This window comes from Vibrio ostreicida (assembly GCF_013074385.2).
Taxonomy (GTDB): domain Bacteria; phylum Pseudomonadota; class Gammaproteobacteria; order Enterobacterales; family Vibrionaceae; genus Vibrio; species Vibrio ostreicida.
In genome coordinates, this window is record NZ_JABEYA020000020.1 from 1 (window position 1) to 57671 (window position 57671).

Annotated in this window: 50 protein-coding genes (1 of these 50 running past the window's edge); 19 read left to right on the forward strand and 31 right to left on the reverse strand. The window is 46.2% G+C overall.

The genetic code is table 11. The features are described from left to right. Window positions 1-134 precede the first annotated feature (134 nt). The 9 genes from prfH to HLM86_RS18275 all read right to left on the reverse strand — a co-directional run bounded on the left by prfH (window position 135) and on the right by HLM86_RS18275 (window position 11009). Window positions 135-761, reverse strand: coding sequence for a peptide chain release factor H (gene prfH / locus HLM86_RS18235; protein WP_170883694.1), 627 nt, complete (start codon window positions 759-761; stop codon window positions 135-137). Then, window positions 758-1918, reverse strand: coding sequence for an RNA ligase RtcB family protein (locus tag HLM86_RS18240; RefSeq protein WP_076589054.1), 1161 nt, complete (start codon window positions 1916-1918; stop codon window positions 758-760). Before HLM86_RS18240 ends, prfH begins: the two co-directional genes overlap by 4 nt. Window positions 1919-2530: 612 nt before the next feature. Next, window positions 2531-3946, reverse strand: a complete 1416-nt coding sequence (locus tag HLM86_RS18245) for an amidase (RefSeq protein WP_076589055.1) — start codon at window positions 3944-3946, stop codon at window positions 2531-2533. Continuing rightward, window positions 3946-5277 carry an aspartate aminotransferase family protein gene (locus tag HLM86_RS18250; RefSeq protein ID WP_170883693.1) on the reverse strand — a complete coding sequence of 444 codons (1332 nt, stop codon included), beginning with the start codon at window positions 5275-5277 and terminating at the stop codon, window positions 3946-3948. The genes HLM86_RS18245 and HLM86_RS18250 overlap by 1 nt, the downstream gene beginning before the upstream one ends. After that, a complete protein-coding gene (locus HLM86_RS18255) occupies window positions 5258-6385 on the reverse strand; it encodes an aminotransferase class III-fold pyridoxal phosphate-dependent enzyme (protein ID WP_076589057.1) in 1128 nt (375 codons plus the stop codon). The genes HLM86_RS18250 and HLM86_RS18255 overlap by 20 nt, the downstream gene beginning before the upstream one ends. A gap of 10 nt (window positions 6386-6395) precedes the next feature. Further along, window positions 6396-7259, reverse strand: coding sequence for a TauD/TfdA family dioxygenase (locus HLM86_RS18260; RefSeq protein WP_170883692.1), 864 nt, complete (start codon window positions 7257-7259; stop codon window positions 6396-6398). Window positions 7260-7283: 24 nt separating this feature from the next. Beyond that, entirely contained in the window at window positions 7284-8816 is a 1533-nt protein-coding gene (locus tag HLM86_RS18265; protein ID WP_170883691.1) for an AMP-binding protein, read from the reverse strand. Then, window positions 8813-9436 carry a thermostable hemolysin gene (locus HLM86_RS18270; RefSeq protein WP_076589060.1) on the reverse strand — a complete coding sequence of 208 codons (624 nt, stop codon included), beginning with the start codon at window positions 9434-9436 and terminating at the stop codon, window positions 8813-8815. Before HLM86_RS18270 ends, HLM86_RS18265 begins: the two co-directional genes overlap by 4 nt. Then, a complete protein-coding gene (locus HLM86_RS18275; RefSeq protein ID WP_170883690.1) occupies window positions 9426-11009 on the reverse strand; it encodes a long-chain-fatty-acid--CoA ligase in 1584 nt (527 codons plus the stop codon). The genes HLM86_RS18270 and HLM86_RS18275 overlap by 11 nt, the downstream gene beginning before the upstream one ends. Before the next feature lie 152 nt (window positions 11010-11161). Between HLM86_RS18275 and HLM86_RS18280 the strand changes: the two genes are divergently transcribed. Continuing rightward, the gene (locus HLM86_RS18280; protein WP_170883689.1) at window positions 11162-12364 is read left to right on the forward strand and encodes a cyanate transporter; all 1203 of its coding nucleotides are present in this window, start codon (window positions 11162-11164) and stop codon (window positions 12362-12364) included. Here HLM86_RS18280 and HLM86_RS18285 read toward each other — a convergent pair. Then, on the reverse strand, window positions 12361-13302 hold the full coding sequence (locus tag HLM86_RS18285) for a LysR family transcriptional regulator (RefSeq protein WP_170883688.1): 942 nt from the start codon (window positions 13300-13302) through the stop codon (window positions 12361-12363). The genes HLM86_RS18280 and HLM86_RS18285 overlap by 4 nt on opposite strands. Before the next feature lie 800 nt (window positions 13303-14102). Here HLM86_RS18285 and gmk point away from each other — a divergent pair. The 5 genes from gmk (at window position 14103) to recG (ending at window position 20242) form a co-directional block, all read left to right on the forward strand. Beyond that, window positions 14103-14726, forward strand: coding sequence for a guanylate kinase (gmk, locus tag HLM86_RS18290; RefSeq protein WP_076589064.1), 624 nt, complete (start codon window positions 14103-14105; stop codon window positions 14724-14726). Window positions 14727-14854: 128 nt separating this feature from the next. Next, a complete protein-coding gene (rpoZ, locus tag HLM86_RS18295) occupies window positions 14855-15127 on the forward strand; it encodes a DNA-directed RNA polymerase subunit omega (RefSeq protein ID WP_076589065.1) in 273 nt (90 codons plus the stop codon). A 40-nt stretch (window positions 15128-15167) separates the two neighbouring features. Next, entirely contained in the window at window positions 15168-17288 is a 2121-nt protein-coding gene (gene spoT / locus HLM86_RS18300; protein WP_170883687.1) for a bifunctional GTP diphosphokinase/guanosine-3',5'-bis pyrophosphate 3'-pyrophosphohydrolase, read from the forward strand. Between the two features lie 63 nt (window positions 17289-17351). After that, window positions 17352-18035: a tRNA (guanosine(18)-2'-O)-methyltransferase TrmH gene (gene trmH / locus HLM86_RS18305; RefSeq protein WP_170883686.1), complete on the forward strand. Its 684-nt coding sequence runs from the start codon at window positions 17352-17354 to the stop codon at window positions 18033-18035. 128 nt (window positions 18036-18163) lie between these two features. After that, entirely contained in the window at window positions 18164-20242 is a 2079-nt protein-coding gene (recG, locus tag HLM86_RS18310; RefSeq protein ID WP_170883685.1) for an ATP-dependent DNA helicase RecG, read from the forward strand. 21 nt (window positions 20243-20263) lie between these two features. Here recG and cysQ read toward each other — a convergent pair whose 3' ends face one another. From cysQ to HLM86_RS18330, 4 genes are all read right to left on the reverse strand, one after another. After that, window positions 20264-21091 carry a 3'(2'),5'-bisphosphate nucleotidase CysQ gene (gene cysQ, locus HLM86_RS18315; RefSeq protein WP_076589068.1) on the reverse strand — a complete coding sequence of 276 codons (828 nt, stop codon included), beginning with the start codon at window positions 21089-21091 and terminating at the stop codon, window positions 20264-20266. 22 nt (window positions 21092-21113) lie between these two features. Beyond that, window positions 21114-21662 carry an ADP compounds hydrolase NudE gene (gene nudE, locus HLM86_RS18320; RefSeq protein ID WP_076589069.1) on the reverse strand — a complete coding sequence of 183 codons (549 nt, stop codon included), beginning with the start codon at window positions 21660-21662 and terminating at the stop codon, window positions 21114-21116. A 132-nt stretch (window positions 21663-21794) separates the two neighbouring features. Then, window positions 21795-22382 carry a Fe-S biogenesis protein NfuA gene (gene nfuA, locus HLM86_RS18325; protein ID WP_076589070.1) on the reverse strand — a complete coding sequence of 196 codons (588 nt, stop codon included), beginning with the start codon at window positions 22380-22382 and terminating at the stop codon, window positions 21795-21797. Between the two features lie 94 nt (window positions 22383-22476). Further along, window positions 22477-23181 (reverse strand): ComF family protein, encoded by a 705-nt coding sequence (locus HLM86_RS18330; protein ID WP_076589071.1) that lies wholly within the window; start codon window positions 23179-23181, stop codon window positions 22477-22479. A gap of 57 nt (window positions 23182-23238) precedes the next feature. On the opposite strand from HLM86_RS18330, the gene bioH reads away from it, so the two are divergent. Both bioH and HLM86_RS18340 read left to right on the forward strand, forming a co-directional pair. Then, window positions 23239-24036 (forward strand): pimeloyl-ACP methyl ester esterase BioH, encoded by a 798-nt coding sequence (gene bioH, locus HLM86_RS18335; protein WP_170883684.1) that lies wholly within the window; start codon window positions 23239-23241, stop codon window positions 24034-24036. Window positions 24037-24147: 111 nt separating this feature from the next. Further along, on the forward strand, window positions 24148-24621 hold the full coding sequence (locus HLM86_RS18340; RefSeq protein ID WP_076589073.1) for an ATP-dependent Lon protease: 474 nt from the start codon (window positions 24148-24150) through the stop codon (window positions 24619-24621). A gap of 73 nt (window positions 24622-24694) precedes the next feature. Here HLM86_RS18340 and HLM86_RS18345 read toward each other — a convergent pair whose 3' ends face one another. Next, the gene (locus tag HLM86_RS18345) at window positions 24695-27022 is read right to left on the reverse strand and encodes a Tex family protein (RefSeq protein ID WP_076589074.1); all 2328 of its coding nucleotides are present in this window, start codon (window positions 27020-27022) and stop codon (window positions 24695-24697) included. A gap of 231 nt (window positions 27023-27253) precedes the next feature. On the opposite strand from HLM86_RS18345, the gene HLM86_RS18350 reads away from it, so the two are divergent. The 4 genes from HLM86_RS18350 (at window position 27254) to envZ (ending at window position 31987) form a co-directional block, all read left to right on the forward strand. After that, window positions 27254-29131: a putative ATP-dependent zinc protease gene (locus tag HLM86_RS18350; RefSeq protein WP_170883683.1), complete on the forward strand. Its 1878-nt coding sequence runs from the start codon at window positions 27254-27256 to the stop codon at window positions 29129-29131. A gap of 101 nt (window positions 29132-29232) precedes the next feature. Then, on the forward strand, window positions 29233-29724 hold the full coding sequence (greB, locus tag HLM86_RS18355; protein ID WP_217702231.1) for a transcription elongation factor GreB: 492 nt from the start codon (window positions 29233-29235) through the stop codon (window positions 29722-29724). A gap of 149 nt (window positions 29725-29873) precedes the next feature. Beyond that, on the forward strand, window positions 29874-30593 hold the full coding sequence (gene ompR, locus HLM86_RS18360; RefSeq protein WP_076589077.1) for an osmolarity response regulator transcription factor OmpR: 720 nt from the start codon (window positions 29874-29876) through the stop codon (window positions 30591-30593). A gap of 71 nt (window positions 30594-30664) precedes the next feature. After that, a complete protein-coding gene (gene envZ / locus HLM86_RS18365; RefSeq protein WP_076589078.1) occupies window positions 30665-31987 on the forward strand; it encodes a two-component system sensor histidine kinase EnvZ in 1323 nt (440 codons plus the stop codon). Between the two features lie 12 nt (window positions 31988-31999). Here the strand turns inward: envZ and HLM86_RS18370 are convergent, their stop codons facing one another. Genes HLM86_RS18370 through gspC form a run of 12 tightly spaced genes read right to left on the reverse strand, consistent with a single transcriptional unit; the run spans window position 32000 to window position 43239 of the window. Beyond that, window positions 32000-32761: a type II secretion system protein N gene (locus tag HLM86_RS18370; RefSeq protein WP_170883681.1), complete on the reverse strand. Its 762-nt coding sequence runs from the start codon at window positions 32759-32761 to the stop codon at window positions 32000-32002. Window positions 32762-32768: 7 nt separating this feature from the next. Further along, entirely contained in the window at window positions 32769-33260 is a 492-nt protein-coding gene (locus HLM86_RS18375; protein WP_076589079.1) for a type II secretion system protein M, read from the reverse strand. A gap of 10 nt (window positions 33261-33270) precedes the next feature. Continuing rightward, the gene (gene gspL / locus HLM86_RS18380; RefSeq protein WP_170883680.1) at window positions 33271-34485 is read right to left on the reverse strand and encodes a type II secretion system protein GspL; all 1215 of its coding nucleotides are present in this window, start codon (window positions 34483-34485) and stop codon (window positions 33271-33273) included. Further along, the gene (gspK, locus tag HLM86_RS18385) at window positions 34448-35473 is read right to left on the reverse strand and encodes a type II secretion system minor pseudopilin GspK (protein ID WP_076589081.1); all 1026 of its coding nucleotides are present in this window, start codon (window positions 35471-35473) and stop codon (window positions 34448-34450) included. Before gspK ends, gspL begins: the two co-directional genes overlap by 38 nt. Next, window positions 35463-36122: a type II secretion system minor pseudopilin GspJ gene (gene gspJ / locus HLM86_RS18390; RefSeq protein ID WP_076589082.1), complete on the reverse strand. Its 660-nt coding sequence runs from the start codon at window positions 36120-36122 to the stop codon at window positions 35463-35465. Before gspJ ends, gspK begins: the two co-directional genes overlap by 11 nt. After that, on the reverse strand, window positions 36109-36465 hold the full coding sequence (gspI, locus tag HLM86_RS18395) for a type II secretion system minor pseudopilin GspI (RefSeq protein WP_076589083.1): 357 nt from the start codon (window positions 36463-36465) through the stop codon (window positions 36109-36111). Before gspI ends, gspJ begins: the two co-directional genes overlap by 14 nt. After that, entirely contained in the window at window positions 36452-37054 is a 603-nt protein-coding gene (locus HLM86_RS18400; protein WP_076589084.1) for a prepilin-type N-terminal cleavage/methylation domain-containing protein, read from the reverse strand. The genes gspI and HLM86_RS18400 overlap by 14 nt, the downstream gene beginning before the upstream one ends. Window positions 37055-37089: 35 nt before the next feature. Then, window positions 37090-37533 (reverse strand): type II secretion system major pseudopilin GspG, encoded by a 444-nt coding sequence (gene gspG, locus HLM86_RS18405; RefSeq protein WP_076589085.1) that lies wholly within the window; start codon window positions 37531-37533, stop codon window positions 37090-37092. Window positions 37534-37584: 51 nt separating this feature from the next. Beyond that, the gene (gene gspF / locus HLM86_RS18410; protein WP_170883679.1) at window positions 37585-38808 is read right to left on the reverse strand and encodes a type II secretion system inner membrane protein GspF; all 1224 of its coding nucleotides are present in this window, start codon (window positions 38806-38808) and stop codon (window positions 37585-37587) included. Beyond that, the gene (gene gspE, locus HLM86_RS18415; protein ID WP_076589087.1) at window positions 38808-40292 is read right to left on the reverse strand and encodes a type II secretion system ATPase GspE; all 1485 of its coding nucleotides are present in this window, start codon (window positions 40290-40292) and stop codon (window positions 38808-38810) included. Before gspE ends, gspF begins: the two co-directional genes overlap by 1 nt. Beyond that, entirely contained in the window at window positions 40292-42325 is a 2034-nt protein-coding gene (gene gspD, locus HLM86_RS18420; RefSeq protein WP_076589088.1) for a type II secretion system secretin GspD, read from the reverse strand. The genes gspE and gspD overlap by 1 nt, the downstream gene beginning before the upstream one ends. A gap of 47 nt (window positions 42326-42372) precedes the next feature. After that, a complete protein-coding gene (gene gspC / locus HLM86_RS18425; RefSeq protein WP_076589089.1) occupies window positions 42373-43239 on the reverse strand; it encodes a type II secretion system protein GspC in 867 nt (288 codons plus the stop codon). Between the two features lie 258 nt (window positions 43240-43497). Here gspC and hslR point away from each other — a divergent pair, with 258 nt between their 5' ends. The 4 genes from hslR to HLM86_RS18445 all read left to right on the forward strand — a co-directional run bounded on the left by hslR (window position 43498) and on the right by HLM86_RS18445 (window position 48801). Beyond that, a complete protein-coding gene (hslR, locus tag HLM86_RS18430) occupies window positions 43498-43884 on the forward strand; it encodes a ribosome-associated heat shock protein Hsp15 (protein ID WP_076589090.1) in 387 nt (128 codons plus the stop codon). Window positions 43885-43946: 62 nt separating this feature from the next. Next, a complete protein-coding gene (gene hslO, locus HLM86_RS18435) occupies window positions 43947-44828 on the forward strand; it encodes an Hsp33 family molecular chaperone HslO (RefSeq protein WP_076589091.1) in 882 nt (293 codons plus the stop codon). Between the two features lie 332 nt (window positions 44829-45160). After that, the gene (gene pckA, locus HLM86_RS18440; protein WP_170883678.1) at window positions 45161-46789 is read left to right on the forward strand and encodes a phosphoenolpyruvate carboxykinase (ATP); all 1629 of its coding nucleotides are present in this window, start codon (window positions 45161-45163) and stop codon (window positions 46787-46789) included. A gap of 116 nt (window positions 46790-46905) precedes the next feature. Then, complete coding sequence (locus HLM86_RS18445) at window positions 46906-48801, forward strand: AsmA family protein (RefSeq protein ID WP_170883677.1); 1896 nt, start codon at window positions 46906-46908, stop codon at window positions 48799-48801. A 2-nt stretch (window positions 48802-48803) separates the two neighbouring features. On the opposite strand, the gene HLM86_RS18450 is transcribed toward HLM86_RS18445, so the two are convergent. The 4 genes from HLM86_RS18450 to typA all read right to left on the reverse strand — a co-directional run bounded on the left by HLM86_RS18450 (window position 48804) and on the right by typA (window position 53455). Next, entirely contained in the window at window positions 48804-49730 is a 927-nt protein-coding gene (locus HLM86_RS18450; RefSeq protein WP_076589094.1) for a bifunctional GNAT family N-acetyltransferase/hotdog fold thioesterase, read from the reverse strand. Window positions 49731-49783: 53 nt separating this feature from the next. Beyond that, a complete protein-coding gene (gene dtd / locus HLM86_RS18455) occupies window positions 49784-50218 on the reverse strand; it encodes a D-aminoacyl-tRNA deacylase (protein ID WP_170883676.1) in 435 nt (144 codons plus the stop codon). Next, the gene (locus tag HLM86_RS18460; RefSeq protein ID WP_170883675.1) at window positions 50190-51104 is read right to left on the reverse strand and encodes a virulence factor BrkB family protein; all 915 of its coding nucleotides are present in this window, start codon (window positions 51102-51104) and stop codon (window positions 50190-50192) included. The genes dtd and HLM86_RS18460 overlap by 29 nt, the downstream gene beginning before the upstream one ends. Window positions 51105-51625: 521 nt before the next feature. Continuing rightward, entirely contained in the window at window positions 51626-53455 is a 1830-nt protein-coding gene (typA, locus tag HLM86_RS18465; protein ID WP_076589097.1) for a translational GTPase TypA, read from the reverse strand. A gap of 480 nt (window positions 53456-53935) precedes the next feature. On the opposite strand from typA, the gene glnA reads away from it, so the two are divergent. The 3 genes from glnA to glnG form a co-directional block, all read left to right on the forward strand. Further along, complete coding sequence (gene glnA, locus HLM86_RS18470; RefSeq protein WP_076589098.1) at window positions 53936-55345, forward strand: glutamate--ammonia ligase; 1410 nt, start codon at window positions 53936-53938, stop codon at window positions 55343-55345. A gap of 296 nt (window positions 55346-55641) precedes the next feature. Continuing rightward, on the forward strand, window positions 55642-56688 hold the full coding sequence (gene glnL, locus HLM86_RS18475; RefSeq protein WP_076589099.1) for a nitrogen regulation protein NR(II): 1047 nt from the start codon (window positions 55642-55644) through the stop codon (window positions 56686-56688). Between the two features lie 37 nt (window positions 56689-56725). Continuing rightward, window positions 56726-57671, forward strand: the 5' portion of a protein-coding gene (gene glnG / locus HLM86_RS18480) for a nitrogen regulation protein NR(I) (protein ID WP_076589100.1). The gene runs 458 nt beyond the window's last position; only the first 946 of its 1404 coding nucleotides appear in the window; the start codon lies at window positions 56726-56728; the stop codon falls past the right edge of the window.

The following is a 57671-nucleotide window of genomic DNA, read 5'->3' on the forward strand; positions in this document are numbered from 1 at the left end:
GAGAGCTTGAGAAACGTGCATAAAAAAATCCGATAAACAGGGTCTATCGGATTTTTACATATTGGGAGGATCGTTCAATTGATCTGCCGATTAATGCCTTAACTGATCGGCATTAGGGCAATAAGCCCTTATTTCTAACCTATGGCGACAAACTTTTCGCCTTTGAACACTCGCAGTGGATTCCCACGTTCAAGCGTCCAGTGTTGTCGCCAACGTTCCGTTTCTTGCTGTGAAGCGAGAGATTGTTGCTCTGCTTCTAACTTATGAAACAGCAGCGCTTTTGCCAAACGCTTATTAGCATGTTGGCTTCGTCCACTTTCAACTCGCACAGATATCCCTTTTGACTGGTGAGTCGCTCTCACTGCCGAGTCTGTAGTATTGACATGCTGGCCACCAGCGCCAGAAGCTCGGCACGTTTGGTAGGTTATTTCACTGTCAAAAATCATGTCATTAACCATAAATACGCGTCCACCGAAGTACCAATTCTTCCGCTTATGCTTTGGCCTGTGTTGGCTTTGGCAAATCCATAGCATGGTGCCTTGCCATGAGTCTGCGATCGATTGAACCAGCTCGTGGTGTGTAGAATGGATGTGTAAAAGTGCCGACTTAAAGCAACCCGTTTGACTGGCCGGAATCGCATCAACAAGATCAACATTGACATTATTGGCATGGCATTGCTGCGTCAGTTCTTTGATCGCTAAACCAACAGCCTGACAGCTTTCAATCGGTCCTTGCCCTGAAGAAAATTGCAATAGAATCATGCTGAGCACCCTCCTTGCGTCTTGAAAGTCAAAACTGGCTTAAGTTTTGCGACAACGGTGATTAATCCCGCATCGACCATATCGGAAATGACGGTCTCACATTTTTTGTACGCTTGAGACGCTTCATCGTACAAGAGTTCTTTATTTCCACATATAACTCGACTGCCTAGTGGTGTTCGATATAAATCTTCGCGTTTATATTTTTGACTAAGTCGGCCTTGGCATTCGCCACGCTTCCATTTTCTACCGGCGCCATGCGCCAACGAAGACAGGCTGATATTAGCTTCATCACTGGCCAAAGGTTTAACAAGGTAGCTGTAGTCGCCTCTTGAACCGGGGATCACAACGTAGCCACAGTCAGCGGGTGTCGCCCCTTTTCTATGGAGCCAGCCTTGTAGGCGGTTTACCTTCTTCGGCGTGACTAAATTGTGGTTTACGTCGAGTCTACATGTGCCATTCGCTCTGATGGCCTCCAGAAAACGTTGGGCGATAAGTTCACGGTTTAACTCTGCCCACCGCACTGCCTCATCATGTTGACGTATATACTGATTGAGCTCAACACTACCGACTTCGATACCATCGTGATTACATTGAGTTACGTGATCCACTAAGATTGATTGACCAAACCCCCGAGAGCCCGAATGAACCAGCAATTGCAACTTGGTTTTGTCGATACCAAGCTCGTTAAGTGAGCCGAGGTCATACACTTCGTCTATGGCTTGAAACTCAGCGAAATGATTACCGCCACCGATGGTGCCTAGTGAATAATCATACGAGTCAGTATGGATAGACTTCTCACTCTTTCTCGTTGCAATATATTCCAGCCAGCTATCATCCAACGGACCTTCCACACTTTTTAAACGTTTGGAGAGTTTATCGATGTTTATTTTTGACAGGCTTAGTGACGTTTGCCACAACCCCATACCGCAACCGATATCATTACCAACCAAAGCAGGATAAACTTTTGTCGTACTGAAAAATGCGGCTCCAATAGGGTAGCCTCTGCCTGGATGTAAATCCGGCATTCCGGCCACACGATGCATACCTTCGAGCTCTGAAGTTTTTATTAATTGTTGTACGGCCAGCCCCTCAATCCACGTATCTTCAGACGCAATGAGGCTAACATTATCAGTAATATTTTGGACGGACTTGCCCATAGTACCAATTCCTTAAAAATAGGATTTAAATAAAAAGAATGAATTGGCAAGTCGATTGACCGAATGGGACTGTACTTGGGAAGTGGCTTTCAGCTAATTATCGGGCAAGACCTGCAAAGATGAAATAATTGTTTGTCATATGATGTCTCCTTTGCAGTAATAGAATGATGAAAGAGTCGGCCTTCTAATGATTTAGTTTTGATAACACAATAGAGCCTGATGACTTTTTTACATTCAAGTAGGCACCTAATATTGCAGTCAGTGCAGCGACATTCGCTCAATAAAACCTGAACAGACACTAACATGATTAAATAAACGAAAATGCATGAAAATGGAAGCCCTCAGTAATTTTTAAGGCATGGGTGGTTAGGCTCGGCGAGGGCAGAGAGGTTTATTTGATGTTACCACGGCACAAGCCTGATTGGCTTCACACTCAATGTTGACCGTGCACAACATAATCCGTTATTTTTTTAATGTGCATGCTTTTTTCAAACTCACTTAGATATCAAACACACCATTGACGCTGATTCTTCTTTATCAAGCCCCTTATTGAATGGGGCTTGTTCTATTCTAGAATGTTGAATCGACCAAGCCACGTCATCACGCCCATCCTCAATTAGAGGGTATGTTGTCAAACATCGGGTAGCGTAAATCGTTCTCTAGGGCAGAAGCAATCGCCAATATTTGGTGCTCACTCCAGTTCTTTCCTACAATTTGCACACCAATAGGCATACCGGTTTGAGAGCAATGAGTTACAGGAATAACAAGAGCCGGTGAGCCCGAGAGGCTAAAAGGAAAAACAAAGGAGTAGTTGTCAATGTTGTCCATTGATGTCCCATTTTTAAAAGCAACATCTGGGTAAACCGGTGATATCAGCACATCCACTTGATTGAACATGAGGTTAAGTTGATGCCTAAACGTGTCTCTGGTGATCATCGCGCTCTTGACTTCATCTGGCGTCATCTCAAGCGTTTCGCTTTGGCGCAAAATAGCCTCAATTTCTGGCGTAAACTCGGTCTTTGACATCTGTTGGTATACGTTTTTCCACCCTCGGCTACCATCGCCACCCAAAACAAAAAGTTTCCAGATCACATCACAGGCTTCTCGGATGAGTGGCGGAGTCAAGGGCTGAACTAAACTCACTTGCCTAGCCAGCAAATCTTCAACCATTTGAAGCGCTCTTTCCACATCAGGTGTGAGTTCTACGTTGGTGCTTTCACCGCGCCAAACGCCGACTTTCATTCCTTGAATATCACATTGTCGATAATCCTGATACGGAACAGAGATGGTATCGGGGTCCTGACCATCGCCACCATGAATCAAACTGGCCAACACATCGACGTCATCGACGAAACGTCCCATGACACCGAATGAAGACGTAAGGTGAAACAACCCTGAACGATCTTTAGGAAACTGGCCCGTCAATGGCACGCGGCCTTGGGTCAGTTTAAAGCCGCACACACCATTGAAGTGCGCAGGGATACGTACACTTCCACAGGCATCCGAGGCAATACCGCCTGGGCTCATACCACTGGCAATCGCCACCGCCTCACCCCCGCTACTTCCACCACAGGAGTAGGACACATTATACGAGTTTAGCGTCCGGCCGTATAAGGCATTATGAGTATCAAACGACATACACATTTCTGGTACGTTGGTCAGCCCCAGAGGGATTGCCCCTTCATTTTTCAATCGCGTCAAGACCGTCGCATCTTTGGTACTTTTGTTGCCATGCAGTTCTTTAACCCCTCGGCTCGGGTGAAAACCTTTCGCGTGCATCGCATCTTTTACCGTAATAGGGATGCCGTGCAGAGCTCCGTGCAGAGCTCCGGCAATGGCATCGCCATCGGCACTCTCGGCTGAGTTAAGCAGTTGCGGCAGAGGAGCCTGCTCGATGATCGCATTGAGCGTTGGGTTATAGTGATCGTAGCGCTTAAGATAGTGCTCTAGGATCGTCGTACTTTTCAACAAACCTTTCGTCTGACAATCGACCATTTCTCGGATAGACAGTAAATCAATATTTAGCATTATGAAGCCCTCTTGAGCAATGGCAGGGGCAGTTTGTACATATTTTTCGTAAACATGGAAACCGCAGACAAAGTGAATGTGGACAATCGAGATATCTCAGCCAAGGCCTCCGCCGTTGACTGTAACACCTCATCGATAATGGCATCAGAGACCGTCAATGGCGGGTAGAACCTCAAGACAGGTGCCGTCGCTTTCTCATTCATCGAATGGCCAGCGTGTACCCCTTTTGCCGAGAGTGATTTGGACAGTAAGGTCTCATATTTAGCGCCTTTAAGACGTAGCCCCGTCATCAATCCGACGCCAGGGACATCTTCGATAATGTTTGGGTACTGGGCAGCCAACTTCATCAAACCAAAGCGCAGGCGATTCCCTTTTTCAAGCGACGCCGCAACGAGGCCTTCCTGCTCAACCACCTCAATGGCGGCCAAGGCTGTCGCGCACCCAAGCGGGTGACCACCAGTACTGGTGAAAAATGATTCGTCCGGCTGGAATTGCCCTAATAGCTCGCGGCTATACAGAGCACAAGCAAAGGAGGTAAATCCGCCTGTTAAGCCTTTTGAAAGAATCAAAATATCAGGAGAGATCTGGCCGTAGTCGACCGCAAACATTTTCCCACATCGACCAAATGCCGTCTGTATTTCGTCGGCCACAAGAATCGTGTTGGTCTCAGTACAAAGCTGACGTACATCTTCTAGATAACCGAGAGGCGGCATAGATAAGTGGGCCCCTCCTAAGATAGGCTCTAGATAAACCGCACACGCACCGTCCCCGATCGCTTTTCGCATGGCGGTTGTATCCCCATAAGGCACCTTGACTATCTGATGAGACAACTTACCAAAACTTTTTTCATGTTGTGACTGGCCAAGCAGGCTCATCGCAGCCAGCGTTTTACCATGGTAAGCCCCTTCCACTATCACGATACGCTTTCGCTTTGACTGACGTTGCAAGACATAACGCAATGACTGCTCAACCGCCTCAGCCCCTGACAACATGTAACTCACTTTCCCCCAATTACCCGGGGCGATGTCACACAGCTTGTCGCTTAACTTACCCTGTTGCACGTTCGGTTGCCCCTGTGCAGACCATGCCATTTTGTCCACCTGTTCGACAAAAGCACGGTGGACTTTGGGATGAGAGTGACCAACAACAAAGACACCGTAACTGCATGCAAAGTCAATGTAACGTCGATTGTTGGAGTCAAAAACTTCACAACCTGAGGCATGGTCTTCTACTTGAGTCCCAGCAAGATGATACAGCTTAGCGGCAGAAGGGACCCAATGACGTTCACAAGCGTCCAATAATTGATTTCTGTTAAGTGTTTTGGTCGTCATCGAGTATTCCTTTTATCACGCGCAAAGCGCCAGTTAATTCATCAGCATTTGAGTTAAGTATCGGGTGAAGTGTGAGTGTGTTGCCTTTTGGTTGCCTAACCAGAACCCCGTTATCTCGCAACCTTGTCATTAGAGAGCGGGCATCAATATGTGACGGCAAACCAAGATTGACAATCGAGCCAACAACACTGCTTACATAAGGTTGGAGGAAGCCAGCTATCTGCTGACCCAGTTCAATAAATCGCTTGTCCGCCTGCGTATTTTGAACATATTCCAGCGTGCTGGTTCCTGCAACGCTGGCAAGCGGATTACCACCGGTTGTACTGCCGTGCTTGGCGGGTGACGACGCACCATAAACATTGTTGGCATTCTCTAACGACGTAATATAGCAACCGACTGGAACCAAGTTGCCACCCAATGGGCCTCCCAATACCACAAAGTCCGGCACCATCACGGAGAGATCCAAACCAAACATGTGCCCCGTCACCCCCATGCAATACTCACTGACATTGCAAATTAGGGGCACCTTCATCTTTTTTGATAAGGCTTTGAACTCGGTTAACTGCTCATCGGTAAAGGCTTTCAGTTCCCCGTTATCGTCTTCATATAGAGGGGAGTAACACAGTGCCAACACATCGTCGCTTTGTTCAAGACTGCAACGCAGCTGGGTCCCATCCAGCTCGAGAAGATCCAGTTCAATAAAATCTTTGGCTGTTTCAAATTCCTCGTGATGATTCAGGTAACGCCCAAAAAACAGAGAGCCGTAATGACAACCCGAGATGAAAGCAATCGTTTTAGCGCTAGGATTTAGGGCCTTGCACAGCTTCAACGCACCTTCAAACGCCTCATCCCCACTACTGCAAACGTATACGTTCGACAAAACATCCGGCAGCTTGTGAGAAATCGAGTGGCACAAATTTAGAAGCGGTTCAGACATCAAAACCCGATTTGATAGCCCCATTTTCATCGCCTGAGCTTTCACACTGTCCACAATCTCTTTCGTCGAGTGCCCAATCCCTCCTGTCGCCAAATCAAACAACTTCTGACCATTATCCAAAGTAACGCTGGCTCCGAATGCTTGATCCGCCAGCTGGTGCTCTGTGTTCATTATGCTTCCCCTATACGTAACTCAATGCATTAAAAATTTTTCGACGATCATCAATGATTTTATTTCTGCCATGCATAACTCTGCGGTTATCAATTAATACGAAATCGTTATCATTCCATTCAATCGGGATGGTATGCCGCTCTGTCGCATTTTTTATTTCATTCAAAATCTCATGGGAAATAGGCTGTTGTGTTGAGGCAATCGTAATTTTCGGTTTTTCATAGTTAAATGAAGGGCCAAGGATGCTATTTGAAAATGCCATTCTTTTATTGACCAGTGATGTCTGCAATGCATTAACGGTAAACCGATAATATATTGAACCATCTTCATTTAAGCTCACCTCTGTTTTTTCATCATCACCAATAATGTTTCTCAAACAATCAAACGTGGCCTGGTTAATATCATTAAGTTCGGGAACATAATGGCATACAAGCTTTTTCCATTTATCTTCAGGCACATTACGTGAATAACAAATATCATTATTTAAGAAAAAATCTTTTGTCTTTTCTGAAAGTTGATCGAAAACCGCAACCCCATCACAAATCGTGGTTTGTGAGCCAAGATAAGGGGCCTCTTCACAGTAAAACCAACACAAATCGGGCCAAAAGGGTGAGTTGCCATTTTCACAATGCAGCCCAACGGCATCTAAACCCGCATCCACTAACTGTGCCGCGCCACCTTCTATAGTTCGCGCTGGGTCCATACTCAGTTTTGAGCTGTTCTTCCTCACAAAGTGGGCAAAATCTAAAACGTTATTTGCCCCATTTTCAAACAGCAACACTCCGTGAGTGGCGAGCTTATTAAGTAACTCGTCTTTATTCATTTCTAGCATTTGGCTTTTGGATATTCTCGTCACTGACGTTAGACTATTCATTTTCACTACCCTTCACGCAATAATTTATATTCTTTGGAATCGTTTCTTTATTTCTTCTCTTTTCGGTCTGTCTGTCACCGTAAAGAGCGCTTCTATATCATCATCATGTAAGTCCACTACCCACACGTTCTCAGGCCTCTCAATATCTGAAAATTCTTTGTGCATCCAATGTTCCACTTTATTTTGGTCAAATGTATTTCGATCGACTTTCAAGAGAATCACTGTGCCTTTTTTTTCATCTAAGAAAAGCACCGCGGATACTATTCCTTCCTTTTTTTGAAATTCAGATTCAATTTTTTCCGGATAAACGTTTCTTCCATTTGGAAGACAGATAATGTTTTTCTTTCTCCCAGAGATATATAAATAGTTTTCCTCATCCAAATACCCAATATCACCCGTATTCAGCCAGCCCTCTTCATCCACATAACAGGCGGAGGGATCATGGCCAGAATAGCCAGAGAACAGCGACGAGCTGCGTATTTCAATACTGCCATCTTGTGCAATACGAACTTCAACATGAGGTAACGGCCGACCAACACTGCCCAGTCGATTAAACTGTGTTGTATTCACGCTGACAACAGACGCATTTTCACTCAGTCCGTAACCCTGATACGCTTCAACACCAAATGATCTAAGTTGTTCCAACGTCTCTACGTCGACGCGCGCGCCACCACATGTGATATGAGGCACATCTTGCAGATACTGGCATAAAGCGTCATCCCCCTGCTTGATGCCGTTGAGTAAAGCTTCAATCATAACTGGTGGCGCTGTCATTGCCGTCGGTTGGACGAATGTAATCCACTCAACGATTTTGCCAATATCACAATGATTTTCCCCAATTAAAGGAAGGTCTTGTGGCAAGAAACTCACCGTACCGCCATTCATCAGAGGGAGGTAAATCGCCGTCACTTGCTCCAGTAATAAACTCAGCGGGACCAGAGATAAATATGTCTTTTGGCTTTCTTTCGGAATAGACGTAGACAAACTTTTATAAGTTTCAACAATCGCTTGAGGTGTGAGCTGCACGCCTTTTGGTCTACTTGTGGTCCCAGAAGTATGAATGATTTTACAGACACTAGGTTGTGCAGCCGTTGCCAAATCCAGCAACGTGGCGCCTTCCAAGTAGGAACACAGTGTCTCATCAAGGCGGATGCACCTTTGTTCATCATACTCAAGCCCCCACTTCTCCTTCAGCGTCTCTTCACCCGTTTGATCGCAGATAAACACATCACATTTTGAGGCCAAATGATGAGCTTGAGACCTTGAGAAAGCGTGAGGTAAAGGCAAACTTGCGAGTCCAGAGAACAAACAGCCGAGGTCAGCCACAATCCAGTCGGCGCCGTTACGACAAACAATGCCAACAGTCGCACTTTCTCTCAACGTGATACTTTCAAGCCTAGCTAATAACTCATGTTGCAATCGGGCGACTCTAAGTTCGATATCTTTGTAAGTCAGAGCGATCTCTGAGGCCGGATTCATCGATGTGTACTCTTTTGTCGCGACTTTACTGCTATTCGATTTGATCGCATCAATCAGCAGATTATTGAGCGTTTTCATGCTGCTTCATCCAATTTCAGTTGTTCATTGTTGTAATCGAAGTTGATACTCATTGAGAGTGCTTTAAACATGGCGCTGTGATCATCAAGAAAAATAACCCCAGTGACTGGTTTTGATTCATAATAGGAACCCCAATCTCCCTTGCCCAGCTCCAAACATTCTTCTTGCGCTTTGCAAATCGGTTCAAATTTGATCCCGCATGAACTCAATAAACGCGAAACGGTTTGTGTGATTGTGCAAAGAAGGACACTGGCGCCAACGCAATGAGCAATAAAAGGGATAAGAGTCGTTAGCTTTATGCCCACATGGTGATGATTAGAAATTAGGCCACCTATTTCAGCGATTTTGTCTGAGCTATAATAGCGCCCCCAATTATCGACAATCACTTCTTCAATACTTTTATCTAAATATTGTTCTGAGAATAATTTTCTTTTATTTTTAAAACTAATCCCAGCACAAGAGGACACATCAAATTCTTTATCAAAACCTTTTGACGCGATCACATAGTACTCTGGGTTTGGATCAATATTGGCTTTGTAAAAGTCCTCATATTTCTCCCGAGTTGCTTCTCTTGCCTTTAAGGCCAGAGGATCGCTATTTTTTATTATTTTAATATTCATTTCCAATCTCCTTTTCCAAATATTTAAACAGGTTTTTTTTATCTGTTTTACCAACACTCGTTTTTGGTAATTCTTCAACAGTTACGATTAAGTCTGGGCAAGAGAATCTTGATAACTGTCCTTGTTCAATTAAATTCACAAAGTGTTTATTAATGCGCTTTCTTATGTCACTGGAGGTGACATTTTTTTTAGGGACCACGAAGGCAACAGGGCGCTCTCCCCATTTTTCATCTGGCCAAGCAATAAATGCAACCTCCTCAACAGAGTCCACCTCCCGTGCTCTATCCTCAAGTTCACTCGGTGACAGCCATTCTCCACCCGATTTAATCAGGTCTTTTTTTCTATCTGTGATAACCAGCGTCCCGTTGTCATTGAGATAACCAATATCACCTGTATAAAATCTACCTTTGACCCACTGAAGAAGGGTGCTTTTTTCATCTCTGAAATAACTTGGTGTAACCCAAGGAGCAAGAACGGTAATTTCTCCGACGGCACGTTGTCCGTCATTCAAATAAAACTCAGGGACAATGTCTATATCGACAAACGGGATGGGCTGGCCGGCATAACAACGCGCTTCATCGGATTGGCCATGCTTGATTTTATTCACCGCAATAACAGGCCCAGTTTCCGACATCCCATACCCAGCCCACACATCAATGCCTTGGTTAACGGCTCTTTCCATCAAAGGCTGTGGCAATAGTGCCCCACCGACAAGCACCTTTAATTGGCCAAGGTTTGCCTTCTTTTTCTCTGCTTCATCCAGAAGCATAGTGAGCAAAGTAGGGACGCTATGGGTAAAGGTAACCCCCTCTTTCTCTATCAAATTACATAGGCTTTTGGCGCAATACTTCCCTGCATACACCTGCTTCAACCCCATCATCGTTGCGACATAAGGAAGGCCCCAGGCGTGCACGTGAAACATGGGCGTTAACGGCAAGTAAACATCTTCATTGTGCAATCGCTGCCCGTTCTTGTTACTGCCTAGACTGCTGCTCAAAGACAAAGTATGGAGAACTAACTGACGATGAGTAAAAAAGACCCCTTTCGGAAGCCCAGTTGTACCACTGGTATAAAACAGAGTTGCAACACACGCTTCATCAACATCAGGAAAAACAAATTCAGGCGTCCCCGCAGAAATCAGTGCCTCATATTGATCGTCCGTCGAGTCGTCCTCATTTATTTGAATATAATTAACTAAGTTTGGAAAAACGTCTTTCGAATCTTGAATGTCATTACAGAAATCCGAATGAACAAAAAAGAACTTTGCACCACTATGATTTAGCGTATATTCTTTTTTTTCTTTTGATAACCGGATATTGCATGTCATCAAAGTCGCACCAATCATTGGTACAGCAAAGTACATTTCAAGATATCGATGGCTATCCCAATCAGCGATAGCAACAACATCTCCTTTACTGACCCCCATATTAACTAAAGAAGATGACAGTCTTTTTATTCGCTCACTTAACTTTTCGTACGTATAAGTTAATACGTCACTATATACTATCAAACTACTTTTATTCTTATTTACACTGTCAGTGAAAAGGTTATTTAAATTCATCTTAAAGTTCATCGCTAACATCCTCTGTTTCAACGAGAACAATTATTCAACTTAATTGACACATTTAGCAAATTAAAAATTAAAACTGTCAATCTAATATTTAAATACCCTTAAATTTAGATATGGTGTTTAATGCATCTGGCTTTTATAAAAAGGAGATTACCATGTTGACAAAAGCAACAAATAGAAAAGATATATTGATATTACTCTCATTAATATTGATAGGTTTAAACCTCAGACCATCCATGGCCGCCATTGGGCCTGTCCTGAGTTCAATACGCGCAGAAATTCCATTATCTTTCACCATGATCTCTTTGCTGACAATGTTACCGGTATTTGCGATGGGGGTGGCGATGTTTGTCGGAATACGCCTTGGGAACAAAGTGGGTGAGCACCGCTTAATCACTTACTCTCTATTGCTTATCTCGATGGCCACCGCATATCGCTATCATGCACAAGATTCCGCGGGCCTGCTTATCACGGCCATTGTTGCTGGAATAGGCATCGCTTTAACTCAGGCTTTAATACCAAAAATCATTAAAAGCCGCTTTGCCAATTCAATCGAGTTGTTTATGGGCGTGTACGTCACTGCCATAATGGGGGGCGCTGCCTTGTCGGCTTCAGCGTCTCCTTATTTGGTTGAATTCACTGGAAACTGGCGATTTGCCCTCTCGATTTGGGGCGGGTTAGCCGTCATTGCCATCATTTCTTGGTTTAGTGTAAGAGCGTATGTAGGCAATCAATCCGATCAAGGCAAAAGCAACAATAGCTCAGTCGCCTTTTACAAAAGCCCTCGCGCTTGGTTGTTAGGCGTTTTCTTCGGGCTCGGTACTTCGGCTTATACCTGTGTTCTTGCTTGGCTTCCTCCTTATTATTTTGACCTAGGTTGGCAAAGTAAAGAATCTGGGCTGATTCTGGCATTTCTCACCTCTGTGGAAGTGGTCGCAGGGCTGGTGGTTCCCGCGATTGCGAGTCGAAGCAAAGACAGACGCAGCATTTTGATTGTTCTACTCGTCTGTATTATTGCCGGCTTCAGCGGGCTAATAACCAAACCAGAAGAATTTGCACTGCTTTGGGCCAGCTTACTCGGCTTCGGTATTGGTGGACTGTTCCCGATGAGTCTTATCGTCACAATGGACCATGTTGACGACCCGGGCCAAGCGGGACAATTAACGGCATTCGTTCAAGGTATTGGGTATATGATCGCAGCCATGTCGCCTCTTCTCGCGGGTTACATTAAAGACAGCTCATCAAGCTTTACAGCAGCGTGGTTAATCTTAGCAGCGGTAGCAGGCTTGATGCTCTTTATGGCGATAAGGTTTAAGCATAAGGATTATGAACTGCACTTTCAAAAAGTGACCGTTTAATCACGGTTCACTGCCTGACAAACGTCCATGATTTGCTCTCTTAGCCAGATGTTGGCTGGATTACTCGCACAAGACTGACTCCATAACATCTCCAGCTCAAAACCAGGCAAGCCTTCAGGGGCTTGCCTCGCATGTAAAGTGCTGTGTTGTGGCGACACTTTTTTAAACACTTTTTCAGGCAACATCATCATCATCTCAGATCCAGTCAGCATTTTTAAACCTGAGTAATAACCATTTGCTTTAATCGCTATCGTTCGCTGAATATCATGGTTATTTAACCAAGAGTCCACCATACAATTGCTCGTCAGCCAAGGCGATGGAAAGATCTGTCTACGCTCAGAAAACTCTTTCAGCGAAAGCGGTGCAAAGCCACTGCCCGAGCCATCAAACACAGCCACTAATTGATCGCTGAGAATTCGCTGGCTACAAAGGTTGTGCGGGTATTGATTCTGGCTAACAACGATACCGACATCTATTTTTTGATCCGCAATCGCTTCGTAAGGCACCTTCTCTTCCGGCCGAATCACTTCAATGCTAATTTTGAGTTCTTCTTGAAGAATTTTCTTTAACAGCAGTGGGATCACTAATATTTCAAAATATTCAGGTGAAAATATCGTAAATACCGTTTCCGTTTCTCGGGGAGAAAATGCCTTTTTTTCTACACCACATGCGGATATTTTCCCTAGGATATCTCCGATACTCTCAATTAAAAGGGTAGATTTATGTGTTGGCTGCATTCCCGCTCTAGAACTAACAAAAAGTGGGTCATCAAAGGCCGTCCTTAACCGATTCAAACTATAGCTAACGGTTGACTGACTCAGTGACAAGATTTCAGAGACTTCTGTGACACTTTGGTAGAGATATAAATTGTAAAACACTTCTAGGGACTGAAAATCAAGTTTTCTTAACTTTTGCCGAAGAGCAATTTTCCTATCCATAATCCGATCACTCATTAAAAAATATAAAAATATAAAAGCATTTCCCTAACAATTGGTTCTAAACACAGCCTATTTAAACCGTAGAAATGAGTGGATTCTCTTCTCAGCCTTTAAAGCAGAATGCTTTGAACCAAAAGGCCGTCATCGTTTTATACGTCGCTAAAGAATCAATAATTTGAGGAGATGTTTTCAACTGCGGATGGACATGGTGAGTCACTGGTGGTCATCTAACTCACCGGACAACCTTTGAGGATAACCTTTGCAGTTACGCCACAATATCACCTGACCAACCAAGCCTTACTGCGTTTGTATAACGCCAATGCTAAAGGTTTCAAAAATCGAAGACTCTCGCCACCACATCTTGCATATAAACAATCACATTAGAGCCCCTTCCGTAAGACTGATCAAGATTAATATACTGCGACACTATAATAAATGTGATGAATATTAGGATTCTTATCAATATGCAACAAGACCCGTAAAAGTACCCTTGTTCTTTCGGTCCGATTCAGGATCAGAGCAGTACCTCGTTTGAAAAAGTCCGTTTGCTTGACCAATATTGCAGCATTCTGATGCCCAATCGTTCGACTGAGAAGGCTTTAATCAATGATAAATAGCTGAGTGGCGCTTTGTTGGGTCCCCCTTCAGTGCCTTGTTATCAACATTGGGATCGTGCTATTCTTCGCCTCCATTTTTCATGATCCGAACATCACCATTCGGTGATCATTCGAGGTCAATGCTATCTTTACTATGTCAGCGACTTCCAGCCGGCAAGTTCAACCAAATTTGGGATTGTACCTATGGGCAAAGGCACTCTTTATATTGTATCTGCACCAAGCGGCGCTGGTAAATCGAGCTTGATTTCCGCCATGTTGGAAACGAATCCGACCTACGCAATGAAAGTGTCCATTTCTCACACCACCCGTGGTATGCGTCCCGGAGAACAAAACGGTGTTCATTACCATTTTGTGCAAAAGGAACATTTTGAAGAACTCATCGAACAAAACGAATTCCTAGAATATGCCGAAGTATTCGGAAATTACTACGGGACATCCAGAGTTTGGATTGAAAGCAACCTCAATAAAGGCATTGATGTATTTCTAGATATTGACTGGCAAGGCGCTCAACAGATCCGTAAGCAAATGCCGCACGCTCGGAGTCTTTTTATCCTGCCGCCTTCCAACGACGAACTAGAGCGACGGCTCAATGCTCGCGGACAAGACAGTGAATCTGTTATCGCTAAGCGCATGGCAGAAGCCAAGTCCGAAAGTTCTCATTACCGTGAATACGACTATTTGATCATTAATGATGATTTCGACACTGCACTGATCGATTTTAAGGCCATCATTCGTGCCGAAAGACTCAAACAAGATAAACAAGCAGCAAAATACCAAAACATGCTGACTGCTCTTTTGAACGAGTAGTACGTCTTTATCATCGTCAAACTCATTAGAAATCGCGGTCTCTGTACACTCTTAGCTAGACACTGGGAACACAGAAGCTGTATACTTTCTCGTCATACAAAATTTTAGTTAAATAATGTGGAGTTCTCATGGCACGCGTAACTGTTCAAGACGCTGTTGAAAAAGTTGGTAACCGTTTCGACCTAGTTCTCATTGCGGCTCGCCGCGCTCGTCAAATGCAAACTGGCGGCAAAGATGCACTCGTGCCAGAAGAAAACGATAAGGCGACCGTTATCGCTTTGCGCGAAATCGAAGAGAGCCTTATCACAAAAGACATCCTTGATGCACGAGAGCGTCAGGAGCAACAAGAACAAGACGCAGCAGAATTAGCCGCCGTCAGCAGCATTGCTCACAGTCGTTAACCTGACTTTTGTCTCAACAACCATCTTCCGGGCCTAAAGTTTGTATCTGTTCGATAGCCTAAAAGACGTTGCCCAAGAATACCTATCAGAGCCTCAAGTTGAGGCTCTGCGTCAATCTTATGTGGTAGCGAAAAATGCCCATGAAGGGCAGACCCGCTCAAGCGGTGAACCTTATATTATCCATCCGGTGGCCGTCGCCCGTATTCTGGCTGAAATGCGCCTTGATATTGAAACCCTTCAAGCCGCACTCCTTCACGATGTTATAGAAGATACCGAAGCGACTAAAGAAGAGCTCGAGTCTCAGTTCGGCACCACTGTCGCTGAATTGGTTGATGGCGTATCCAAACTGGATAAACTTAAGTTTCGTGATCGCAAAGAAGCTCAGGCTGAAAACTTCCGTAAAATGGTCCTTGCCATGGTGCAAGACATTCGGGTTATTCTTATCAAACTGGCAGACCGTACGCACAACATGCGCACCTTAGGTGCTTTGCGTGCGGATAAAAAACGCCGAATCGCCCGAGAGACACTGGAAATTTATTCACCGTTGGCGCATCGTCTGGGTATTCACAATATAAAGACTGAGCTTGAAGAACTCGGCTTTGAAGCGCTCTACCCCAATCGCTATCGCGTATTGAAAGAGGTCGTCCGCTCTGCTCGTGGCAACCGTAAAGAAATGATTCAGCGTATTCATGATGAAATCGAAGGGCGCCTAGAAGATGTGGCTTTAAAAGCCCGAGTACTTGGCCGTGAGAAAAACCTTTATTCCATCTATAACAAGATGAAAACAAAGGAACAACGCTTTCACACCATTATGGATATTTATGCTTTCCGTGTGGTCGTCGAAGAAGCCGATACTTGTTACCGTGCACTGGGTCAAGTTCATGGACTGTATAAACCCCGTCCCGGTCGTATGAAAGATTACATTGCGGTCCCAAAAGCCAACGGTTATCAATCGCTGCATACCTCCATGGTCGGTCCGCACGGTGTCCCTGTCGAGGTACAGATCCGGACAGAAGATATGGATCAAATGGCCGACAAAGGCGTCGCCGCCCACTGGTCTTACAAAGGCAAGGGTGACCGTACTGGCACCACAGCACAAGTTAAGGCTCAGCGCTGGATGCAAAGCCTACTTGAGTTGCAACAAAGTGCGGGGAACTCCTTTGAGTTCATCGAAAACGTTAAGTCGGATCTCTTTCCTGATGAAATTTACGTTTTTACCCCTAAGGGCCGCATTGTGGAATTGCCTGTTGGCGCAACAGCGGTTGACTTCGCATATGCTGTGCATACCGATGTCGGTAATACGTGTGTTGGGGCCAGAGTTGACCGCAACCCTTACCCACTCAGTAAGGCACTTAAAAACGGCCAAACGATTGAAATCATTAGTGCTCCGGGCGCTCGTCCTAACGCCGCTTGGCTCAATTATGTCGTCACCTCTCGGGCACGGACCAAAATTCGTCAAGTGTTGAAAACCATGCGACGTGAAGAGTCAGTGACACTGGGTCGCCGATTACTGAACCATGCACTGGGAGACTTGTCGTTGTCGGATATTGACGAAGACAACATTAGCCATGTGCTCACTGACCTCAAAATTGATAGCGTTGAAGATCTGCTCGCCGCGCTTGGGCTCGGTGAATTAATGAGTATCGTGATTGCTCGTCGTTTATTGGGTGATGCCGATGAACTGACTCAATCCGAACCCTCAGACAGCAGCCATAATAAGAAATTACCTATTCGCGGCGCAGAAGGGCTTCTGCTGACTTTTGCCAACTGTTGTCATCCGATCCCTGATGACCACATTATCGCTCATGTCTCTCCGGGACGTGGTTTGGTCGTTCACCGCGAAACCTGTCCAAATGTGAGGGGTTATCAAAGAGAACCTGACAAATACATGGCCGTTGAATGGTCAGCAAACTATGATCAGGAATTCATTACCGAACTGTATGTCGATGTACATAATCGTCAAGGCGCACTGGCTGAATTGACCAACGTTATTTCAAATACGGGCTCAAATATTCATGGTCTGTCTACCGAAGAAAAAGATGGTCGTCTGTATACTGTCACCGTTCTTTTAACAACCAAAGACCGAATACACCTTGCGGGCATTATGAGAAAGATAAAAGCGATGCCGCACACGTTAAAAGTCCGTCGCCGAAAAAATTAACCTAATTTCCAATAGCATGCCCTTGAAATGCGTTATTTCAAGGGCATTTATTTGATGATAACTATGAACTTAGATCGTTATAACCGGATTCAGCAGGTATTAAAATCTCGCCAAGCTGATTTGACCTTCTGTCTGGAAGATGTTCACAAGCCCAATAACGTCTCAGCGGTAATAAGAACGGCTGACGCTACGGGTATCCACAAAATTCATGCCGTCTGGCCAAACAGTATACGTACGCTCAGTCATACATCTGCTGGAGCACGAAACTGGGTTGAAGTCGAAACCCACAACACGATCAACGATGCCGTCCAGACTTTCAAAAAACAGGGCATGCAAGTCCTAGTCACTAACCTATCTGAGCAAGCCGTAGACTTTCGTCACATTGATTACACGAAACCGACCGCGGTGATCATTGGTAATGAAAAAGTCGGCGCGTCAGACACCGTCAAACAACTTGCGGACCAAGACATTATGATCCCCATGATGGGTATGGTGCAATCGCTCAATGTTTCTGTAGCCAGTGCCGTCATCATGTATGAAGCCCAGCGCCAGCGCCAAGCCGCAGGCATGTATGACCACCAATCCAGTCAATTACCCCAAGAGGATATCCACCGTATTCTTTTCGAACGCGGACACCCCGTACTGGCCAAAGTCGCACAACGAAAAGGCCTGCCCTACCCGCCGCTGGATCACCACGGGCAAATTATTGCCCCCGATTCTTGGTGGAAAGAAATGCAGAACAGGTAAATTCCAAGATCCGCGCTAACATTCGACCTAACACCCATGTTATTTTTCCTCAGATAACTTTTCCTGTACAAATACACAGCTCGGTGGTTAACTATCGTTAATGTGTTGATCGAACGAAACGTTTTGTTATGTCCCAGCTTTTATCTGCGATTCCTCTCTCTTCTCTGACTGGTGTCGGTGCCAAAGTAGCTGAAAAACTATCCAAAATCGGGCTCAATTCCGTTCAGGACTTACTGTTTCACCTTCCCCTTCGTTATGAAGATCGCACAAGACTCTACCCTATCGTCAAACTGCATCCGGGTCTTTGGGCAGCCGTACAGGGTCAAGTGATGAGCGTCGACACACTCTTTGGCAAACGCAAGATGCTTACGGTAAAACTCAGCGATGGCAATGGCTCTTTGACACTCAGATTTTTTAATTTCACTGCTGCCATGAAAAACAACTTTAGCGAAGGCAAAACCGTCCACGTATTTGGTGAAATTAAGCGCGGCAGCTTTGGGCTGGAAATCATTCACCCAGACTACAAATTCTGCGAACTGAATCCTGCGGCTGAGGTTGAACAAAATTTAACTCCCGTGTATCCGACCACCGATGGACTGCGCCAAATCACCTTGCGTAACTTAACCGACCAAGCACTTGAACTTCTCAAAAAAGCAGCCGTCAATGAACTCCTTCCCAACGGGCTCTATGACCAGCAAGTTACCTTGGTCAACGCTCTCAATACCATCCATCGACCGCCGCCGGAGATCAATCTAGAGGTATTCGAACAAGGCAAACATCCGACTCAAATTCGATTGATTATGGAAGAGTTGCTCGCTCAAAACCTCTCCATGCTACTGATTCGGAGTAAAGGGAAACAAGATACCGCCTTGCCATTGACAGAGTGCCATCAACTCAAAGAAACGTTATTGGCACAATTACCTTTTTCTCCAACTCAGGCCCAGTCTCGCGTTGTCAGAGAAATTGAACAGGATCTCAGCAAACCTCATCCAATGATGCGTCTTGTTCAGGGTGATGTCGGCTCAGGCAAGACTTTGGTGGCTGCAATGGCAGCAATACGCGCTCTAGAGCACGGGCATCAGGTGGCCCTCATGGCCCCAACCGAGTTACTCGCTGAGCAACATGCTTTAACTTTCTCCCAGTGGCTTGAGCCCATGGGGTTAAATGTCGGTTGGCTGGCTGGCAAACTCAAGGGTAAGGCCAAGCAATCAGAACTGGCAAAAATTGCCAGTGGCGAAGCCCAGATGGTCGTCGGGACACATGCCTTATTTCAGGAGCATGTGACCTTTCACCATCTAGCACTGGTGATTATCGACGAACAACATAGATTCGGCGTCCACCAGCGTCTCGAATTGAGAGAAAAAGGTGAAAAACAAGGAGCCTTTCCTCATCAACTCATCATGACGGCCACGCCTATTCCTCGAACCTTAGCCATGACAGCGTATGCTGACCTCGATACGTCAGTGATCGACGAATTACCGCCCGGCCGCACCCCAATACAAACCGTAGCGATCCCAGACACCAAACGCGAAGATATTATCGAGAGAGTTCGTCACGCCTGCTTAAATGAAGGTAAGCAAGCCTATTGGGTATGTACGCTTATCGATGAGTCAGAAGTCTTAGAAGCCCAAGCCGCTGCAGATACAGCGTTAGAGCTGCAAAAAAAACTACCCGATGTAAAAATCGGTTTGGTGCACGGCAGAATGAAACCAGCCGAAAAACAAGCTGTCATGCAAGACTTTAAAAACAATGAGTTACAACTGCTGGTTGCGACCACCGTGATTGAAGTCGGTGTCGACGTACCAAACTCTAGCCTTATGATCATTGAAAACCCAGAGCGCCTCGGTTTAGCGCAACTTCATCAGCTGAGAGGGCGTGTTGGGCGGGGAGCCGTTGCGAGCCATTGTGTTCTGCTCTACCATTCTCCGTTATCCAAAACAGCTCAAAAAAGGCTTGCCGTGCTCCGAGAAAGCAATGATGGTTTTGTAATCGCTCAGCGCGACCTTGAAATCCGCGGCCCCGGCGAACTGCTCGGGACGAAACAGACAGGTTTGGCCGATTTTAAAATTGCTGACTTGGTAAGAGACCAGTACCTCATCCCTGAAGTCCAGCGTGTGGCGCGCTATATCCATGATCACTACCCGAGTCATGCTTTAGCCATTATTGACCGATGGCTGGGAGACAGAGATCTATACTCAAAAGCTTAAACAATGAGCGTTATGATTGGTTCAGCCCTTGACCTGTAAAATATCATCCCACGGCAGGTTTTCATCACCGAGAACAATAAAGTTTGGGTTTTCTAGTGTGTCTCGTTCATTGTAGGACAAAGGTTCTAAACGAGTACTCAGTATGCGTCCTCCCGCTTCCTCAACAATGCACTGAGTCGCAGCCGTGTCCCACTCACCGGTTGGTCCGATACGAAGATAACAATCCACCGCCCCTTCAGCCACTAAACAGGCCTTGAGCGCCGCTGAGCCTAATGGCACCAAGTCATAATTCCAAGCACTGCTCATGCGTTTGCTCACGCAGTTGATGTCTTGTCTTCGGCTGATCGCAATCGCGATAGGATGCGCTGGGCCATCATGGTGATGGGTCTTGATCCTGACATTCCCGCTCATGTCAGGTATCTTCCAAGCGCCTTTATCTTTATAAGCATAATAGGTCACCCCCGAGGTAGGACCGTACACCACTCCCATAATCGGCTGATGATCTTCGACTAAGGCGATAATGGTGGCAAAATCACCACTACGCGCAAGAAATTCCTGTGTCCCATCGAGGGGATCAACCAGCCAGTAACGAGACCACTGAGAACGCTTATCAAGGCTAATATCGGCGTCTTCCTCGGATAAAACAGGTATGTCTGGTGTTAAAACTGAGAGTTGTTCAAGGATGAGCTTGTGCGCTGCAATGTCTGCACTCGTCACAGGCGTTTCATCGCTCTTAGTATAAGATTGATACTCTTTTTTTTCGTAGATATCGAGAATCAACTGCCCTGCAGAGCGGGCGATATCGATAACAGCGGGCAAATGTTGAGAAAGGTCTTTGTTCATTGGCATAATCCTTCACACTCTCCATGCATCATGGTGTTAGAATCCGCAAAGCGAGCATCAACGCGGTAATACTACGCGCCTCACAAAAATCGAGGTGGTTCAACAGCTCTTGAGCCTGAGAAAGTGGCCAACGAATTACTTCCAGAGGTTCTGGCTCATCCCCTTCCAGTTGCTCTGAGTATAGGTCTTCTGCAATAAACAGGGTCATTTTGCTTGAAAAATAAGACGGGGCAAGAATGACCTCTTTGAGCGGTGTCAGGGTGCGGGCCCCCAAACCAATTTCTTCTTTCAGCTCTCGATTTGCGGCCTGAACGGGCAATTCACCTTCGTCCACTAATCCTTTGGGGAAACCAAGCTCGTAGCGCTCTGTACCCGCCGCATACTCTCGGACGAGCAAGATATCGCCCTCAGAGGTGACAGGGACCATCATGACGGCGCTGCGCCCACTGGGCTTCATTCGCTCATAAGTACGCTCAACACCATTGCTGAATCGTAAGTCGAGCGTTTCAATGGCAAACAGCTTTGATCGAGCAACAATCTGTTTTGCTAATATTTCTGGTGGATTACGTTTAGCCACGGGTTGACTCCTTTCACCTAAACAGCGTCTTTAATATATGAGAAACTCTCTGCTTTTAAAACAAAAAAAGGGCTGACTCTATTCGCCAACCCCTTCTATTCCATATGGTTAAAATGACTGATCGCTCAGAGATCAGTAGTAAGAATGTTCACCACGATCGTGTTCAGTGGCATCACGAACCGCGGTCAACTCTCCTTCGAATTGCTGGAGCATTTCTTTTTCGATGCCTTCTTTTAAAGTCACATCAACCATAGAACAACCATTACAACCGCCACCGAACGCCACAATCGCCACGCCGTCATCGGTAATTTCAACTAAACTGACGTGCCCACCATGGCCAGCAAGCTGCGGGTTAACCTGAGTTTGGATGACGTATTCAACACGTTCAACCAAAGGGGCATCTTCAGACACTTTGCGCATTTTTGCATTGGGGGCCTTCAACGTCAGTTGAGAACCCATTTTATCGGTAACAAAGTCAATTTCGGCTTCTTCAAGAAATGGCAAGCTCAGCTCATCAACATAAGCAGCAAGCGCCTCATATTCAAAAAGAGTATCGGTTGCTTCTACGGCTTCAGGTGGACAATATGACACACCACACTCTGCATTCTGAGTGCCTGGGTTGACCACGAATACGCGGATATTTGTCCCTTCTGGCTGCTGACTCAGCAGGTTAGCAAAATGCTTTTGGGCAGTTTCTGTAATAGTAATAGGATTTGACACGACGAATACCTGAGTCTTTTTATAGGCTATTTAAGCACCATTCTACTCCTGATTTTTTCAAGATCTAGCCTTTTCCGTGCAAAAGCGACCCACTCTATCGACTCTTGGGTTCTGACGTCCGACAAATGCAGTAAATATCAACGATCTTCACCCCTGACTGGTAGAGAAGAGGGCATAATTGTTCCACCGTACTCCCCGTAGTTAAGACATCATCAACAATCGCGACGTGTTCTGCATTGATTGACTTGCGTAAACAAAATGCCTCATGCAAATTCTTTACCCGTTGTTTTCGGCCCATACCTTGCTGTTTCACCGTCGCTTTAGTCTTACGAAACACCGCTTCACATTTCACGCCCAACCCCTTGGAAATATGCCAAGCCAAATGCTGACTTTGATTGTAACCACGCCAACAATAACGCCGCCAGTGTAACGGAACAAAAGTGACCATGTCGGGTTTCCTATCAATGACGGGGAGCAGTAAACTGGACAAGGTTTTGGCATGCCAATACTGCCCCCCATCTTTGAGGCGATGCACATAGCGAGATAAGGGGGCTTGATATTCTCCCACACAATACAACCGAGACCAGAGCGGCTTGTTCAGCAAACATTGGCCACAATGCCGAACCACAGCATGAGTCGCCAACCCACAACATTGACAGCGTGGCTGCGATGAAAAATAAGCAAGGCATGCGGCACAAAAGACTGAGCCTGCCAAATCGGGTTCAACAGGTAAACGACATAAACCACAGTGATTTGGCAGTACTTTAGCGGTGAGTTTATTGACCCATTCAGTTAACATAGGCTCATCTTCTGACAAACAAGCAACTAATTTACCAAGTTAGGCTGGATTAAAATAATGGAAAAAGTGGGGAAAGATAACCGCAACCCGTCAACGCTTTATTGGCAATCAAAAGGGCAAGGGGCTGATCTGATTTTGGTGCATGGCTGGGGAATCAACAGCGCAGTTTGGGATCAAACCATTGAACGACTTTGCCAATCATACCGAGTTCACGTGGTGGATTTACCCGGCTTTGGTCATAGCCATCATCACCATTTTAATTCCATGGAACATTTGGCAGAGTTGGTTCTCGAACAGGCTCCTGAGCGCGCCATTTGGCTCGGTTGGTCATTAGGCGGCCTTTTGGCAACGCATATTGCCTTACACTATCCCACTCGGGTGGCTAAACTTATCACCGTTGCTAGCTCCCCTAGATTTGCCGCAGAGAAGAAATGGAGAGGCATTCAACCTAACGTTTTAACATCATTCACGGATCAACTAGTGGCTGATTTTCAGTCGACCATAAACAATTTTATGTCACTTCAAGCCTTAGGCAGCCCCTCTGCCCGTCAGGATATAAAACATTTAAAACGATCAGTGTTGACACGGCCGCTGCCCAATCCAAGAGCGCTGCATACCGGGCTGCAATTACTCGCGAATACCGACTACCGCGAAGCCCTTTCTTCAGTGTCCATTCCCACTTTGCGATTATACGGACGTCTTGATGGGCTCGTGCCCGTTGGCGTGGCCAAAGCGGTAGATGCACTGATGCCAAACAGTGAAAGTTACGTATTCAACGCTTCTTCCCATGCCCCTTTCATTACTGAGTTAGACGATTTTTGTCAGCAGGTCGCTCAATTTTCATCTTCAAGTTAACAAAAAATTCACACGTGATACTAAAATTTTGATCCAAGAGGTCGATATATAATCAAGTCAGGAGGATGCGTTTACGTTGCAGACCTTGGCTGGGCGTAAGGAGGTTAAGCGATGCTCGTCTCACCTACGAACGTGAGTGTGCCGCTGATCGCCCCATCGGTTAATGTGCAAACGGAGCAAGCCGCCAGAGACAACAAAGTCCGCGAGCCGGTGACTCCCACTGTCGCTTTAGCCAAAAGTAACGCTGAACGTAAAGTGAAAGCCGACGATAAGAGGCGCAGGCAATCGTCATGGGATCCGGCAGAGCACCCAAGCTATGAAACCGGTGAGCAAGTCGAAGACGTCGATGCCAATTATTTGGAAGATCCTCAAGATACCCTTAACAGGATTTTCCAGTTGATTGCTCTGGAAAGCTACAGTCAGGATCAGGGCAAAGGTTACGCCATGCGTTTTCGGTTACCAGCACACATAATTGATGCGGCGATAACAGAAGGTAAAATGGCCAAACGCAGAACCGTGATTAAGTTCCATTATGGTCATGCGATTGCCCCTCACACCCCGTCAGATGTGATTGCGGTACTTTAGTACTTAAATGCTCTGATGTAATAATAAAAAATCCCCGCTGAATTAGCGGGGATTTTTTATTGGTGTTTTATCGCTATTTCTTTGCCTTGGCGAAAGCCGCCGCAAACGCACCGCCCATGGCACTATTAGACGATTCATTTCGTTGTCGAGGCGCGGTTTTTTTGCCTGAATCAGGGCGTGCTTGATTCTTTGTATTAGTGGAACGCTGCGCACGGTTGTCCTGACCGGGTTCATCCGTCATCCGCATCGATAGACCGATGCGTTTGCGCTGTTCATCCACTTCCATCACTTTTACTTTCACAATATCCCCCGCTTTCACAACATCGCGAGGGTCTGAGACAAATCGATCTGTCAACGCGGAAATATGCACCAAACCGTCCTGATGTACGCCAATGTCAACGAACGCCCCAAAGTTCGCAACATTCGATACCACGCCTTCTAGCACCATACCCGGTTCTAAATCTGAGACCTTGTTAACCCCATCGGCAAAGGTCGCTGTTTTAAATTCAGGTCGTGGGTCACGCCCTGGTTTATCCAGCTCTTTGATAATGTCGCTGATGGTTGGTACACCAAAATTATCATCAGTATAATCAATGGCATGCAATCCGTTAAGGAAGGTAGTATCCCCAATCAAAGCATGAATTTTCTTGTTGTTCTTTTCCGCAATCATTTTAACGACGGGATAGGCCTCTGGGTGAACAGAGGAGGCATCCAGTGGGTTTTTACCCCCCATGATACGCAAAAAACCAGCACACTGCTCATACGCTTTTGGCCCAAGTCGCGCCACTTTCTTCAAAGTCGTACGTGATTCAAAGCGGCCGTATTCATCTCGGTAGTCGACAATATTCTGGGCAATGGTCACCGATAACCCAGCGACTCGAGTCAGCAACGCCGGCGAAGCTGTATTCACATCGACCCCCACCGCATTCACACAATCTTCGACGACGGCATCAAGGCGTTTTGCCAGCATCGACTGACCCACATCGTGCTGGTACTGGCCCACACCGATAGATTGAGGATCAATTTTAACCAACTCGGCCAATGGGTCTTGTAAGCGCCGAGCAATGGACACAGCACCCCGTAATGAAACATCAAGATTGGGAAACTCTTTTGCCGCCAGTTCAGAAGCCGAATACACCGATGCGCCCGCCTCACTGACCATGATTTTCTGCGCTTTGAGATCATTGCTCTGAATCAAATCTGCAACAAAGCTGTCTGTTTCTCGCGATGCCGTCCCGTTGCCAATGGCAATAAGATCAACATTAAACCGTTTGATGAGACCAGTGACGACCTGAGCTGCCTTGTCATATTGTTTCTGAGGGGGGTGAGGATAAATAGTGTCAGTGGCAAGCACTTTACCCGTTGAATCAACCACCGCAATTTTTGACCCTGTTCTTAAGCCTGGATCCAAACCTAATGTGGCTCTTGGACCCGCTGGCGCCGCCATCAGCAAATCTTTAAGATTGGTCGCAAACACATCTATTGCTTCAATCTCTGCACGCTCTTTCATGGCCCCCATCAGCTCCGTTTCCATATGCATGGAGACTTTGATTCGCCAAGCCCAACTGATCGCTTGGGTGCGCCAGCGATCTGCAGGCGCCTCACTGACAGAAATGCCATAATGGTCAGCAATCATCGTTTCACAATGTGACTGACGGACATTTTGTTCCCTCGTAGGATCGGCGTTCATCGCCAGAGTCAAAAACCCTTCATTGCGACCTCGCAGCATTGCCAGTGCACGGTGTGACGGCACTTTACTCAGCATCTCATTGTGTTCAAAGTAGTCTTTAAACTTTTCTCCCTCACGCTCTTTTCCGGCAACCACCCGAGAAACCAACTCCGCATGACGATGAAGATAAGAACGGATTTTTTCTAATAAATTGGCATCTTCCGCGATCCGCTCCATAATGATCGCTCGCGCACCATCAAGCGCCATTTTAACCTCGGTAATGCCTTGCTCAGAATCGACATATTTCTTCGCCTCATCCTCAGGCAAAGTGTGCGGTCGTGTCCACAATGTGTCAGCCAGAGGCTCCAACCCTGCTTCTATGGCAATTTGGCCCTTGGTACGGCGCTTAGGTTTATAGGGTAAATACAAATCCTCAAGACGCGTTTTGCTGTCGGCTTGATGAATAGCGGCTTCCAAATCTGGCGTCATTTTGCCCTGTTCATCAATGGATTTTAAAATCGTCTGGCGACGATCATCGAGTTCACGAAGATAAGACAACCGACTGTCCAAGTTCCGCAACTGGGTATCATCCAACCCTCCGGTGACTTCTTTCCGATAACGAGCAATAAAAGGGACAGTATTACCATCATCGATAAGATTAACAGCAGCAGTAACTTGCTCAGACCGAACATTCAGTTCGTGAGCGATCATTTGACAGATAGCTTGGCTCATCCGTGGATTCTCTATTCTTTGTATGTGATCAGATATATAGGTTTAGATATGGGGACATGAAGGCAAATTTGCAATGTCTTCAACCTTTGAACAAAAAATGACGCAGCGTTGATAGACACCCAACCCCTTTGTGTCAAAACTGTCATGCAGTTTGTCACGCAAAGACGCTGAATTTCGTTACCCTTTTAAAAGGCACCATCAACCTTTGGGATTATCCAGGAAAACCATCATATGAATAACACTGTTTTGACGATGATACTGAGCAGCGCCTTGATTTTCACACCGCTGAGCGGGTCTGAAACCCTATCAGCAACGACAACCAACCCCGTTTATCAGGTAGATAAGAAGCTGGTTCTGGGCCGTATTGAAAAAGTCTACTATGACGGCATACCTGAGTTGGAAAACATCCCTTTTACGGGAAAGATAGATACTGGTGCCGACACCACCTCAATTCATGCAGAAAATATCGTCCTATCGAGTCGCCACCCGAACTTCAAACACCTCAACGGTGATGATTTGCTATGGGCCATCGTTAATGATCGGCGTGCCAACAAACGCGAACGTACAACCGACACCTACCTTTCTTATCTCGTCACCGTAAGCTATACGATTCACCACCCTTATACTGGTAAAGAAATCAGAATCAAGGTCCCACTTGAACGCATTAGTATTGTTCGGAGTCGAAGCAGCAAAAAACCGATCCTTCGCCCTGCAATAAGGCTTCCGCTGACCATAGGAAACCGAACCGTTGAGACCATGGTCAACCTGACTGACAGAAGCCAGTTTTCCGCACCGATACTGATTGGAAAAACCTTTCTCAAAGACAATGCTTGGGTCATGGCAGGGTATGACTATCTGCAAGAGCAGCCTCGCGCTCAACGAATCGGCACCAAAGAGACAATACAGATCCACGGCATGTCCTACCCTGTCAGCCTAACGACCTCCAGCCGCTTTTCCAACGCGCATGCTATCGACATTGACATCAATAAGAAACGTAAACAGGTGACCTTTAAACTGGAAAGTAACCATGGTGAGCGCAAGACCATGACCTTACCCATAATACGCTTTTTGAATACGAGTCAGGGCCCGCGTCCCATGGTGTATTTACCTGTCACTATCAATGCTCAACAAACTCAACCATGGCTGGTTTATCTGATTGATAGGGGGGATAAGCAGAGCAAAATTCGTCTTGGTCTCGATATGATCAGTGAGTATTTTATTGTGAATACTGGCAAGCAGCATCAGTTCAAATATCTCAACAACGACCAGAGTGGTTTAGGGGATGCTCCCTTCGTCGTTTCACCGAATGAGACCCTCAAACTTGACGACAAATTTTCTGTGCCTGCCAAACCCACATTTACCGTCGACACCCCGTTATTAAGAGTCTCTGGATTTGACATCAGTAAGAAAAATGGCCAGAAGTCTGTCACCTTCGCACTCAAAGACCCCCATGGAAAAACTCAAAGTTTGACCAAACCTGTCTTACGTACCTTACGGGTCGGTGATGCTTCTCGTCCTGTTGTCGAGGGTCAATTCCAGTTTAATGGTCAACAACACACCATTGAATTTGCCTTGGATAAGCTTGATGAACATAACCCTCACCCATTTTTTCTTCTTGGTCATAACATGGAAAAAAATGGCGTGTTTCTCAACACCCGCACAAAAAATTTGCTCTCACCAGTTCCACTATTTAAAGCGGGTTACATTGAAGTTGCCGATGTCGAAGGGCTTCGTTTTCCGGTCAAACTTGATACCGGTGCCGATGTCAGCTCGATAAACGCTCAGAACATCAAACGATTTCAGAAAGAAGGTAAAGACATGGTCACCTTCACCTATGCCAATGATGCCGGCCTGACAAAAGAATTTACCCGCGAGGTCGTTGATGTCATGAACATCAAAGCAAAAGCAGGTGAGCAGGCCAATCAACGCCCTGTTGTCCTTATGCGCGTGCGTTTAAACCATCTCGAAAGAACCATTAAGGTCAACTTACAAGACAGGGGTCGCTTTCACTACAGCATGATTCTAGGTAAGAATTTTTTGCAATACGGCGCACTCGTCAGCAGTGATGCGCGTTATATTCTGACCAGTAAACCCGACTCAGAACAATAACGCTCTCCGCAGGCGACAAAGAAGCCACAACCTATTTGGCGCTTTAAAATATTCGCAGTATAGTTGTGGTCAGCGATATGCCGACTAGGAGAGAGCAACATTTGAAAACCAAGCTGATTACCCGTGAAGGCTATAATAAACTTAAAGCCGAACATGATTATCTTTGGCATGAAAAACGTCCCGAGATCACCAAAATAGTGACGTGGGCCGCAGGCTTGGGCGATCGCTCAGAAAATGCCGACTACACGTTCAATAAGCGCTTACTGCGCCAAATAGATCGCCGCGTTCGCTTCCTGAGAAAGTTTTTACCGGAAGTGACGATTGTCGACTATTCCCCCCAGCAAGAAGGCAAGGTTTTCTTTGGCGCTTGGGTAGAGATTGAAAACGAAGCGGGAGAGGTCAAAAAACTTCGCCTCGTCGGCCCAGAGGAGATCTATGGCGATGCCAAAAATTACATCTCTATTGACTCCCCGATGGCACGCGCTTTACTTAAGAAAGAAGTCGATGATGAATTTGTTGTGACGACACCGGAGGGTGACAGGGAATGGTTTATTAATTCAATAGAATACCTACCCATAGCGACAACTGATTAAATACGCTTACACTGAAACGATAAAAGGTAATAATCGTTAACAATTCTCTACGTTACTAAAATCACAATAGTGTTACATTCAACGAAAGGAATAACCGCACACTATCGCTCTATCAAAGCATAGGCTTATTGAATAGGTAGAATCATTACATGCAAGAAAATCACAAGATCCTAGTCGTTGATGACGATGCACGCCTGCGTTCCTTACTCGAACGTTACTTGTCTGAGCAGGGATTTCAGGTGCGCAGTGTCGCCAATAGTGAACAAATGGACCGCCTATTGACGCGTGAAAATTTCCATTTGATGGTCCTTGATCTCATGTTACCTGGTGAAGATGGCTTGTCTGTTTGCCGAAGACTGCGCAATGCCAATAACACCTTACCGATCTTAATGTTAACCGCGAAAGGTGACGAAGTAGACCGTATTGTTGGGCTCGAAGTCGGTGCTGATGATTACTTACCAAAACCTTTTAACCCACGTGAACTTTTGGCTCGAATAAAGGCCGTTTTACGCCGCCAAACCAATGAGTTACCTGGCGCGCCTAGTGCCGAAGAGCTTGTGGTAGAGTTCGGCGAGTTTAACCTTAACCTCGGGACTCGTGAGATGTTTCGTGGCGATCAAGCCATGCCTTTGACTTCCGGTGAATTTGCCGTTCTAAAAGCGCTGGTGACTAACGCACGTGAACCTATGTCACGTGATAAACTGATGAACATGGCTCGCGGTCGCGAATATTCTGCAATGGAACGCTCTATCGACGTTCAAATTTCTCGCCTGCGTCGTATGCTTGAAGTCGACCCGACGAAACCTCGCTATATTCAGACGGTTTGGGGACTCGGTTACGTATTTGTCCCTGATGGAAAAGAGGCGTAACCTATCATCGGTGTTACAGTGCGAGAGGCGCTCTCGCACTCGTTATTTCATTCCCTACCAAGGTCGCTCATATGCGTATTCGTAGTTCATTTACTCAATCCATACTGATCTTCATCACATTACTGGTTGCGAGTCAGGTTTACTCTTATTACGCCGTTTTTAACTATGCCCTCATGCCCAGCCTGCAACAGTTCAACAAAATACTCAGCCATGAAATCAATTTAATGTTGGATGATTCTGCCACCATGGAAAGCGGACTGCAAATGGATGCACCGCTGCGTCGCCGAGTGTTGGAACAACTAGGGGTCACCATACACACCGACGACAGTCCTATTTCAGATGAATATTATCATGCCGTCCGCATCGATTTAATGAGTGACGAAATGAGCAAAGAGCTTGGCTCGCCCACCGAGGTACGTATGATACTCGGAGAGGACAGCTATGTGCTTTGGATGCAAATAAATGCTCTCCCCGGTTCGCTGCTACGTATTCCTCTGTCCGAACTCCAAGAAGAAGACTTTGCGCCACTGTTTAGAAACAGCTTGGTTGTAGCATGCCTTATCATTGCTGGAGGGTGGTTGTTTATCCGGCTGCAAAACCGTCCATTGATCGCGTTGGAAAAAGCCGCCAAAGGTGTCGGTAATGGGGACATTCCTCCGCCATTGCCAGAAAAAGGCGCAACAGAGATCCGTTCCGTCACCCGAGCATTTAATCAAATGTCAAAAGGCATTCAAGCACTGGAAGACGATCGCACTCTGCTTATGGCTGGCATTAGTCACGACTTACGAACACCTTTGACTCGAATCCGATTAGCAACCGAAATGATGTCTCCTCAGGACAGCTATCTGGCACAGGGTATTATCAGCGACACCGAAGAATGTAATGACATTATTAGTCAGTTTATGGACTACCTCAAACCACTTAACCGAGAGTCGTTTATTGATGTCGACCTGAATGATATCGCCAGTGATATAGCAACATCCGAAGGTGGTTATGAAATTAAGATTGACACTAAATTGGTTCACCCCATCAAGCTCGCTCAAGGAAATCCGATTGCCATTAAACGTGCGCTGACAAATCTGGTGGTCAACGCCATACGTTACGGTGGGGGTTGGATTCAAATCAGCACAGGGGTAACCGCAGATCACCAACTCGTTTGGGTATGTGTCGAAGATAATGGGCCAGGCATCGTAAAAGAGCAGGTGGATAAGTTATTCGAACCTTTTACTCGCGGGGATACCGCTCGTGGCAGTGAGGGCACCGGCTTAGGGCTGGCAATCGTAAAACGAATCGCCAGCCAGCATAATGGGTCAGTCAGCCTCAACAATCGCGGTGACGGCGGACTGAAAGCTCAAATTAATTTCCCCACCATGAAGCCAAAGTCGATGATGTAATCCCTTGTATGACTATAAGCGGCCCTGATAGTTAAAGAGGTACTGCCCTTCACCATTCGGTGAAGGCAACCATTTGAGTTGCTCTGTCAGTGACGTTGGAAAATCAGCTTCGGGTTTAAACCAAGCAGAGGCTTGATAACGATGGGTAGGCTCCAAAGTGATATCCGCTTCACTGCTGACGTGCTGACTGCTCTGCCCTCCCTTAAGGACCACCTTGCTATCCTGACAACTAAATTCAAGCACTACACGTCCAACATTGAGATCTGCCAGTGGGGTAAGGATTTTACCTGCCTCCCACACGAGATCCCCTTGCGCAGTTTGACAGTATGGCGGCGCATAGAGCATCGACTTGATACTTAAGTCAACTTTCCCCGCCAGCGTAAGAGGCACGGGCAGAGACGGGGCAACCTTCAGCAATGTCTCTGCTGGTGCAGAAACGATCAGGTTTTCCGCATATGGACCGGCAAAACCATAGCCGACAAAACCACGAACGGTTACATCAAATTCACTGCCTCGCCCAAAGCGGACATGTGCTTCTGCTTTCCCCGCCAGTAACTTAAACAGGGCGAGATCCCATTGAAGATCGCCTAATTTATTATTTTGCCAAACCACTCTTTTGGCCTGACCTTTCCATAGCGTTCCAGAAACATCACTAAGTGTAAGTTGTGATGGTAAGGGCAGATAATTCAGCGCAACTTGAGCTGGAAGATGGGCAATCACACTCGTCAAAAAAACCAGTAGCAATGCCACGCTCAGCAGAATCACTTTTTTCACTAACACGTTATCCTTTCACAAACTGTAAACGTTTAATTTCAACAGTACCCGCCTGATCACCTTTGTCAATGTCCATAAAAGTCACTGAGACGCCATGTTTTTCTTTAAGGAAAGTCATCCACCCAACAAAACGGTTAAAGGGTATGGGCTTGATCCAGACCTGTAGCTCTTCTCCCCTTGGCTGAACTCGGACTAATTCAGCACCAAAACGAGAGGCGCTTGATGATATCGCTTGGTTAATTGGCAAATTAGACGATGTCACCCCACCTTGAGAACGCAAATCACTGATATTGTTGGCCTTAACTTTAACCCAGTTCAGCAATTTCTGTTCATCTTGCAGGCGAGTCGTTGCCATCTCAGCCCTCTGACTGAATGGCTGTACCAAGCCCCAGTAAACCAAACCCATTCCGAGTAACACTGAACAGGCAATCAACAAACGTTGTTCTCGCTGACTTGCCTTAAGCCACCAGCGTTGAAATGAAGCAATAAGTGGTTTCATTGCTGGCCTCTCATAATTGTTTAAGCACAAAAGTGCCATTGACGAGTGCACCTGACCGACTTAATGGTCCTTCCTCAACGCTGAACTGAGTGGCCAATAACTCTTTCGCTTTTGCGAAGATTGGAAAGTCATCGCTCTGTACCTGCACTCTAACCTCTCCCCTTTCCCCATCATACTTAAAGCTGGTGAGTTTGAGACCCGGGACCTGTGCCATGACTTGGGGCATTTTAACCATCCATTCCAACACCGATTCTTGGCTTCCCCCTCCCTTTAAACGATTTTCCTCGTTCGTCATTTGCTGCTTGAGGTACTTGACGTTAGGAATTCTACTTTTGCTGGTCACCTGACGGAAAATACGCTCACTTTCTTGACGGTAGGCTCGTGCTTGAGCTTCAGCACTTTGTATCTCAAGCCAGCTATCGATGTTGAGTATCGTGAGAAGAACACCCGCGGCAATCGCCACTTTGCGCCACACCTTCAGATGACGTCCAAAGGATGACTTGGGTTTAAAATCACCCGACAACAAATTAATTTTACTTTTGACGGCCTGTTCAGCCAACATCTGCATCACTAACTGCGGCGGTGCATTACGCCAATGTTGCTCATCAGATAAGGCTAACGTAGGAAGGGGTGAAAAGGCCTCCAACGGAAGGTATTCTTGGTCTCGCTTAACCCAATCGGACTGAGCCAATAAAGGCAACCAATCTTTCTCAATACTCACTGCATTGTAAATGTCTTTCTTTACCAGCCAATGGCCATCCAGTTCGACGGCCGCCAGACCGCCTTGTTCACCATTGGGCAAAGCTAACGCGTCAGGCATCACCTTACGAATGTTAAACCCTAGTGCTTTTAGCTCCGATAACACCGACTCTAGCCAGCTATAATCAATGCCACAGACATGGGCCTGACCATTTTGTTTGGCTAACACAGTAAAATGCAGTTGATCAACGTCTTGGGCGATGTCATCTTCCAACATGAACGGCAACATAGAATCAAGCTTACGATGAGCTCCAGCTGGAATCTCAAGGCGCGTGAGCACCAAATTTGCAGCAGACACCAAAATCATCACCTGACGTCCCTGAGCATAAGTGGCGAGTTCGGCTAAGTCCTGCTGATCTTGCAGTTCACCACTCGCGATCACTTCCTTTTGGTTTTCTGACCAAACCAGCCATTGAATCGCTGCTGTTTTACTTTTGCTCAGCCGAACGATTAGAAACTCGTTCACTGATCCCTCCAAAGCGACGGCGTACAACCGTTGCAGTTTCTCGATTATTACTAAATAACAGGCTGCGAATCCGCACCCTGGATTTATCGACTAATACCTCAGCATCCAGCTCAAAATAAGCACTGTCTACGGTTAGGTATCCTTTTACTTTTTTCTGCATGTCTGCGCTGATATCGCTCAGAGCAGATTGACTGAAAAAGTCATTGATAGAGGCCCAACCATCGGGTCCTCGATTTTCTAAAACTTGCTTGGCTTGAGCCGTACTCAGGTTCGGGTAAAACATCGCCGTAAGTAAAGCCGCATGTTCTACAGAAAGCGTATTAACGTTTAAGCGAAAGTCCGAGGTCGGCAAGGCGCAGACATAGTCTTTCACTTTTTCCATCACGTCCCCACCCACCTGATTAATCGCGCGAAGTTCACTGCTGTCTGCCATCAACGTATTCGCACTCAGGTAAGCAGGCGATAGTGACTCATAATAGCTGTCTTCCACCCCTAAAGAGGCGTTGACGGAATCATTACTATCGACGTATTCCCAGACCGACTGTGCAATGATTTCGGACTGATAATTATCGACCTCTAACTCTTCCAGTAGATGTTGAAACTTTTCTACCAAAAATGGAGGTTGTGTGGACCCGGTTGTTTGCGAAGCTTCCGCCAAGGCATTGAGGTTGAAACAAGCTTGCGCATCGTACATCTTGCCATTCAGTGTACCGTAGTCTAACGTTAAACCCGACAGTTCTTTCGCCCAAGGTTGGGACAAATTAATGCTTTCATCATTGTCTTTATAGCTTTGCTCAATCCCTTTTTTCGCCAACGCTTCCACCCCCAAGCTGTACCAATAAGCTTGCTGATAGTTAATCTGGTTACTCGCGCGTTTAAACTGGCTAAACAAACGATCTGCCATACTGGCTGCCATACTGACCATAACGGCCAATAATAACAAAATGACGATCAATGCAACACCACGCTGAGATTGCTTAGCTCTCATCCTTTTTCCCCTGAGCGCTAGTGCTGCTTACTTCACCTTGCGCCGTCAGATAAATGCGTTCAATTTTACCGTAGTCCTTTAACATGAGAGCCACTTCGATCGCTTGAGGCAGCACCGCCTTTTTATCCCACTCTGTTTTCCACTCTGAACCATCAAAAAACTTGACCTTAAAAGTATCGACGTTGTCAATCAGCGGCATAACGATACCCTGCTGGCCTGCGGGTGTATCAACGTACCGCCACCAGACACGCTCAAGCACATCATCTTTTATTCGATAACCGACCTTACTGATTTCGCCTCGAGGAAACTGCTGCTGTGGGTTATACCATCCCAAGCGAGTAAACATGATGCCATGAGCATCCGAATCAAGAAGATACTCTTTCCATTGCAGTAAAAGGCCATTAGTACTTTCACCATTGGTTCGAGTTTGGCGCAAAGCTATTTGGCGAAAGTCACTGTCCATAAAGACCAGCGTTCGCTGAAGCGTCTTGAGCCTCTCACTGCGTTCCAAAGAGATCGCATTGCTACGTTGCACTTGATTGAGTACTTGATAAGCGCCGACGCTTAAGCTAGCAAAAATCGCGATCGCGACAAGCACTTCAATAAGCGTGAAACCTCGTTGAGTCGTCATCGTTTTATTTCGCCACATAACTTCTTACCGTGACCACGGGATCACTTTTCGCGCTGGTTGCCACTTTTACATCAAACGCCTGCAATATATCCCCAGCGGTTTCAACTGGCTCCACAAACCAGAACCATTCACGTCCGGCCAATTCATCTTTTCCTTTCTTTTTGCCCAATTTATCGCCAGATAGCATCACTTTGGCCATCTGATTATCAGCCACCATCGCAGCAAACGTTTTTTCTTCTAGATAGCTCAGTGTATTTAGGTGCTGGCTCACAGAACGAATCGTTGCAATTGCCGCAGTAGCAAAAATAGCCAAGGCCACCAACACTTCCAGCAATGTCATACCGCGACTAGCTTTCATCATCAGTCTCTCCCGGCGCCAAGAGGATTACTTGGCCACTTTCCTTTGCTACAACTTTCCATGCGTCTTGATCCAGCGAGCCAGATTGCGGAGAAATCGACACTGAAAATGGGGTCACTTCGCCACTTGAAACAATAAATACTTGCGGTGGACGTAATTTTTTCTTGTCTTCTTGATCGGCAAACATCTCCTCATCAAATAGACTGCTCGGCTTGAAAAGACGATCATCGTCTCCCCAGGCCCCACCTCCCAGTACCAGCTTGATGTCAACACCATCGGAAAGTACTGTCTGATAAGGGATTTGTTCAATATCTAATTTTTGCCAGCCTTCACTTTCAAGCGTCATCAGGTAGTACGCCGACTTTTTCTCATCAACCCGTAACCCAAAATCACGACCACTCAGTATCGCTTCTTCATTGAGTAGTAACACTCGTTGAAAAAGAGATTTGGCTTGTTTTTCAGCATTATCTTTTGAGCTGGTGGGCAAAGTCGAAATGACCGCCACGGAAGCCAGTGACATCAGGACCAGCACCAGTAAGATTTCCAGTAAAGTAAAGCCGGAAGCTGATGGATTCGAATAACGTCGACGCATGATTAAAAAGGGCGGCGAAAAGCGCCGCCTTTGTCTCACTGAAAGTCCTGGATATTCCAGTTTCCAATATCAGCATTGATCCCTTCACCACCTTCCTGACCACCAGCGCCAAGTGTGAAGATATCAATATTGCCATTGTCACCGGGACTTAGGTACTGATAGTCGTTACCCCACGGGTCGGTAGGAAGACGTTTGATATAACCACCTTCGCGATAGTTGCGAGGCTCAGGACTGGATGGCTTATTAACCAAAGCTTCTAACCCTTGATCCGTTGTCGGATACACGCTGTTGTCTAACTTATACATATCCAACGCATTTTCCAGAGCAACAATATCCGTAATGGCTTTTTGTTGATCCGCTTTTTCTTTATTGCCCAGTAGATTAGGAACAACAAAGCTCGCCAAAATACCTAAAATGACAACAACAACCATCACTTCTAGAAGAGTAAAGCCAGACTGCTTGTTCATGTTTCTTTTCATTAGTATCTCCAAAATAAAATCCACTAAGACGTAAAATCACCCTCAGTATGACTATCCACTCATTAAGTTGTTCATTTCTAAAATTGGCATTAGCGTCGCCATCACGATAAATAAAACTAATCCCGCCATCAACGCAATAAGAAAAGGCGTAAAAACCCCTAGCGCAATATTCACTGTGGATTCAAAACTTGAGTCTTGGTTGTCCGCCGCCCGTGTGAGCATGCCTTCAAGCTGACCACTCTGTTCACCGCTCGCAATCATGTGCAACATCATAGGGGGAAACAGCTTAGTCTGCTCCAGCGATTTACGAAGACTCGCCCCTTCTCTAACGTTGTCGGTCGCGACAAGCACCTGCTGCTTGACATAATGGTTCGGCATCACATCAACCGCGACCTTCATTCCTTCAAGGATCGGTATCGCACTTGACGTACAAATCGATAAGGTCCTAGCAAATCGAGAGGTATTCAGACCTCGCGATATTTTGCCTAACATGGGCATATGGACAATTTTCTTATCCCATTTCAAGCGTAAATTCGGCTGACTTAACGCGAATCGGACAAGGTAGACTGCTGCGGTAAACGCGACCAGCACATGGATACCCCAATGCTGAATAAACTCACTAGACGCCAACAAAAACTGAGTCGACTGAGGTAATGTCTGCCCCATTTGAACAAACTGTCCAACTATTTTAGGCACCACCGCAGCAAGTAAAAATGCAACAATACCAACGGCAAAAACAACCAGTACGATGGGGTATATCATCGCCTGCATCAGTTTAGAGCGCATTTTCTGACGGTTTTCCGCATAATCCGCTAAACGCTCTAGGACCGAGTCTAAATGGCCAGATTTCTCGCCCGCCGCCACCATTGAACGAAACAGATCATCAAAAATGTGAGAGAAATCAGCGAGGCTGTCGGACAAGGTATAACCCTCGGTGACTTTTGACCTCACCGCCATAAGCATTGTACGTATTCGAGGTTTTTCTGATTGTTCAGAGACCGCTTTTAAACACTCTTCCAACGGCATCCCCGATTGAACCAAGGTTGCTAATTGTCGCGTGATCAACGCCAACTCAGGCGTACTGATGCCGCGCTTAAAACTCACACCCGACTGATCTATCTGCTTTTTGGCTTTTTGGCGGGTTTCTGTTACTTCAACAGGCATAAGCCCCTGTTCTTTCAGGCGCGTTCTGACCTGACGGGCATTATCACCTTCTATCACCCCTTTCTGGGTCTTACCTTTTTTATTAAGGGCTTTATATTCGAACGCCGCCATTAGCTTTCCTTAGTGACCCGCATCACCTCTTCCAAAGAAGTAATGCCCTTACGAACTTTGCTCAGACCATCATCACGAATGCTGGGCGTATAACTTCGAATCGCTTTATCGATCGCTTGCTCACCAGCTTCACTGTGGATCTGCTCCTGCACGTTTTCATTCACCACCAAAAGTTCATGAATTCCGGTCCGGCCACGGTAACCTTTGTTATTACAGTGCTCACAACCCTGCGGTTTATAGAGCACTAATGTGTCGCTCTTGTCTAGATTGAACAGCTTTTTGGTTTCTGAATCAGCCTCATAGGGCGTCTTACAATCAGAGCACAAGGTTCTCACCAAGCGCTGAGCCAAAACACCAAGTAACGAAGAGGAGATCAAAAATGGCTCAATGCCCATATCACGCAAACGGGTTATCGCCCCTACCGCTGTATTGGTGTGCAGCGTAGACATAACGAGGTGACCCGTTAATGAGGCTTGAACCCCTATCTGAGCGGTTTCCAGATCACGAATTTCCCCCACCATGACCACATCTGGGTCTTGACGGAGAATCGCTCTCAGTCCTCGAGCAAAAGTCATATCAACTTTGGGATTGACCTGTGTCTGACCAATACCGTCAATATCAAATTCGATCGGGTCTTCAACCGTCAAAATATTACGCTCATTACTGTTCAGTTCTTGCAAACCCGCATACAAGGTTGTCGACTTACCCGAACCCGTCGGGCCTGTCACCAAAATAATACCATGTGGACGAGCAATCATTGCCCGGAAGGTTTGATGGTTGTCTGCTGTCATCCCGAGGCTGTGTAAATCAAGACGCGTTGCATTTTTATCCAGAAGGCGCATCACCACGCGCTCACCATGAGATGATGGCATAGTCGACACACGCACATCGACCGCTCGACCACCAATGCGCAAAGATATTCGGCCATCCTGTGGGACCCGTTTCTCGGCAATATCCAACTTAGCCATGACTTTGACACGAGACACCAGCAGGGGCGCTAATTTACGGCTGGGTGACAGAACATCACGCAACACACCATCAATACGAAAACGAATAGAAAGCGCTTTTTCAAACGTTTCAATATGTATATCGGATGCCCCTTCTTTGATTGCTTCACCTAGCATGGCATTGATCAGCTTGATAATGGGCGCATCGTCATCGGATTCAAGTAAATCTTCATCCTGAGGTAAGTCTTCGGCCAATGAGAAAAAGTCATCATTGTCCGCACCGAGATCTTCCATCAACTGACGAGCTTCTGAAGAGTCGCGCTGATATGCTTCTGTCAGCTTGGTATCAAACGCCTCTTTAGACAATTCACACAGTTCAAAATGATCACCGACAACTCGTTTAACCTCAATCAAGGCTTCAAAGGCCAAAGGGGACACATAGTAAAGTACTAACCCTTTCTCATCAGTTTCAAGCACGAGTTGAAACCGATTTGCAAAACCAAAAGGTAACCGGCGGAAAGTGACAAGTTCATCCATCAGTTGGCTTCCATCTGATCTAAAAAGGCCTGAATCTCCGCTGGGTGGCGAATCTCTTCACCAAATTTTGGCAGGACTGGCGTTTGGACATCTTCCATCAGCTTGAGACCCTTATCCGCTTTATAAAGCTGTTCAGCGCGAATAAAGTTATATTTTCTCTGTGTGATGCCATCAGCCGTCACCCCATCACGAATGATGGTAGGCTTAATAAATACCATCAGATTTGATTTCTGCTTTTGAGTACTGGTGGATTTAAATAGACGCCCGAGGTATGGAATATCCCCTAGCAGTGGCACCTTGGACTCGCTCTCTTGTGCACGCTCGTCAATCAAACCACCAAGCACAATCATCTGACCATCTTCGACCATTACCGAGGTGTTCAATTGACGTTTAGCAAAACTCACATCGACAGCGGCGTTACTGGTCGCAGGAATCACACTCGACACTTCTTGTTCTATCTGAAGCTGAACCGAGTTGCCTTCATTGATTTGTGGCACAACTTTAAGCTTGATCCCGACTTCCTTACGATCAACCGTTTGGAAAGGGTTATCGTTATTCGAACCAGCAGCAGAGCCCGTGATTACCGGAATTTCTTCACCAACGATAAAAGACGCTTCGCCATTATCCATCACGGTGATACTCGGAGACGACAAAATATTCGAACTAGTGTCACTGGAAACCGCACTGATTAAAGCCGTCCAATCGCCCATAACCACACTTAAAGCGGCCCCATTCACGCCAGACAAAGCGGAGGCCAAAGAGGTATAATCACCATCTGTTTTGGCATCATAATAATTGGTGATATTACCACTGCTATCGTATACAGGTTTTGACTCTGTTGATCCTTTGGCCTCTTCTAGTCCGACCATAACACCACCAATCGATGCCCCGGCATTGCCATACTGAATCACAGCTCCCGTATCAAGAGAACCCCATTGCACACCAAGGTTGATGCCGTCACCTTCTGACATTTCAACAATCAGAGCTTCGATCAAGACCTGTGCACGGCGTATATCCAACTGAGCAATCACATCCTGAAGAGCATTCATAATATCGGGCGGAGCCGTCAGGACCAAAGCATTGGTGCCAATGTGGGCCGAAATCATAACTTCACCACGTTTGGCGCCTGTGGCTTGTTTGCTGCCCGTGGATTTTTCAGCTTGTAGATTTTCCGACACACCTTTCAGTACATCGACCAACTCATCAGCCTTGGCATACTTCAAATAAACGACGCGGTTATTGCCCTTGGTTGCCATCTCGACATCCAATTGCTTAATGAGCTTACGCAGACGGTCACGAACCCGAGGATCACCAGAAATTAAGATTGAGTTAGTACGATCATCCGCCACTAACTTGGGTTTCAAAAACGCTGGTGTGCTTTTTGTATCGGTCGTTTTATTCAGCGCTTCGACAATTCGAACCATTTCAGCAGCAGACGCATTATCAAGCTCGACCACTTCGATCTCTTTATCGCCAGCTTGATCAACCCGTTTAATGATATCGGCCAAACGGTTAACAACGGCGGCGCGTCCGGTAATAAGAATAATGTTAGCGGGATCGTAATGCACCACGTTACCCGCTCCAGCATTGTCATTGAGCTGGCGCAGCAGTGGGGAGAGCTCTCGTACGGACACATTGCGTACCGCAACCACTCGAGTCACGACCGCATCACCTTTAACAGTGCCATCACCAACGACAGGTATCGCCGATGTTTTCGCGTCTTTGGCTTTAATGACTTTAACGACACCATTGTCCATTTCAACCACGGCAAAGCCATAGACTTCGAGCACGTTTAAAAAGAAACTGTAGTACTGCTTTTCTGACAGCATGTCATAGCTGCGCACGTCGATTTTCCCACGAACGGAAGGGTCGACTATGATGGTTTTTTCCAGATTACGGCCAACAATATTAATGAATTCTTGAATATCGGTGCCTTTAAAGCTCGCGCTGTATTCATTTGCTATTACTAGTGCAGGTGACGTCAACAAGCTCCCTGCTAAAAGCCAAGTGCTTTTCTTAAGCCAATGGTTCACTCTCTACTCCTCGAAATGATTCACGCGTCTGCATTTCTGTATTATTGTTAAAATCCAATATAGATTTCATAAGACTGGCCTTCTCTTTCTACCGTCAAGTTAAACTCGGTTAATTGAGACATATTATTAAAAATTTCAGCCATGGAGGCTGGGTTGCTGAGATCAAGGCCATTGATTTGTGTCGCAATATCACCGGGCTTTAAGCCAACGGATTCAAAAAATTCACCCTCTTTGCCTGGAGTCAGGCGGTAACCCAAGATCTCGCCGTTTCTTTTTACCTGAGCCATACTGACGTAGTTGTATATTTTTTTTGTATCTTTACGCAGCAATGCTCTAACTTCTTCCAGCTTATCCTTAGCCACCTCAGCGCCAACGGATGAACTCTTTGGTAGAATCTGAGGTTTCTTGGTGTACTCCAGCCCTTCAAGCATCACGGTTTCATTTCTGCCCGAATTATCAACAATAATGCGATCGTACAAGACGTCAACGACGGTCGCTCGGGTGCCTTCAAGTGTTTCCCCAACGCCGTAAGTTGCCTGCTGACCGCGGCTGGCAATCACCGCCAGACTTTGCTCAGCGTTACTGCTCGTTACTACGCCGACTAGCACCACATTGAGGCGGCTTTTTGGCGCCTCCGTAACAACCGGTTTTTTTACGGCGGGGGCCTGTGCTTGATAACGACCAAACAAATGACTATTTTGCAATTCTGTCGTATTGAGTGACGATTGCTTGGAACTCGAACCCTTTGTCGAAGACGGCTGCCACGCAATCACTGACGTAGATTCCATGGGTTTCCAAATCAACGCCCCAGCAACCCAAGCCGTGGCGACCATCAAAACAATCATCGTTACAGAGCTTATTCGGTCCTGATTTTTCAAAAAGCGGTCCGGTTGAATAACACCAAGTATGTTCACTCACAATCCTCTTGCCAACCCACTGGCAGCGCGATGCTAAATAATCTTTACCAAGCAAAGTACGGCACTTTAAAGTCGCATTTTTCATTGAACCCAGCATTCTAGCAAAATATGCAACAGGCTAAATAGTTAAAGGGTAATTAACATTTAAAACCGTCAAATTCTACCTTAATACCTTGAAAAATGCGCGCTCCATCACCATTGTTAGTTCAATAATTTGGCACAAGATTTACCATTAGTCAGAGGCTAGTATTGAAAATGGGTTCCCAAACTGAAGCAGTAAGACTCGATAAATGGCTCTGGGCAGCACGTTTTTATAAAACTCGCTCTATCGCCAGAAACATGGTCGATGGCGGAAAAGTTCACTATAATGGCCAGCGTAGCAAGCCCAGTAAAACGGTTGAACTCGGTGCTCTAGTTTCTCTTCGTCAAGGTCAAGAAGAAAAGACCGTTATCATAGAAAGAATTTCCGATCAGCGCCGAGGCGCCCCCGAAGCGCAAACTCTCTATGTCGAAACCGTTGAAAGTCTCAAAAAGCGCGAAGAAAATGCGGATCAAAAAAAGCTCCATGCACACAATCCAAGCCCAGATCGTCGCCCTGATAAAAAACAACGTCGCGACATTATCAAATTTAAACATCAGTAAATACTCGTCATACTGCACTAGGATGACGGGCATCAGTACCAAACGTACGAGGAAATGCTTACATGGCAAACAATGTTCTAAACCGCTACCTTTTTGAAGACCTGTCTGTACGTGGTGAGTTGGTGCAACTGGATGAAACTTATCAGCGTATTATTTCGAGCAAAGATTATCCGGCGCCCTTACAAAAGCTCATGGGGGATCTTCTGGTTTCAACCACATTGCTTACCGCAACTCTTAAATTTGAAGGTTCCATCACAATGCAGTTGCAAGGTAAGGGGCCAGTTTCGTTAGCGATTATCAATGGTGACAACGACCAAAAAGTTCGAGGCGTCGCTCGCTGGGAAGGAGAAATTCCTGATAACGCAACCATTCACGACATGATGGGTAAAGGCTATCTCGTCATTACAATCGAGCCGAAAAAAGGCGAACGTTATCAAGGTATCGTCGCGCTTGATGGTGACAACCTTGCCGAGATTATTGAAGGTTACTTTGGAAATTCAGAACAGTTGAAAACCCGCTTGTGGATCCGCACGGGAGAACACCAAGGAAAACCAAAAGCAGCAGGCGTTTTGATTCAAGTGATGCCCGATGGAACCGGTTCACCCGATGACTTTGAACATCTGGAACAACTGACCAATACCGTAAAAGATGAAGAGTTGTTTACCCTAGATGCCAATGAATTGCTTTATCGTCTTTATAACCAGGAAAAAGTACGTCTCTTTGACCCTCAACCTGTCGAGTTTCATTGTGGTTGCTCTCGTGAGCGCAGCGGCGCCGCCATTATCACGATAGATCGAGCTGAAATTGACGATATCCTGTCTGAATTAGGCGCCATTTCTTTGCATTGCGACTATTGCGGCACCGATTACACATTCAATGAAGCGCAAGTCACCGAACTTTTGTCTCAATCCCAACAAGATTCAGGCAATAATACACTGCATTAATTCTCTTCCCATAAAAAGCATGTAATTTACCCTTCAAAAAACCCACTAATAGTGGGTTTTTTGTGATCTACACGACGCAAAAAACCGATTGCAAAGTAATTTAGCAACTTCTTAATTTTAGATAAATAATAATCACTTTCTTGTGGCGCAATCCTTTGCGTGCACGATACACTAGCCCCGCCAAGATGTGATGCGTCGCTTAGCTCCACAGTCTAGTCGGGGTGTTTTATGAACGACCTCCCTGTTTTCTAAGAGCCTCATTGCTAACATGGTGAGCAGATAAAAATGACAACATAATTAACCCCTACAAAATATTCCTACAAGGAGCACCTATGACCGTTATGGAACATGCAAAGGCTGCAACAATTGATCTTACCAAACATGGGATTCACAACGTAAAAGAGGTGGTTCACAACCCAAGTTACGACGTACTGTTCAACGAAGAAACTCGTGCTGATCTTGACGGTTATGAGAAAGGCATCATCACGGAACTTGGTGCCATTTCTGTCGATACCGGTATCTTTACTGGGCGCTCACCGAAAGATAAATACATCGTCAAAGATTCCACGACTGAAGAACACATGTGGTGGACCTCCGACGCCGTTAAAAATGATAACAAGCCTATCAATCAAGAAGTGTGGAGTGACCTTAAGCAACAAGTCACTGACCAACTCTCAGGTAAACGACTCTTTGTTATGGATGGTTACTGCGGTGCTAACCCAAATTCACGTCTTAGTATTCGTGTGATCACTGAAGTGGCATGGCAAGCGCATTTCGTTAAAAACATGTTCATTCGTCCAAGTGAAGAGGAGCTTGCCAACTTCGAGCCTGATTTTGTTGTGATGAATGGCGCTAAGTGCACCAACCAAAACTGGCAAGAACAGGGCCTGAATTCAGAAAACTTTACTGTATTCAACCTAACTGAGCGTATGCAATTGATTGGCGGGACCTGGTATGGCGGCGAAATGAAGAAAGGCATGTTCGCGATGATGAACTACTTCTTACCGCTGCAAGGTATTGCCTCGATGCACTGCTCTGCCAACATGGATGAAAAGGGGGATGTCGCGATCTTCTTCGGTTTGTCCGGTACAGGAAAAACAACCTTATCTACCGACCCCAAACGCGCGCTGATCGGTGATGATGAGCATGGTTGGGATGATGACGGTGTATTCAACTTTGAAGGTGGCTGCTACGCCAAAACCATCAAACTATCCAAAGAAGCTGAACCCGACATTTACAACGCCATTCGCCGAGATGCTTTGCTCGAGAATGTCACCGTGCTCAATGACGGCTCAATTGACTTTGATGATGGTTCAAAAACAGAAAACACCCGTGTTTCTTACCCGATAGAACACATTGAAAACATTGTTAAACCTGTTTCTAAAGGCGGTCACGCCAACAAGGTTATTTTCCTATCGGCTGATGCCTTTGGCGTGCTTCCCCCCGTTTCCAAGTTGACGCCGGAACAAACCAAGTATCATTTCTTATCTGGCTTCACCGCCAAACTGGCTGGAACAGAGCGCGGTATTACCGAACCCACGCCAACTTTCTCAGCGTGTTTTGGTGCGGCATTCCTAACGTTGCATCCGACCAAATACGCGGAAGTTCTGGTTAAACGTATGGAAGACGCAGGCGCTGAAGCGTATCTGGTTAATACTGGCTGGAACGGCAGTGGAAAACGCATTTCCATTCAGGATACACGTGCCATCATTGACGCAATCCTAGATGGTTCTATCGAGCAAGCGCAAACGAAACATATTCCAATTTTCAATCTCGAAGTACCTACCGCGCTGCACGATGTTGATTCTAACATTCTGGACCCTCGTGATACTTATGCTGAACCAGAGCAATGGGAAAGCCAAGCCAAGGATCTCGCGAAAAGATTTATTAATAATTTTGATAAATACACAGATAATGCAGAAGGAAAGGCATTGGTTTCCGCAGGACCTCAGTTGGACTAACGCTTCACCCTCTCAGCAATAATAGAACTAGGCCCCTCTGCAGAGGGGCTTTTTTATTGCTTGATAAGATAAAATGTTCCAAGCTAGCTAAATCTGTTTACGCAAGGTTGAAAATCGTGAAGAAAACACTGCTGATCACTAGCATCGTACTGGTTTGTCTGCTCAGTTTGCCACTACTGACCATTTTTACCTTAATGAAGACTCAGTATGCAAACAATGTCATTAATCTGATCTCTCAGCACTTCACCCCCTACTCCATCACGGTTGGCCAAGCGGTTTACACTCCACCCTATCAATTCACGTTTGAAGATGTCCTCATTGATTCTCAACCCAAAGCGATACAAGTCCCTAAACTCACCATATGGCTCGATCGGTCTTTTCTTCTAGGTAAAAAACTGTCTCTTGACTCAGTGCTTATTGAAGGCGCTAACTTGAGTATAAAGCAGTTGAATTCAACCCTGTTGCGAACACTTAATATCGAACAGTTGGCACTAAAACACTTAGATATCACTGCACCGACCTGGTCTGCCCGAGATGTCAGCCTCCAGATCATTAAACCGCAGTGGGGATCAGACGAACAGGACTTGCCCTATGGCAATATTCAACTATCAACCAAACAACTTTATGTCGATGGAGAAGCATTTGACGATCTTTTGATTGACGCTCAATACCAAAAACAAGATAGCACAATATATGGCGCATCGTTTAAATGGCAGAATGCCGATGTTTCTGGTCAAGCCGAACAACTGGGTCTGAAGTGGTCACTGATCAATGTCACGGTGAATAGACTCAATCTTGACAACAACACTCAGATTGACAAATTATTCTCCTCACTGCGTACCCTCAATGTCCCCGTCAATCATATTAATAGTCTTGATGTACTCGATAGCAATATCCACTTCAAAGGCTGGCAATTCACGCAACTGGATGCCTCATTTGAAAACCTTCTGCTAGATCATTCAATTTGGGACCAAAGTAAAGGGGTCATGTCTTTTAACGCAGAAAGTGCAAACTATGGCAAGCTGCGCTTCCTATCGCCCTCAGCACAGTTAAGTTTTGACCCCAACAGACTCTCTGTGAATGAATTCGATGCCGACTTTAAGCAAGGGCGGGTGCAATTGTCGGGGGTGGTGAAACCCGAGGAAATCGCCTTACAGCGCCTCGACGTTTCCGGTGTAAAATGGACCGAAGATACGGATCAACTTATGGCGCTCATTCAGAGCTCTCCACTCAGTTTAGAGACTTTCAGTATTGATGAGCTAGATATCCACAACATTCAGTTCATTCAGGTCGAACACCGCCCCTATTGGCAGGTTTCAGGGCTCAATATCGAGGGTAAGCACCTCACACTTATTGAGCAACAACAAACAGGGCTCTTTAATGGTAACTTGGAACTCAGTGTCAGCAATGCAAGTGTGGACAAAGTCCTCACGACACAAGCGTTGGTTCAAGCACAAGCAGAGAATGGCAACATCACATTAAAACGTGCTTTCATTCCGTTAGCCAGTGGGTACATTGAAGCCAACGGTAAATGGCAACGCGAGCTGCTGAGCGAACCTTGGACACTCAGCGTTCATGCCGATGGGTTACCACTCGACAACCCCAACCTCCAAGAGAGACTCCCCTTCGACGTGACAGGACTGGCAGAAATTAAGCTAGAACTCAGTGGGTTGTCCGGAGACTACAGAATGTTGGCACACAGTTTAAGTGGCTCAGTCAACGTGGATTTACATAGCACGCAGATCGCGTATCGAGACGACGAGACGAACGCTGTTTTCCAGCAACGCTGGCCGCTGGATAATTTACTCCTAAGCGCCGATCGAGGACGAATAACTATCAACGCTCACAGTGATAGTGCGCAATTGGCTGGCCGTATTGACCTCACTAAACCTCAATTTGGGTCCCTCATTTTCACCACTCAACAAGGCTGTCAACGCTTATGGTCTGATGTTATCGCCTTAAAATCGGTGGTAAAAGAGATGTGTGGTAACACCCCCAACCATTCACCTTGAGATCATTTCTCGGGGAGGTCCAATGCCGACCTATAATTTGGTAACAGCATATAGGTGCCAATAAACTCAACGGCCTCCGTCTCGCCACTATTGATAATCACATGGATGACGATCCGTGCTTTTCTGCCAGACGCTAAACGGTCCAGATCACCGCTGATCCCATCAAGAGAAGTCGAAGCAACTGGGTTCTGTGTGACTGGATGTCGGTAACGGATTTGGCTGTCAGCTAATACAATATCCCCCGTTAAGCCCCGCTCTTTCATAAGCAACCAAGTCATCCCCCAGCCCGTGAGTGTCGCCAAAGTAAAGGCTGAGCCAGCAAACATGGTATTGTGAGGATTAAGGTTAGGGTTGAGCTGGGAGCAACACTCAAACTGGTATCCCGTATATTGATTGATTTTAATGCCCATTTTGTCACTTATCGGGATCTGATTTTCCCAACGTTCCTGAAGCTCTTTACACCACTCCGGTTTCCTCAAAACATTGGCCATCGGGTCGAGTTTCTTCACCATTTGCTGGTGTCGTAATGGCCCTCGTTCGTCATTCACCTCACCTCGACGCTCAAAGCCATTGTTTTCATAAAAAGAAATCGCATCTTCACGCGCATTACACACAATGCGCTTTGCACCTTCCTGTCTAGCTAAAGACTCCAGTGCGACCATCACCAACGAGCCCATACCTTTACCACGGCGATTGCCCTTAACGGCCATGTAACGGATCTGAGCCTCACTGTCTGGTGTGATATATAAACGACCAATTGCCATCGGCCTTCCTCGCCCATCGACAATCATGCGATGATGACTCATAGGGTCATATTCATCACGTTCAGAACCAATCGGCATGCGCCAAGGCTCACGAAGCATCTGCCATCTAAAATGGTAATACTTGTTTAGTTGGTTGTCCGTTTTCGGAGTGATCAGCTTAAACATAAAAATCCTTTTATTGGAAAGACGTACCGCCTTTCTCTAGCCATTCGATATCATTATACCTGCAGCCAGAACGTCACTGGGCCATCATTAACCAAAGAGACTTCCATATCCGCCGCAAAACGCCCTCGTTCCGTTGGCAAAACTTGCTCACAGTGATCAGCAAAGACATCGTACAGTCGTTCTGCATCGGTCGGATGCGCGCCACGAGAGAACCCCGCTCGCGTCCCTTTATTTGTATCAGCCGGTAGAGTGAACTGAGAAACCACTAGCACTTTACCTTCAACTTGCTTCACATTAAGGTTCATTTTACCTTGTCCATCAGCAAAGACGCGGTAAGTGGTCACACGCTCCATCAAACGTTGAGCTTTGGCTTCATCATCGCCCTTTTCTACACCCAAAAAAACAAGTAGCCCTCGGTCAATTTGACCCACGACATCCTCATTCACTGTTACCGAAGCTTTACTGACTCTTTGAATTAGCGCTATCACTACGTTGCACCTCTTGCGACCTGTCCTCTATCTCGACGGAGTGTACCATTTCTGGCTCTTCACTCCACAATTCTCGCTCTCCCAAGGCTGCGGTGACTTCAGCACCAATCAACACAATCAACCAGCACAGATAGACCCAGACAAACAAAATTGGGATCGCGGCCAAAGCACCATAAATAAGTTGATACGAAGGAAACTGGGTGATGTACAAAGCAAACCCTTTTTTACTCGCTTCAAATAAAAGTGCTGCAACCACAGCACCAATTGCAGCATTAGACACCATCACTTTCTTATTCGGAACCAGTAAGTACAACCCCATAAACGCGAAAAAAGACAGCAAAAATGGCAACCAGCTTAGTAAAACCTCATACACGCTTGAAATCGTCTCGCTATCAAGGATTTTCAAGGAAGTGATATAAGATGTCGCCGCAATACTGGTTCCGACCATAATCGGACCTAATGTCAAAACCATCCAGTACATCGAAAAAGAAAACATCACACGACGTTTATGCTGTATCCGCCAAATGTAGTTCAAATTTTTGTCGATATTAGAGATTAGCATCAGCGCAGCCACGAAAAGAAATCCCCCGCCGACCGCACTCATTTTTCCAGTATTGGCCACAAATTCAAACAGGGCCCCTTTCACCACATCACCCGCGGCTGGAACAAAATTCATAATGACAAAGTCTTGAATCGCTGTTCCCGCATTTTCAAATACCGAGAAGGAAGAGAGCACTGACAATAGTACGGTCAACATGGGAACGATAGAAAGTAGAGTAATGTAGGCCAAATACCCAGCATTGATGTTGATTCTATCGTGCCCCATTCGGCCAAGAAGATAACGTAAGAATGCGATGCTTTGCTTAGTCAATAATTGGATGTTCAACGTAATTTCCCTTAGCGCTCATAGAGCAAAAAATCGCCCCATCTTGCAGCACTCACTGGCGAATGTATTGTCGCTTTATACCCAAATCAAATCTCTGCCCGCCAATCACGTTTCAAAACGAGACAGCTCGCTGCTGACTTGCTGTGTTAACCGCTCACTTGGCCAGCTAGAGGCCAATGACATCAGATGAGCGAGTCCTACCGTATCAGTGCCTCAAACCGGAGAAAGTAATACAACACTGGCCCGAAGAGCAACTGGTTGCATTATAATAACACTCTCGACGCTGGAGACGACAATTTTAGGTCGAGAAGTGGACCTCCAACTCGGCGACCCCCAATATTGGGATTCATGACCGATTGAACACCAGCTTCCCAAAAAAGGCGATTGGTATTGTTGTCACTCGTTTTAGCGCCGAAGAGACACTCTAAGCAACGCTTTATAAAAACGTGGCATACTCGTTTTAAACGTGCAAAAAAAAGCCCTGAGCGATGCTCAGGGCTTAACGTTTCCACTTTCGGTTCTTACTTAGCTGAACGTGAAGCGCGCTTGCGATCACTCTCAGTCAGGAACTTCTTACGGATACGAATGCTTTCAGGTGTTACTTCCACCAGCTCGTCTTCATCAATAAACTCGAGAGCTTGCTCTAGCGTATGTTTGATAGGCGGCGTCAGTACCTGCGCATCATCCGTTCCCGATGCACGTACGTTCGTCAACTGTTTGCCTTTTAACGCATTCACAGTCAAATCATTGTCACGGCTATGGATACCGATCACCATACCTTCATAAACATCAACACCATGGCCAATAAATAAGCGACCACGCTCTTGTAGGTTAAACAGTGCGTTAGTCAGCGCTTTACCTGCTGCGTTAGCAATCAAGACACCGTTAATACGCTGACCAATATTGCCGCCTTTGTGCGGGCCATAATGATCAAATGTATGGTAAAGAAGACCAGAACCTGAGGTTAGAGTCATGAACTCTGTTTGAAAACCAATGAGACCACGTGAGGGCATATCAAAGTCCATTCGCACTCGCCCTTTTCCGTCAGGGGCCATGTCTTTAAGCTCACCCTTACGCAGACCAATGTTTTCCATGATACCACCTTGATGTTCTTCAAGAACATCAATCGTGACCGTCTCAAATGGTTCCATCAACTGACCATTTTCTTCTTTGATAATGACCTCTGGACGAGACACTGCAAGCTCAAATCCTTCGCGACGCATGTTCTCGATCAGAATAGACAAGTGAAGTTCACCACGGCCTGACACTCGGAATTTGTCTGGATTATCGGTTTGCTCAACGCGAAGAGCCACGTTATGCACAAGTTCTTTCTCTAGGCGTTCAAGGATATTACGTGACGTAACAAATTTTCCTTCTTTACCCGCAAATGGTGAGGTATTCACTTGGAATGTCATCGTCACTGTTGGTTCATCAACAGATAGAGCAGGTAACGCTTCGACATGACTCTGAGCACAAATCGTATCAGAAATTTTCAGTTCACCTAGGCCGGTGATCGCAATAATATCACCCGCATTCGCTTGCGTGACTTCATGGCGGTCAAGGCCAAGATAGCCCATCACGGTGCCCACTTTACCATTGCGCGTCTTACCATCCGCACCGACGACAGTCACCTGCTGGTTAGGTTTAACACTACCTCGAGTCACACGGGCAACACCAATCACGCCCACGTAAGAACTGTAATCCAACTGAGAGACCTGCATCTGCAATGGTCCGTCTAGATCAACTTCAGGTGCAGCCACTTCCTCAACGATCGTTTTGAACAGGGGCTCCATGTTTTCGCCAGTTTCGCCTTCTTCAAGGGCCGCCCAGCCATTCAGTGCTGATGCATAAACGACTTTAAAGTCTAGCTGTTCATCGGTAGCGCCTAGATTATCAAACAAGTCGAAAACTTGGTCCATAACCCAATCAGGGCGAGCACCAGGGCGGTCAATTTTGTTAATGACAACGATTGGCTTGAGGCCGTGAGCAAACGCCTTTTGAGTCACAAATCGAGTTTGTGGCATAGGACCGTCAACCGCATCAACAATAAGCAGCACCGAGTCTACCATCGACATAATACGCTCTACCTCACCACCAAAATCGGCGTGTCCAGGGGTATCTACGATGTTAATGTGGTAGTCGTTCCAGTTGATTGCCGTATTCTTAGCCAGTATGGTAATACCGCGCTCTTTTTCGATATCGTTGGAGTCCATGACTCGCTCTTCAGCTTCGCCGCGAGACTCTAAAGTACCTGATTGCTGGAGTAGTTTATCAACCAGTGTCGTTTTACCGTGGTCAACGTGCGCGATGATCGCGATATTTCTTAATTTATCAATCTGTGGAGTAGCCATGGATTTGATTCGCTCGATAGAAGTAGCCCGCCGCCTCAGAGTGAGAAATTAACAACGCGCTTACTTGATTAAAAAAACGGCCATAATGTACCAGATTCTAGCGAAAAACCCAGAAATATGTGATCTGATACGTTGGTTTTCTGATGCTGACGATGAAAATAAGCGTCATCTATCGGTTTATGGCAGCATTGTTGGGTGATAATAGTGGCGAATAACAATTGAATAGAATACGCTTTGTTGCATATTGGTGCGCTAACTTATGATGCACCAACTTTGTGCAATTACTGTTTTTTTGGTGCAACACATGGTGTAGAACTTATTGATTACGGTGTAAATCATTGATTTTAAAAGTCTATTTTTTTGGCATGGTTTTGGCTTAGTTAACAATACATCGATTAATACGGTTGTCGTCCATTCAACGCTGAATTAATGCGTCAAACTCGTTCATACCAATTTAAATAACACTGGAGGTTATCCGACATGTCAGTAGAAAACGTCTTATCGCTGATCCAAGAAAATGAAGTTAAGTTTGTAGACCTGCGCTTTACTGATACAAAAGGCAAGGAGCAGCATATCTCTATCCCTGCTCACCAAATCGATGCAGACTTTTTCGAAGAAGGTAAAATGTTCGATGGTTCCTCAGTCGCGGGCTGGAAGGGCATTAATGAATCCGATATGGTCATGATGCCAGACGCTTCATCTGCGGTCTTAGACCCATTCACAGAGGATGCAACGTTGAATCTGCGTTGTGATATTCTCGAACCAGCAACCATGCAAGGCTACGACCGTGACCCGCGCTCTATTGCCCAACGTGCTGAAGACTTCATGCGTTCAACCGGCATCGCCGACACCGTTCTGATTGGACCTGAACCCGAGTTTTTCCTTTTTGACGATGTCAAATTTGCCACAGATATGTCTGGTTCATTTTTCAAGATCGACGATGTAGAAGCCGCTTGGAATACAGGCTCTGACTACGAAGAAGGCAACAAAGGTCACCGCCCTGGTATTAAAGGAGGTTACTTCCCAGTAGCGCCAGTAGACTCTTCTCAAGATATTCGCTCCGCCATGTGCCTTATCATGGAAGAAATGGGCCTTGTAGTTGAAGCTCACCACCATGAAGTTGCGACGGCTGGGCAAAACGAAATTGCCACTCGATTCAACACACTCACGTCAAAAGCCGATGAGATTCAGATATATAAGTATGTCGTACACAATGTCGCCCACGCGTTTGGCAAAACCGCGACGTTCATGCCAAAACCCATTGTTGGTGACAACGGCAGTGGCATGCACGTTCACCAATCTCTCGCAAAAGATGGCGTAAACCTGTTCGCGGGAGATAAGTACGGGGGTCTGTCTGAAATGGCCTTGCACTACATTGGCGGTATTATCAAACATGCCCGTGCTATCAACGCTTTCGCCAACGCTTCAACAAACTCCTATAAGCGGTTAGTACCCGGTTTTGAAGCACCCGTAATGCTTGCGTATTCGGCACGTAACCGTTCCGCATCGATTCGTATTCCAGTGGTACCAAGCCCTAAAGGGCGTCGTATCGAGGTGCGCTTTGGTGACCCATCGGCAAATCCATATTTGTGCTTTGCAGCCATGTTGATGGCTGGCCTTGATGGCATCAAGAACAAAATTCACCCTGGTGACGCCATGGACAAAGACCTCTACGACCTTCCAGCGGAAGAAGCAGCAGAGATCCCAACGGTTGCTTACTCGCTTAAAGATGCGCTGGAATGCCTCAATTTAGACCGTGAGTTCCTCACTGCTGGTGGCGTCTTCTCCGACGACTTTATCGATTCATACATCAACCTTAAGTCTCATGATGTAGAACAAGTGAACATGACTACCCACCCACTTGAGTTTGAATTGTATTACTCGGTTTAACTCCGCGTAGCAATATCCCCGATCTCAAAGCCCACCCAATTATTGGTGGGCTTTTTCATGAAATAGCGTCTCTACCCACTCATTTTTCATTGACCCAGATTATTTTTAGATAGAAATCTATATAGGCAAGATTATTGCATCGTCACTAAAGAAGGTCGAATAAGGGGGCTAAACCCAAAGAACCTGTCACGAACAGACTTTTTTCTTCTGCTTCATTGTCCATTAGGCCATACTTGGAGCGAACGTCGCACCAATCTGGTGCATCGCGCATTTTAAGGTTAACATGAGGTAAAACCGTGAGCAGCCCACTCGATAATATTATACTCAATCATCAGGTCACTGCTGTATTGATCATGAACGAGTCGCTTCACATCCATTATGCCAACCCTGCATCAGAACAGTTGTTTTCACAGAGTGCAAAACGAATTGTTGATCAGCCTCTATCCAAACTCATCCAACATGCTTCAATGGACTTAGCCCTACTGTCCCAGCCTCTTCAAAGCGGTCAGAGTATTACAGATAGTGATGTCACGTTTGTTGTCGATGGTAAACCGCTGATGTTAGAAGTAACCATCAGCCCAATCTCATGGAATAAGGAACTGATGCTTTTAGTGGAAATGCGAAAAATAGGACACCAACGACGCCTGTCTCAAGAGCTCAATCAGCATGCTCAGCAACAAGCCGCAAAATTGCTCGTACGTGGCCTCGCCCATGAAATTAAGAACCCACTTGGCGGTTTACGCGGCGCAGCCCAGTTGCTGGAGAGAACACTACCAGACCCTTCCTTAACCGAATACACCCAAATCATCATAGAGCAGGCAGACCGATTACGTTCGTTAGTGGATAGACTACTTGGCCCACAAAAACCAGGTCAAAAGACCACTGAAAATCTGCATTTAGTTCTAGAAAAAGTGCGTCAACTGGTCGAGCTGGAAGGCTCTCGGCCCGTCACTATTGAACGTGATTACGACCCCAGCTTGCCGGAATTTTTAATGGACTCAGATCAAATTGAGCAAGCGTTTCTCAATATCGTCAGTAACGCTGGACAAATGATTCAAACACAGCAAAACGGCCAGATCACTATCCGCACCAGAACAGTGCATCAGGCCAATATACACGGTCAACGCTACAAGCTAGCCGCGCGTATCGAGATTATCGACAATGGGCCAGGTATTCCTACCGAACTGCAAGACACACTGTTTTACCCCATGGTCAGTGGTCGAAAAGGAGGCACGGGAATGGGCCTCTCTATTGCTCAAAATTTGATTGACCAACATCAGGGAAAAATTGATGTCGAAAGTTGGCCAGGGAAAACCACATTTACTATTTATCTACCCATTTGATTTGGGCGAATTGCATTGATAAAAGGATATATTTTTTATGAGTAAAGGATACGTTTGGGTCGTAGATGACGATAGCTCCATCCGCTGGGTAATCGAAAAAACCCTTTCTTCAGCCAATATCAAATGCGATACGTTCTCCGATGCAGAAAGCGTCTTGATGGCGCTTGAACGCGAAACACCCGATGTATTGGTCTCGGACATACGCATGCCGGGCATCGACGGCCTAGAGCTTCTTAAGCAACTCAATGAACGCTCACCTGAGCTTCCAGTGATTATTATGACGGCACACTCTGATCTTGATGCTGCGGTCAATGCATACCAGAAAGGCGCTTTCGAGTACCTGCCTAAACCCTTTGATGTAGATGAAACCCTCACCTTAGTTGAACGCGCCATCGCTTACCGTCAAGAGCAAAAGCGCGATCAGTCGGGATCGGATAGCCATGACCATAATGCGCCTGAAATCATTGGTAAAGCCCCAGCGATGCAAGAGGTTTTTCGCGCTATCGGAAGGCTTTCACGCTCCTCCATTTCGGTTCTGATCAGTGGGGAGTCGGGTACAGGGAAGGAGCTGGTCGCCCATGCGCTGCATCGGCATAGCCCAAAAGCGAAAAAACCTTTCATTGCTCTTAACATGGCAGCGATTCCCAAAGACCTAATAGAATCTGAACTCTTTGGCCATGAAAAAGGGGCCTTCACTGGTGCAAACACGGTACGACAAGGCCGTTTTGAACAAGCCAATGGAGGGACCTTATTCCTCGATGAGATTGGCGATATGCCTTTAGATATCCAAACTCGACTGTTGAGAGTGCTGGCTGACGGTCAGTTTTATCGAGTCGGTGGCCACGCTCCAATCAAAGTAGACGTCAGAATCATCGCAGCCACGCATCAGCATCTGGAAAAACTGGTCCATCAAGGTGGTTTCCGGGAAGATTTATTTCATCGTCTCAATGTTATCCGAGTTCAAATTCCGGCATTGAGGGAGC

Coding starts and splice junctions, on each gene's coding strand:
- prfH (WP_170883694.1), bottom strand. CDS start 761: ATGATTCTATTGCAATTTTCTTCAGGGCAAGGACCGATTGAAAGCTGT.
- HLM86_RS18240 (WP_076589054.1), bottom strand. CDS start 1,918: ATGGGCAAGTCCGTCCAAAATATTACTGATAATGTTAGCCTCATTGCG.
- HLM86_RS18245 (WP_076589055.1), bottom strand. CDS start 3,946: ATGCTAAATATTGATTTACTGTCTATCCGAGAAATGGTCGATTGTCAG.
- HLM86_RS18250 (WP_170883693.1), bottom strand. CDS start 5,277: ATGACGACCAAAACACTTAACAGAAATCAATTATTGGACGCTTGTGAA.
- HLM86_RS18255 (WP_076589057.1), bottom strand. CDS start 6,385: ATGAACACAGAGCACCAGCTGGCGGATCAAGCATTCGGAGCCAGCGTT.
- HLM86_RS18260 (WP_170883692.1), bottom strand. CDS start 7,259: ATGAATAGTCTAACGTCAGTGACGAGAATATCCAAAAGCCAAATGCTA.
- HLM86_RS18265 (WP_170883691.1), bottom strand. CDS start 8,816: ATGAAAACGCTCAATAATCTGCTGATTGATGCGATCAAATCGAATAGC.
- HLM86_RS18270 (WP_076589060.1), bottom strand. CDS start 9,436: ATGAATATTAAAATAATAAAAAATAGCGATCCTCTGGCCTTAAAGGCA.
- HLM86_RS18275 (WP_170883690.1), bottom strand. CDS start 11,009: ATGAACTTTAAGATGAATTTAAATAACCTTTTCACTGACAGTGTAAAT.
- HLM86_RS18280 (WP_170883689.1), top strand. CDS start 11,162: ATGTTGACAAAAGCAACAAATAGAAAAGATATATTGATATTACTCTCA.
- HLM86_RS18285 (WP_170883688.1), bottom strand. CDS start 13,302: ATGGATAGGAAAATTGCTCTTCGGCAAAAGTTAAGAAAACTTGATTTT.
- gmk (WP_076589064.1), top strand. CDS start 14,103: ATGGGCAAAGGCACTCTTTATATTGTATCTGCACCAAGCGGCGCTGGT.
- rpoZ (WP_076589065.1), top strand. CDS start 14,855: ATGGCACGCGTAACTGTTCAAGACGCTGTTGAAAAAGTTGGTAACCGT.
- trmH (WP_170883686.1), top strand. CDS start 17,352: ATGAACTTAGATCGTTATAACCGGATTCAGCAGGTATTAAAATCTCGC.
- recG (WP_170883685.1), top strand. CDS start 18,164: ATGTCCCAGCTTTTATCTGCGATTCCTCTCTCTTCTCTGACTGGTGTC.
- cysQ (WP_076589068.1), bottom strand. CDS start 21,091: ATGCCAATGAACAAAGACCTTTCTCAACATTTGCCCGCTGTTATCGAT.
- HLM86_RS18330 (WP_076589071.1), bottom strand. CDS start 23,181: ATGTTAACTGAATGGGTCAATAAACTCACCGCTAAAGTACTGCCAAAT.
- bioH (WP_170883684.1), top strand. CDS start 23,239: ATGGAAAAAGTGGGGAAAGATAACCGCAACCCGTCAACGCTTTATTGG.
- HLM86_RS18340 (WP_076589073.1), top strand. CDS start 24,148: ATGCTCGTCTCACCTACGAACGTGAGTGTGCCGCTGATCGCCCCATCG.
- HLM86_RS18345 (WP_076589074.1), bottom strand. CDS start 27,022: ATGAGCCAAGCTATCTGTCAAATGATCGCTCACGAACTGAATGTTCGG.
- HLM86_RS18350 (WP_170883683.1), top strand. CDS start 27,254: ATGAATAACACTGTTTTGACGATGATACTGAGCAGCGCCTTGATTTTC.
- ompR (WP_076589077.1), top strand. CDS start 29,874: ATGCAAGAAAATCACAAGATCCTAGTCGTTGATGACGATGCACGCCTG.
- envZ (WP_076589078.1), top strand. CDS start 30,665: ATGCGTATTCGTAGTTCATTTACTCAATCCATACTGATCTTCATCACA.
- HLM86_RS18375 (WP_076589079.1), bottom strand. CDS start 33,260: ATGAAACCACTTATTGCTTCATTTCAACGCTGGTGGCTTAAGGCAAGT.
- gspK (WP_076589081.1), bottom strand. CDS start 35,473: ATGAGAGCTAAGCAATCTCAGCGTGGTGTTGCATTGATCGTCATTTTG.
- gspJ (WP_076589082.1), bottom strand. CDS start 36,122: ATGTGGCGAAATAAAACGATGACGACTCAACGAGGTTTCACGCTTATT.
- gspI (WP_076589083.1), bottom strand. CDS start 36,465: ATGATGAAAGCTAGTCGCGGTATGACATTGCTGGAAGTGTTGGTGGCC.
- HLM86_RS18400 (WP_076589084.1), bottom strand. CDS start 37,054: ATGCGTCGACGTTATTCGAATCCATCAGCTTCCGGCTTTACTTTACTG.
- gspG (WP_076589085.1), bottom strand. CDS start 37,533: ATGAAAAGAAACATGAACAAGCAGTCTGGCTTTACTCTTCTAGAAGTG.
- gspF (WP_170883679.1), bottom strand. CDS start 38,808: ATGGCGGCGTTCGAATATAAAGCCCTTAATAAAAAAGGTAAGACCCAG.
- gspE (WP_076589087.1), bottom strand. CDS start 40,292: ATGGATGAACTTGTCACTTTCCGCCGGTTACCTTTTGGTTTTGCAAAT.
- hslR (WP_076589090.1), top strand. CDS start 43,498: ATGGGTTCCCAAACTGAAGCAGTAAGACTCGATAAATGGCTCTGGGCA.
- hslO (WP_076589091.1), top strand. CDS start 43,947: ATGGCAAACAATGTTCTAAACCGCTACCTTTTTGAAGACCTGTCTGTA.
- pckA (WP_170883678.1), top strand. CDS start 45,161: ATGACCGTTATGGAACATGCAAAGGCTGCAACAATTGATCTTACCAAA.
- HLM86_RS18450 (WP_076589094.1), bottom strand. CDS start 49,730: ATGTTTAAGCTGATCACTCCGAAAACGGACAACCAACTAAACAAGTAT.
- typA (WP_076589097.1), bottom strand. CDS start 53,455: ATGGCTACTCCACAGATTGATAAATTAAGAAATATCGCGATCATCGCG.
- glnA (WP_076589098.1), top strand. CDS start 53,936: ATGTCAGTAGAAAACGTCTTATCGCTGATCCAAGAAAATGAAGTTAAG.